The following is a 57,509-nucleotide window of genomic DNA, read 5'->3' on the forward strand; positions in this document are numbered from 1 at the left end:
TCTGTTCCGATCCGAGATGCGCCAGCGCGTTGTGGCGCTGAGTCGCAACCTGGGCTTGCCCAGCGCATTCGTGGAGGATTGGTTCGACATCGATTTCCACCTCGGACGCCTCTTGAGAGACATCGAGCGGCTGGCGCGCAAGCGCTCGGAGGCCAATGCGACGGGAGAGGACATCGCGTCTGCGGCCGCGCGCATCGGGCAACGCACCGAACGTCTGCGCACCTTGGCCCGCGAGAAATTCGACGTGCACGAGGTGGCCGATCCAGCCGAGACGATTGCCCAGCTACGGCGCGCCGCGATGGAGGCCCACGGCGTGACCTCGGCCGATGCCGTGTCGAAGCTCGATCAGGTCATGGCGATGGCCCAGGAATGGGTAGACCGGTTGGGCACGCTGCGCGGCAATTTCGAGGAATTTCTCGCTAAGACGCGCTCTCTAGTTTGCGGCACTTGCGTGGGCCTGGGGCGCTCCCAGTTCGGGGTGGCCCGCAATCGCTACGACTGGGTGATCGTCGACGAGGCGGCCCGGGCCACGCCGGGAGAACTGGCCGTCGCGATCCAGTCAGGGCGCCGCGTGTTGCTGGTCGGGGACCACCGGCAGCTGCCGCCGCTCTACACCGAGCCGCTGGTGCGCCGGATCTCCGCGGACCTGCAGTGGCTGGACCGATCCGTGCTCACCCGCAGCGACTTCGAGCGTGCCTTCGAGTCCGACTACGGCCGCCAAGTCGGTGCGACCCTGCAGACCCAGTACCGCATGGCGCCGCCGATCGGCGAACTGGTGTCTGCCTGTTTCTACCCGGTGCCGCTGCAGCCCGGACGCGGTGATCCGCCGCCATGGTTCGATCAGTTGCCCGAACGTATCGGCGCGGTTGTGACCTGGGTCGATACGTCGGACGCCGGGCGCGAATCCCACGAACGGCCCAGGACGCCGGGCTTTGACAACCTCTATGAGGCGCGAGAGATACTGGATGTGCTGCGCTCGATCTGCACCGGCGGACCCTTCGTGCAGTCCCTGATGGACCACTGCGGCGAGGACGAGAAGCCCATCGGGGTCATCTGCATGTACGCCGCGCAGGAGCGCCTGCTGCAACGCATGCTCAGCGAACAGGACTGGGCCACGGGCTACCGGCGCTTGATCAAGATCGACACCGTCGACAGCTACCAGGGCAAGGAGAACCGGATCATCATCGTATCCACCACGCGCAACAACGGCCGCTACGAGCAGGGTTTCCTGAGCAGCAACGAGCGGGTGAATGTGGCGATCTCGCGCGCCATGGATCGCCTGGTGATCGTCGGCGCAGCCCGCATGTGGCGCGATCGCCACCAGCGCTCCCCCATGGGGCGGGTCCTCGCACACATCGAGGCGCATCGCGACGACAAGGCGTTCACGATGGTCCAGGCATCCGCCTTGGAAGGGAGTCCGGCATGATCACGCTCGAGGAACAACAGCTGCGCGAACACCTCGCGGTCGATGAGATCACGTTTGCCATTCCCGCGCAGAGCTTCGCGATCTCGTGTGCCATCAGTGCCGAAGAAGCGCTGCCGGTTGTAACGGAGTTCGCCCTGCGCATCGCTTACATCTGCGGTACGCTCAGTCCCGCGCAGATCCAGGATTTCTTTGGTTTCTCGAAGAAGGAGACCGATGCAGTGCTCAAGTCCTTGCTTGATGAGCGGCTACTGCAATGGAACGACGAGCACCTGGAGCTCACTACTTACGCGCTGGCGCGCTTCCAGGACAGCTCGGACAATCTGCCGCGCTTCTTCAAAATCCAGGACTGGAGCGCCGAAGTGGTGTTCGACCTGATCAGCTTCAGCCCGGCGGGCCGGCCGAGCCGTCTGAAGCGGGTGCGTTCGCAGATCGAGCTGGCGACACGCAACCTGGACAAGCAGTCACGCACGCGGCAATACGCGGAGCAGTCTTTCCAGCAGAACTTTCGCCAGATCTGTACCAGGGAGAAGGCTGAGATCTACAAGATCAGCGCCATTGACGCCGGCGAGCGCTTCAGCATTCCCCTGCCGTGTACGTTCCACCTCGATCTGAGCGGGCAGACGAGCATCCGACGCAACATCGACGATGAGAGCTTCGGCAGCCGGCTGGAGATCGCCGAGGCGATCACCGACGCGCTGGCCAGCCAGGAGCGGGGCGACAACGAGCGCTTGCGAGACTTCATCCAGACCTTCGATGACACGCTGCTACAGCGCTACGTGACGGGGGATGCGTTCGATCTTCGCCGTTACGCCCAAGAGGTCCATCTGACGCGGTTCGTGCGCACTGACGACGACCGCGTCACCCCGGTGCTGGGCGCACTGTACCTTCCGCGCAATGCCGCGTTGCTGCTTGAGCGCATTCAGGCCGCGATGGCACAGCCGGAAGCACTGGTTGAGACTGAGCCACTTGCCACCGAAGGGGCCGAATCCGACTCCAAAGACTCTGCAGAAACGACGCATCCCGCGCAGGGGGAGGCTCTGTGGTGGGCCCCGCAGTCGCCGCTGTGGGCACGCACACGCAGTGCGCGCGACCTTGCACAGAAGATCGAAAAGCTGCTGCTCTCTCAAGGTGGCGAACGACCCTCGGCCGGACTGCAGGTTGTGGTGCCGACTGCACGTCGTCCACCACGTGAGCGCTTGGCCATTTACCAAGACCAATTCAACCGCCTGCTGGCGGCGGATGTGGTGTTGATGGGGGGGAGCGTGGAACTGTTGATCGTGCCTGATACGCTGGTGTGTGCGATGTTCCATTTCAATCTGGCCCACAACGCGACGGCTGTTCCGATCGGCTTCATTTCCTCTGCGCCCAAACATATTGCATCCGCGGGGGCTCTGGTCTCGGCACGAATGAGCGCCCGGCCAGACGGCGTCACCGCGGCTCGCGAGGAAGGTGGTGCGGCGCCAATAGAAAATCTGGTGCAATTGTTGGCACGCTTGACGCCGTCGAGCGAGGTGGACGTCGATGGTCCTGCAAAGCGGGGCCGTGCTCGACTGACGCTGGAGAGGTAGCTAGATAACACTGCGCCTGTAATGCCCATGCACCTCGAACTCACCGAACTGAGCATCACCCTAGCCAGTCAGGGTTACGCGACATGGCGCGCCATCGACACCAAGCCGGTCGCGCAGGTTATGCATGAAGTCGCGTCCCATCTGGGCGGGGAGCCGCTGAGCGGGCGCGGCGGCAAGACGTTCGAAACACTCAAGGTGTTGGATGCGTCTAAAGCGCCGGTCCGATCTCTCTGCCGTCTATCCGGAGTGGATACGCAACCTTGGTATATCGACGAGGCACACCTTACACACCGCCACGCTACATCACCCTTGGTTGCGACGCCGATGCCGCAGATGGGTGGCCGCCGACGCAGATGTAGCTTTGCGCATGGGGCTGTGCAATGCCATGGCGCCGTTCAGGGCGCGATGTAGTCGTCAGGCACGCAGGACGGACTGCCGAGAGAAGACGAGGAGCCTCGGCTATGACGTCATCGACAGGTTCTCCGATGCAGAACAGTTGCTGCGGTATCTGCTCTCGGTACTTGTCTCATGACACAGCAAAGCAAAGCGCATTACTGCAGCGCAGCCATTGCCTCGGCTTCTGACTTGAGGCCGCTGATGAATATTCGGCGCATCAGCTGCTGCGGCAGTGCCCGAAGTGCCAGATTGCGCAGGAAGAACGTCACGGGCGTGGCCGGCACGAAGGCGGGCGCGATCTTGCGACTGCGCTGCTGCAGGCGTTCCACCGTGGGGCGTAGGCGCCGGTCATGTGCGGCGAGGGCTGTAGCCAGGTGCTGCGCCGTGGGTGGGTGGCTGGCACCGGCGTGGCGTTCCAGTTCTTCGGCCAGGACGCTGGCAGATGCCAGTGCCATACCGGCGCCCTGGCCCGAGATCAGCGACAGGCTGTGTGCGGCGTCGCCCAGCAGTAGCACGCGGCCCTTGTGCCAAGCGGGCAGCTCGACCAGGGCCAGGTCGTCGATGACGACTTCCGCGCCAGGCTCCACTGCGGCCAGGCCGTTTTGCACCACGGGGTGACTGCGTGCCGTGACCTGAGCGAGCAGCGGACGCCGCTCTGGCGCAGGAACCATTCCGTGGGCGGAGCTGCGCCACACATGGAGCGCGGCGATACGGTCATTTTGCAGATGGTAATACTCGCTTTGCAGCCCCGGCTCGGCATACGATAGAAAGCTTTCGGCCAAGTCCCAGTGCGCGGGCAAGTCGTAGGCTGCATACCTATAGCCCAGGGGGCGCAGGCACTCGGCATCGGTGGCGATGGTGCGCGTGCGTAGGCTGGAGTGCACGCCGTCGGCCGCGATAAGCAGGTCGGCCGTGCAGGTGCTGCCATCGGTGAGCGTGGCTGTGAGCGGATCGTCGCCTATCGCTTCGGCGATCGACTCGACGGTGATGCCAAAGTCGATGCGGGCGCGCTCACCCACGGCCTCGCGCAGGATGCGCACCAGCTCGGTACGGCGCAGCGTGATCCAGTCCATCTCCTTGAGCAGCTTGCGGTAGTCCACGCTGAGGAGGTCGCGGCCGCGCCGGTCACGATAGGTGTGCGTGCCCATGTCGGGATAGGCGGCGGCGCGCAGCGCGTCCACCAAGCCCATGCGGCGGATGGTGCCCAGGCCAGGGCCCGAGATACCCATCATGTGTCCTCCATCGCGCAGGTGGTGCGCGCGCTCAAGCACGCGGATAGACCAGCCAATATGGGTGAGCCACCATGCGGCCGCCAGGCCGGCAATGCCGGCGCCGACGATCAGGGCGTGGGGTGCATGAGGAGAGGAATCGATAGGAGAAGAAGTCGTCGAATGCATGGGGAGTTCTGGAAAACGTTCAAGGAAATGCGGTGCGCGGAGACGACGCAGGGGGCTGCAGCATGTTGTTGCCCCACTGGCCTCGGCGGCGCAGGGCGCGCGGCAGGGTCAGCGCTAACACGCCGCAGCTCATCGCCAGACCAAAGCAGATGCCATAGCCGGCATGGCCCGCCAGCCAGCCGCCAGCCACCCCGGCCGCCATGGCGACGGCCGCTTCGGTGCACTGCAGCAGCGTGAAGTCGAGCCCGGGCTGGCGCGGACTGGTTAGCCCCATGAGCCAGGCATAGCGCGTGACGAAGCCGCACGCCATGGCGACGAGCAGCGCGGCGCTGGCGGTGATCAGCAGAGGTAATGCAGGCTGCAGTAGCGCGCAGGCCGCCAGCGAGGAGAGCGCCACGGCTTCCAGCGTCAGGGCGGCATGCAAGGCCCGCCAGGCACCCAGCCGTTGCACCAGAAGGCCACCTGCCAGCGTGCCGACCAGCCCGGCGCAGAGTCCGCCCACGCCCCAGAGCGTTGCCAGTTGGGGCATGTGCACGCCCTGGTCAATCAGCCAGGGGCCGAGCATGCCCAGGCTCAGGCGAACGCCCAGACCCATCCCCACCACCAGCAACAGGCCATAGCACATGGCCGGACGTTGCCAGGCATCGCGCCACGTGGCCCGGTGCGATGGCGGGTTGAGGGTGGACGCGGGCCGGGGCGGCTCCTGCAGGCGCCACAGAGGTGCGGTGCAGGTCAGCGTCAGAACCGCCATCGCCGCCGAGGCGACGGTCCAGCCGAAGCGCTGGTGCAGCAACAGAAAGGCGCTGCCGCCGAGCGCGATGCCGGCATAGCTACCGCCCACCTGCGCCACGTTGCCCCAGCCGCGCTGCCCTGACGCCAACTGGTCGATGGCGAATCCATCGGCGGCTATGTCCACAGTGGCGGTTGCCAACGCTGCTACACCGAGCAGCGCGATAGTCGGGGTGAGCTTCGCGCCCAGCAGCGCCAACGCTGCGAGTATGGCGATCACGACCGTCTGGCCCCCCAGAATGATGGGGCGTGAGCGCCGCTGGCGCGATGCCGTGGGCAAACGCCAGCGCTCAATCCAGGGAGCCCACAGGCCTTTGAGCGCCCACGGTAAGAGTGCGAGAAAGGCGAGTCCGGTGATCTGCAGCGAGGCCCCGGCGTTCCGCAGCACGGCTGGCAGTGCCTGGGTGGCCAGCCCAGTGACCAGGCTCTGTACTGTGTAGATGCCTGCCAACGCCACGCAAAGCCCGAACACGCCGGGCGCGCCCGGCACCTGGCGCTCAGTAGTCATACGTGAGCATCACGCCGATCGTGCGTGGCAGGGCCACCTGGGCCATGGACCCTACGGCGGCATTCGAGAAGCCATAGACCCGGTAGTCTTTGTCTGTTAGGTTGTGTACGTAGGTCGTGAGCTGCCACTGGCTGTTGATGGCCCAGTTTAGCGAGACATCCACTAGCGTGTAGCCGCTTTGGCGCAGCGTGTTGGCGGTGTCGAAATAGTGTGCGCCGGTGCGGCGCAGTGCCACCCGTGGGCGCACTGTGCCCCATGCGGTAGCGATGCGGCCGGTCACGCCGAGAGCGTAACTCTGGCTGGGCGCAAAGGGCACATCGTTGCCGGTGCATGCGGCGCAAGACGAAGGATCGTCGTAGCTGCGGAACGTGGCCTTGTTGAATTGGGCCGAGGCGTCCAAGCTCCAAGCGGTGCTCACCTCCCAGCGGGCATCGAGTTCCAGTCCACGCGAGCGGGTGTTGCCCACGTTGCGCAGGCTTTGGTAGCCCAGACTGTCACCGCGGTAGAGCTGCGCGTCCTGGATATCTACTTGGTAGAGGGCGGCGCCCAGCTCCAGCCCACTGCGCTTCCAGCGTGTGCCGAACTCGTAACTGGTGGAGCGCTCGCTCCCATACGCCCGGGCGTCTTGCGCACTCGATGGCGCCAGATTGAAGCCGGCGGGTTTGTACCCTTGGGACACCGTTACGTAGCTGCGCAATGCGGGTGTCCACTGGTAGGCTGCCCCGAGCTTACCCAAGGTCGTGCTGCCATCGGTGCGACCGCTGCCGCCGAAGCTGTCCATTCCGAAGGAGGCATTCAGGGCGGCTCCGGCAAAGTCGGTCGATGCCTTGTCGCGCGAGTGGCGCAGGCCGGCGCTCAGGTCGAGGGCGGACGTGGCGTGCCAGGTGACATCACCGTAGGCTGCGACCGAGGCACTGTCGTTGGTCGATGCGGACTGCAGCCCGACCAGGCCGTAGGTGGGCAAGGAATTGGTGTAATCGCGGGCCTGGTGTATGGTCTGGCGATATAGGCCGAAGACGCCATCCCAGGCGCGGGTGCTGCGCTCCCCGGCTCCCTGACCGCGGGTGGCCAGGCGAATCTCCTGCACGTTCTGGCGCCAGCGCTCAGGCTGCTGGCTGTCATACGGGCCGATGGGATAACGCCGGGCGATGTCAGCGTCCTGCCAGGCGGTTATGGCGGACAGTCGCCATTCGCCCAGGTCGTATTGCGCGGTGAGGGATTGGTGGGTACCGCAGCGGCGCTGCTGGAAGCTGCTGAGCTCCGTGGGCATGCCGGTCATCACATAGGCCTGGCGGCGCCCGATGTCGTCCCAGGGCACGTAGGCATCCTGGCTGGCGCGCGTGCATTCGCGGCCCATGGCCAGCACCACTTCCCAAGGCTGGCCGCTGGGCGCCAGGCGCAGACGCGCCGTGCCCAGGGTGGAACGGGTTCCACCCAGATCGTCCGTGCCAGTGGCGGGGTTGTGCAGTGCGCCGGGTGCGTTGTCGCGCGACAGGGCTGCGGAGCCATACAGAAGGTCGGGCACCAACGCGCCGCTGGCCGAGCCTTCCACCCGGTAGCCCCCACGGCTGGAGAATCCGGTGCCCAGGTGCACACGCGCTTCGTTGCCGGGCTGCTGGGTGACCACGTTCAGCACGCCGCCCTGCGCGCTCTTGCCATACAGCGTGCCTTGCGGGCCCTTGAGCAGTTCCACCCGCTCTACGTCCTGCAGTGCCCGGATGGCGAAGATGGGCAGCTGGGGCACGCCATCCACATAGACCGTGAGCGCTGGGTTGTAGAAATCCTGCGCAGACGATACCCCGCGCACGCTGATGATGGGAAACAGGAACGAAGCGCTTTCGGAGATCTGCACACCTGGCAGAACGCGCTGCAGATCCTGCGTGGTGGCGACCTGCGCATCGTCGAGCTGCTGGCGATCACGCACGACGACGGAGGCGTTGATGCTCTCCAGGCTTTGCTCGCGTTTGCCTGCTGTGTGAATGGAGTTGAGAAAACAAAACCAAAGTGGGCGCGAAAAATCGAAATTTTGCGGGCCTACACGGAATTTATGGGAACACAGCGTTGCAACTGGATTGCAACCCTTGGAATTGCTCAAAGGAGAGCTATGAGCAGTGCCATTAGTCAATCGTGACGGCTAGCCTCAAAACGAGACCATCGAGCAGTCAAGTGTGTATGGGTGGCTTATTGTCACAGGGGACATTTCGAGAAATCGCGGGCAAAGACGTATTTCTTCCGAGATGCGATCGCATAGCGGTTGATCTCTGCCACTTCATCAAGAGAGAGGATATCGTTGTCGCTCTGAGAGACAAGACATATCGTCGGAGTCAGAGGAACTATCCTGACGTTTGAAAAGTTGTCAGGGACAATGAATTCACCTTCGCCTGCTTTGAGAATACCCCAACGGGCATCAGTCAATTGATCCCTAACAATGGCGAGATTCGTCTGGATGTTTGCTCCAGCCAAGTTTCGCCCTGGAATCGTCAGATCGGGGCGTATGAAGGCGATGTGATGCTTTTCCAGTAGCTCCTGTTGGTCCTTGGTGAGATTTCGCTCGGGAGTGATGTTCCCTTTAATTGGTTGATCTGCAATGGGTTGGGACTTTCGGTGCGCACGAATATTCCAGAGCGCGAAGAAATCATTGACTATAGGCTTCTCAAAGAAGCCCACATGTTTAACCCGCCCATCAATGATGGCCTCCGCCAAAGATTGAAATGCATCTTCGATCTCTCTCATGTACCCTTGCTCTGCTCGCTCATCCCACGCACGCATAGCACAAAAGAGTTCATCTTCTGGCTTTAGGCGAAATTGCTTTTTGCTCGAGGTGTAAGAGACGCATACGCGCCCATCTCTGCCGACAAATCGAGCGATAGAGGCTCGTGGGAATGTGTGCTGCTTCACGACGAGGCGATGGGGGTTTCCCTTTTGAGTTTCTTCAAATGTCATGGTCAAACAAAAGCCCTGCACATACAAGAAAGGTACCTCAACACATAGAGGGTGACAGCATCTTTACATGCTCACAGCTTATAGAAACTCAGACTAAAAGAGGACGCAATGAACATCAGTGCAGGAACTGATACAGCCAAAAGTCCGAGATGGAGCGTTGAATTGACGAAGGAACTGGTTACCGAGGTGTTCGGTAAGGAACAGTGGGCGAAGGCATTCCCGAGCGTCAGGGCCGTGACTGATAGGCCAGCCTTCTGTGGATATCACTACCATGAAGCCTTAGACATGATGAACAAGTACGTCAACTCAAATATGAAGGACGTTGGCTTATTCAGTATTTTCGGGAACAGTGACGAATTCAATGAGCTGATGCTGCAAATCAGTGCGAATGTAGTTGCATTCGTACAGAGTCTTCATGCGTTAACGGATTGCTGCTCCCACATGCTTTATCACACCCTAGCGCTTGAAAAGCATCCCAGCCCGCTAAAAGAGCGTGATATCAATGCCGCGCAGGTACTCAAGCGTTTGAAGCCGAATAGCAATACAGAGGATCTTGAGCATGGCAAGCTCTATACGTTGTTCAAGCAGATGACTACTGGCGAGGACTATCGATACCTGTGTGCGCTAAGCAACACGTTAAAGCACCGTAGCATGATTCTCCCGCAACTGAATCAGGACACTACCGGCACGCGGCAAGAGAAGTGGATTCTCTTCCTTGAACCATTCAAATACATGGGAAGTTCATTTGACAGAACAAATGTTCGCGAGTTCATGCGAAAGGAGCACGACCGAATTCAACCTTTGACGGTAGACATCGGTGTACAAATGAACGAAACTTTAAAGAGGCTCCGGCGTTGATGCGACGCCTGATCTAACGGCAATCTTGCTATCAGCTAACGTTCAGCAGGTCCATCTGCCCCGCATCATCCGCTGCCCTGTTCTGAGCCTTGATCTTGTCCCGGATGCGCTGAATCAGCTTGCCCATCCCGCGTGGGGTCATGCCATAGGCTCGTGCCAGTTCGTCCTTGTTGCGGCCGTTGAACTGGTCGTAAATCTCAAGTTCCTTCAGCGTGAGCTTGTACTGCACGTCCTTGGGGAATGACACCACCTGCCCGGCCCAGTAGGTGCTCAGGTAGTCCACCACGGACGAGGCCGTCACTGACGCGGCATCGGGTGCCGTATCCATTTCCATCAACTGGCGCGCGATCACGTCCTGCAGCTCCTGCAGCAGCTCGTGACGCTTGAGCGTCATCCGCGAGAGTTCCTGACTCACTCGTCGCTCTCCGCAGTGCGCAGCGGCTGCACAGCCGCCGACACTGAACGGCCCAGGATGGTCGTCAGGTCAGCCCAAGCGTTCCAATGCTTGTCAAAGCCAAGCTGCTGGTTCAAACAAGAATAAGCGCGGCTCAGTTGGGACAGGCTGCGCTCCTCCAGCGGCTGCTCCTGATGCAGTGCGAGCACCTCGTCGCACATGGTTTTCAGGTGGGCGGGCAGTGATCGCATGGCCCACTTCTTCAGCGTCTCGATCAGCGCATCCAAGGCGGCAGGCCGCCCCCAGCGCAGGTCGTCTACCTTGGCGATGCGCTTCACATAGGCCGCCAGTGCGCGCTCCGATGGGTCACGCACCTCGCCCAAGACATGCAGAAAAAGCCACAAAGCCCGCACCTTGCTGACTTGCGGCCCCACGGTTTGTGAACGGTCAGCAGCCTTTGGACGGACCTTGAAGCCCTTGCCCTTGAAGTGTTCCAAAACCCGCTCCATCGCTGGAACATCCATCGTGGTGAGCGATTCGGACTTTCCAACGGCGCGCAGGACGTCCCGGTATGCCAGCTCATCAAGGCCCGCCGTTCGTCCAAGCTCGCGCTTGGCCACATGGATCAGCTTGATCAATGTGGTTCTGCGGGCGTTGCCTGGTGTCTTGGTGGTTGTCATGTTGTGATGGGTATCAGGTGGCTTTCCAGAACCCCCGGCGGGGGCTCCAGAAAACCGGCTGTCAGTCTTGCGCCGCGCTTGGCGGTTTGGGCTCATGCCTGTCGCAGATGGCCGTGGCCGTCACCCGGAAGTCATACCGGCCACACTCCCAGCGCGGTCCTTCAGTGGGGGCCGCATGACCGGAAAACACCTCCGCGCCGTGCTTGCAGTTGCGGCAGCTCGGGCGTTGATTGGCAGTCTTGTAGCCAATAGCAGCTTGGCGCGATTGAATGCTCCCCATGGTCAGGCCTCCTCAACCTCGCGGGCGGCGGCTTTCAGCAGCGCATCCACCATCTTGTCAACCTCGCTGTCCACGGGCTTGACGACGCATTTGTCGCCCGAGTCCGTTACCTTGACACCGATCTTTTTCAGATCGTTAGCGCACAGGTTGGACAGTGCATCCTTGACGGGCTCTTCCTTGGTGCGGATCAGCACATCCACTTGGTCAGGGAAGTGCTTCTTAATGCGCGCAACAACCGCGTCGGCGTCGTCAAAGCTGAGAGAACCTTTGGCCTTCGCGTAACCGACTTTGATGCCTGCCAGTACTTGCGTCTTGGGCTTCACGAAGCATTCAGGGTGCTCCTCAACCAGGGCGCGCAGCTTGGCCTCTGACTCTGCCGCTTTGGCCAGGGCGCGCTTGATGGAAGGCAGATGCTCGCGATTCAGAGCGGCTTGAGCATCTCGCAGGGCCGTCACACGCTCGCTCAACAATGAGCGGGCCTGCGAATGCACCTCTGCGGCTTTGGTAATGGTGTCCAGTGCGGTAGACATGGGTGACCTTTCAATGTTTGGTGGTGGCCGCAGGGCCGAGCTGGCCCAGGGCGATGGCTTCAACGGCCTTGAGCAGCACAGAGGGAACCTCATGCAGACGGCCTGTGTTTGCTGCGGCAGACAGGTAAGCGCTCAACATCGCATTCAGCGATATGTCGACCAGCTCCTGCTGCCCACTGACGAACTCTTGGATGCCACGTGAAAGCACTTCCGTTCGGTTCAACAGCTCCTCGGTTGTCATGGAGACGAGACCTTTGTCCATGCGGCCTCCTCAGCAGCGGTAGCCACGGCTGGCGATACGCTGATAGTCCAACGCACCAGGCCGCAGAACCGGCGCAGGTTCAGGCCGGTACACCGGGCCATGCATCACGTTGATCTGCGGTGGCAGGGCCACGTTTGGCAGTTGCGCAGGTGCCTTCTTCGGCTTGTTGGGCGAGCCGATAGGACGGCCTCCGCGTTGCTCTCTGTGTTGAAGCTTGCTCATTTGGGTTCACCTCCTTTTCTCTGGGCGATCTGTTCACGCATGGCGCGCACTGTGGGGCTCATGCCTCCACGGGCAGGTGCAGGCGCTGCAGGCCGGGGCACTGGCGTCGGGGCTTGGACTAGGTCGGCCACGCTGGCCGGGCCATTGACACCGGCCGCACGCGGGCCGGTGCGCAGCTCGTGCTCCCGCTGCGCCTCGGCATCGGCTTCCTTCTTGTTGGTCATGCCCGAAAGAATGGCGAACAGGTACGAATGCCCCGTGAGCGGTAGCGTCAGGCGCTCCATGGCGCGGGCCGTCAGCATCTGCTCGATAGCCGCCGCCCAGTTCGCCAGCGGGGCCTCCCAGTCGCGGCCCTTGTAGTGGATGGACCTGGCCTCCAAGCCAGGCAGCAGCTGGGTGATCAGCTTCAGCTTCTTGGTGTTGGTCAGCCGCTGGCTGGGCGGCGTGAACAGCGTCAGGTACTGCAGCACCAGGCTGGACAGCGGCACGCTGATGGCGACAAGCCGGTCAAACGTCTTGTCTGACTCCAGCCGTCCCAGAATCTGCTCAAAGGTCAGCTCAGCGCTGCACACCGGGCAGGCGAGTTTCTCGGCCATTACCGCAGCCCCCCACACATGCGCTGGCCCAGCTCCATACCCTGCAGGTGCGCAGAGTCCAGCTCGGCCTGCCATTGCAAGGTGCGCGGGCTGTGGCCGCGCGACCTGCAGCGCCTGGGCAAAACCGGGCCAGACCAAGCGCCCGAGGTCAACCTGGTAGAGCGCACCATCGGCCAGCGCAGCACGCTAGGCCCCCGCACTGTGAAGGTGCCCGAAGGCATAGACCCCGGCTTTGAATACGCCCCCGGCAGCACCCGCCTGCGCACCGCTATCCCGCCCGAGCGGCCTGAGCCGCCCGTGCCCGGCAGCGCTGGCGGCAACGGCCTGCCCAACCTGCGCCCGTCGCTTCCGCTACCCGCGCCCCGCGTTGTTGCGCCCGAGGCCTTGCTCCCCACCGGCCTGCCGCCCGAGGCGTATGTGCAGGCATTCCTGGAACGCTCACGCCGATTGAGGGCGATGAAGCAGACCAGGGCGTGATTCGCCCGTACTTTGGGGCCAGCGAGACCAGCATGGTCACCCTGTACCGAAAGGTGGCCTTCAGCGTGGGCTACGCGGGCGTATCACCCGCAGGCACTTTGCCCGGCTTCACGCCACTGCTGCGCGCATGCGCGGCCAGCGCCACCAACACGCCAGCACCCGCGCCTACGCCCAACACCGTGTTCGCACCGGTGACAGACGACATTGAGTCGCTGTCCATCTACGCCACCATCGACAAGCGCCTGTACAAAATGGCCGGGGCACGGGGCAACGCCAAAGTGGTGTGCGATGCCAAGGCCATCCCCAAGTGGCAATTCGAGTTCACCGGCTCCTTTGTGCCGGTGGAAGACGTAGCCGCCATGCCCGCCGTCAACTACTCGGCGTTTCAGCGGCCGCTGGGCGTCAACAAGCTCAACACCACGTTCTCGATTGACGGCTACACCGCCGCCGCGAACTCCTTCCAGTTCGACTTCGGCAACCAGGTCGTCAAGCAGGACTTGATGAACGTGGACACCACCGAAATCACTGGCCGCACCTCCACCGGCAGCGTCACTTTCCGCGACACCGATGTAGCGACCAAAGACTGGCTGGCCATGGCCCGCACCAGCGCCAAAGTGCCCCTGCTGCTCAAGCACGGCCAGGCCGCCACCAACACCGTGTCGCTGTCCGTGCCCCTGGCGCAGATCGGCAAGCCCACGTTTTCTGAGGTGGACGGCATTCACATGATCACCGTGCCTTTCCGCTGCATTCCCTCCAACGCGGGGAATGACGAGTGGTCCATCACCGTCTGACCGGCGCATTTCTCGCCGGCGGATAGCCACCCCCACAACCCTTGCAACCCGATTTCAAACAGGAGAACTTTTATGGCCGTCGTCCTCGCATCCGTCGCTTTCTGGGCACCCGTCATCTACCGCTTGGTGGGTGACGAGGGCGAGCCCACCACCGTCAGCTTCCGCGCCCGCTACAAGCGCCTCAAAACCTCCGAGCGCAAAGACATGGACCGCCGCCTGGCAGCGGGCCGCATGGACGAACGCGCGCGCGAGCGGCTGCGGGCCCAGCTGCAGCTTTCCCACCTCACTGAAGACGACCGCTACGAAATCCAGGCACAGCTCGACGCCGTGCCCGCCAACGACAAAGACTTTCTCGACGCCGTGCTGGTGGACTGGGACCTGACCGACCTCACACACAACCGCATTCCCTACACGCCCGCCAACCGCGAGGAAGTGGTGGAGGAATGGGACGGCATCGAAGCCGCGCTGGTCACCGCCTACTTTGACGCAGGGCGCAAAGCCCGCCAGGCAGCGGAGATCGCAAAAAACTCCGCAGCGCCGTCCGCCACAGCCTGACGCGGCGCGGCGCTGAAAGCCCCCAGGAGGAACAAGCCGAGCTGCGCGAGCAATGGGCGTTGCTGGGGGCTGATCCAGACCAGGCCATGGCGGCGATGGCCGATGGAGCGCTGGAGCCGGAGCCCGAGGGGGACTTTGAACTCTCCCCCGAGGAGTGGCAGGGCTGGGAGGTCTTCGACGCCATGTGGACCAACTGGATCGTCGTTGCTGGCTGGGGCGGTGCCTACCGCCAGGGCCTCAACTACACAGCGCTGCCGACCGTCATGGACTTCCTGCAGGTCCCCCGCAAAAAGCGCCGCAATGTCTTCTGGATGGTTCGCATCCTCGAAGACGAAGCCAAAAAGCACCTGAACAAGCCCTAGAGCCCACCATCAAAGGAAAGACGCCCGCCCATGTCCAATGAATTCAACGTAGCGGTCAAACTGCAAGCGGACGCCTCGCAGTACACCGCCGAATTCACCAGGGCCGGGCGCACCGCACAGGCGTTTGCCGCAGAGCTGAATGCGGGCAGCTCTGCAGCGGCCGGGGGGCTGGACAAAGCCACCGCCCAGGCCCAGCGCTTCGGCGCGGCCACCAGCGCCGCCGCAGGCCAGGCCCAGCAGGGAATTGCAGCCGCTACCAGCGCCAACCAGGCCCTGGACGCTTCCATGGCCAAGGTCAACAAGACCGCCGCCAGCAACCAGCTCGGCGCATCTCTCAGCGCCGTTACCAAGGAAAGCCAAAGCGCATCGCAGGCGCTGGGCGCTGCTGACCGCCAGGCTCAGGCGCTGGGCGTCTCCGCCAAACAGACCGCCGCCGCCATGCGCGGTGTGCCCGCACAAATCACCGATATCGTCGTCAGCCTGCAGGGCGGCCAGGCCCCCATGACGGTGTTGCTGCAGCAAGGCGGCCAGCTGCGCGACATGTTCGGCGGCATCGTTCCCGCCGTGCGCGCACTCGGCTCCACGGCGCTCGGCCTGGTCAACCCCTTCACACTTGCCGGAGGGGCGGCAGCAGTGCTTGCGCTGGCCTACAAGCAGGGCTCGGCCGAGGCCGACGAGTTCCGCCGCGCCATCGTCATGTCCGGCAACGCAGCTGGCACCAGCGTAGCCCAGCTCTCCGACATGGCGCGGGCCGTCAGCGCCAACATCGGCACGCAAAGCGAAGCCGCCGCTGTGCTGGCCCAAATGGCCTCGGGCGGCCGTATCGCGGGCGACAACCTGCAGTACTTCACCGAGGTGGCCATGGGCCTGGAGCGCTACGTGGGCGTTCCCGTCAAGGCGACCATTGCTGACCTGGAAGAACTGGGCAAAGCCCCGCTGGCCGCCAGCGTCAAGCTCAACGAGCAGTACCGCTACCTGACGGTGGCCGTGTACGAGCAGATCAAGGCGCTGGATGAACAGGGCCGCAAGGAGGAGGCCGCCGCAGTGGCGCAAAACGCCTACTCGGATTGCACTTTGACGATTGAAGGATTGGAGACCAGAGAATGAGCTTTACCCATCACACTGCCTGCAGGCAGCGTGTGGGTCAATGGCTTGGCTCCGACACTGCAAACGGGCAAGAGGCAACGGTGGAAGCGGCGGTGACGGTAGCTACTACAACACGTCGCGGCCTGGAGGCTCTGGCAGTGGCGGCGGGGGCGGAGGCGGCGCCGGTTACGCGGGGTACGGCAATGGCACCGTCTACCAGTCCGGGGGGCTGGGCGGTGGGGTCGGTCTTTTGGGTATTGGAAGCAATGGCACAGGCGGCTCTTCCAACCTTTCGCCGCCCGCCTCTGGCGGCCACGGGTCCAACTTGGGAAATCCCATCGTCGGCGCGGGTTCTCTGGGATCACCGGGCGGCAATCTGCGTTACCGCAACCGGATTCCTGTTCTGCCCGGCGAGACGCTCACCATCACCTTGAGTTCAAGCGCGGCACCCAATGCCTCTGGCCAGGGCTCTGGCGCTCGAATCATGTGGGGCGGCGGCCGAAGCTACCCCGGTAATGCTGGCAACGCTGTACCCACCGGACAAGTGGTCATCACAGGAAACACCAATTGGACTGTGCCCGCTGGCGTGACAACGATCCACGCTGCGGCCCAAGAGGGCCAAATCGTCGTCAACGGGGTTGTCGTGTTACGAGCGGCCAATGGCGCACGGATCGGCGACGGCGGCGGCGATGGCGGGCAGCCTGGCCGAGAGGGTGACACCGGCACTGGCGGCGGTGGAGCTGGCGGCTATCTCGGCCCAGGCGGTCAGGGCGGCGCATACACGGAAGGCAGTGCGGGCAACTGGAACGGCTCTGGCGGCAGTGCAGGACAAGGCGGGGGCGGCGGGGGCGGCGGGTCCGCAAGCCGGGTCAACAAGGGCGCGTTCGGAGGCGGCAACAGCAACTATGACTACACCTATGCCGGTCCCGGTGGCGGCGTGGGCATATCAGGCATTGGCGATAGCGGCGGGGGCGGTTTTGGCGACTCCACCGCCAGTTCTGGCGGCGGCCGAGGATCACCCGATGTTTATGAGGGAGAAATGGGGGGCGGCTCGCCCGGACAGCGCGGCGCAGCTTTGGCCTGGAAGAACAACATCGCGGTAACGCCAGGCCAGGTGATCAGCGTCAGCGCAATGCGCGCCCGCATCATCTGGGGGCCTAGGGTATCTAGATGCGATCACAAACCCATCTGGCGTCTCTGATTTGGAGGCAGAGGGACTATGCATGGCGGCATTGACTCGCCTCTATAAGTGCTTCGGGCACAGTCAATCAAGGAAAGCATATCTACTCGACCCTCAAAAGATTCTCGGAAATGAACCAGGAGGGATGGACGCATTCAATCACTACAAGGCAGAGCGCAACAAGCATGTAGTTCATGACGAGAATGCGTTCTCACAAGCCTTTATCGGCGCGGCCATAAATGACGGGACCCACAGCCACAAAGTCGAGAGAGTGATCTCATTGGCGTGTGACATGCAGCTATTTACTGAGGAAAACTGGCGAAACCTGAGGCTGCTAACCAGCAAGACTTTGGAGTTCGTTATTGCAGAAACGGAACGTCTTTCAGCAGAAGTAAAGGCAGATCTTGAGCAGGAAAGCTACGAGGCTTTGGCGGCTCGTGAGCCAATCACCTACAAATCCCCTGTTGGGACCAATCCACTCAAACGTAGGGATCAAAGCCATCTCAATTGAGCGTTCTCGTCATCGATGGCTGGGATGCAATTACCTTTCAACTCTTGCAACGGATGGTGATGGGATTTATCACATCCGCTCCTGCTGAGTTTTCGCGCCGTGCTTCAGCTGTGATCGTTACCGCCGGCAGCGTGAGGGAGGTTTCCGGTGCCTGCGCTGCGGCATGCCCGCACAGCAGTGCAAGGCAGGCCGCAGCCACAGGAAAGAGGGCGGACGGTGGCGAAGTCTCGCCGGCAACGCGGTAGATCATGGAAGTCTGTGGAACAGAATAAAATGAGAATTGTTCTTATTTGATCGTTGGTGCGCTAACGGTTTTCGGACACGGTTAGCGGTTTTGAGGAGAAATATCGGTGGAACGGTACAGCGGTCAAAACAGCGCGTACGAAGAAGGCGGTGCTATCCCTGTGGGCGCTCACCCGCTGCTGCCCGAAGTGACGCTGCCTGCCGATTGGGCATGTATGGCACGGGTGCATGAGGTCGCGCAAGGCATCACGCTCACCTGCTGGAGCGGCAACCCGGCCAGCGATCTGGAGGTCAGCGCTAAGGGGCCGCCGATGTTCTGCATCGGTGTGTTGCTAGAGGGCCGCGCACGCATGTCGCTGGATGGTGGGCCTGTGCTGGAATTGCGCCCCGGCATGGCGGTGGTACAGACGGCAGCCCGGCCCGCTTCAGGGCGTTTTGCCATGCGCGGTGGTCAATCAAGCCGCATGGTGGACATCCGTTTTTCGCACGATGGATTGCAGCGGGCAGGAGGACGGCCGCTGGTGGCATTGCAGGGACGCTTTCTGCACGACTGCAGCCTAACCGATGCGCAGTGGCTGATGGGTGGGTTTCCCGCCCCGGCCGCCTTGCTGCGCGTGGCCAGCGATATCCTGACCTGCGAGTTCGCAGACGAGACCGTGCGCAAGCTCTACCTGCAGGCCAAGGCGCTGGAGGCGCTAGCCATCGTGCTGCAGACGGTGGGGCCTGCGGCACCTTCGGCATCGCATGCGCGCGAGAAGGTGCGTCTTCTGCAGGCCCGCCGACTACTCGACGAGCGCTTTGGCGAGGACTGGACCATTGTCCGCCTGGCCCGTGAGGTGGGACTGGGGGAGAAGAAGCTGCAAGCAGGATTTCGTGCCATGGCTGGCCGGTCGGTGCACGAGCATCTGCGCGAGGTGCGCCTGGCGGCGGCTGCAGCCTTGCTGGCCGATGGCGTCAGCGTGACCGAGGTGGCGGCGGCCACAGGTTTTGGCAGTCTGAGCCATTTCAGCAAGGTCTTCCGCGCTGAGCGCGGCGTGCTACCCAGCCAGTGGCGCGATGCACGGCCTATATAGAGACACATCCGTAGGTTCAGCCGGAATCGACGTCCGCTGTGGTGACGGTACGTTATTGACCGAATTCTGCCCCAAGGCGAGGGCAGCTGGCGGATCCCGGGATGCCCTTGTGGTCCCGCAGCTCTCTGTGGTCCGGAGCCCAGAGCTTAGAAGTCCTAGATAAGCCTAGCGCGCCTTCTCAACTCAAATCTCGGTCTGTTCATATAGCTCAAGAGCATCGTCAACCTCAATGCCAAGGTAACGGACAGTTGACTCGATTTTGGAGTGGCCAAGTAGTAGCTGGACCGCACGTAGGTTCTTCGTTCTGCGGTAGATGAGCGTAGCTTTGGTGCGCCGCATGGAGTGCGTTCCATAATCGGCTGGATCCAAACCGAGCTGCAGCACCCAGCGCTCAAGGATTCGGGCGTACTGACGCGTCCCGAGATGTGGGGACTTGTGGAGTCGGCTCGGAAAGAGAAAGTCTTCTGATTTCAGCTTGGCGTTCTTGATCCATTGCTGAAGCGCTTCACGGGTGGTCGCTGTTATCTCGAACTGGACGAGGTGACGCGTTTTGTGCTGCATTACCGTCGCTCGAGATGCGACTTGATCGCCATGGCAAACATCGCGGACCTTCAGGGCGACCAAGTCGCATCCGCGCAGCTTGCTGTCAATTCACAAGTTAAAGAGTGCAAGCTCGCGAACCCTGTTCTCCATCTGCAGGCGCACTCGCAGCGCCCAGATGTCTTTGGGCTTGAAAGGCGCCTTCTGACCAACGATCTTTCCCTTATTCCAAGGCTCGCGATGAACGACGGCTGCAGCGGATTCCATGATGGTCTCCTATCGAGCGGGGGGAGCAAAACCATGCGTCTTCCAGATGACGTTGTCCATGAGTGACCACTCTGGCTGTGTCGATTTTTGCTATCCAGCAAAGCGCCGGTTGATGTTCCTCAACGTCTGCTCTCGCTAACACCAGTCGTTCAACGGTTGTGTGTTGAGCGACAGCAACCAGCCAAATTCTGTTGAAAAACTCCCTACCTCCGTCTTGAACGATGTTTTAAGGGGGCCTTACCCCTTACCGAATGGGATGTCGTCGATCCTAGGGCGATTTGTGAGGTTGATTTTTCTGTCAACTTAGAGTAATCGGTAACTTCCGAGATTTTCAACAGAATTAACCTGAAGCCGTCACGCCGTAGGTCTGTTCTGCAGCGGGTGCCGTCATTGGCAGTCGCGCGCCGCGTTCACGGTGTCGCGCAGGAAGCGGTCGTCTGCCAAAGTGACGGCCAGCCGGCTTCAATGACCGGATTTGAAGGTGCTGCAGTCGTCCAGCTCAACAGGTCAAAGTGAATCGCCCCGGGGGTCAGTTCATTTCTGCGGAGGCTCCACACTCTGAGAGGATTGAGCCATGAGCAAGTCGAACAAGTTCTCACCCGAGGTGCGTGAGCGCGCGGTGAGGATGGTGCAGGAGCACCGTGGGGAGTACCCGTCGCTGTGGGCGGCCATTGAATCAATTGCCCCCAAGATTGGCTGCGTGCCACAAACCCTGAACGACTGGGTCAAGAAGGCCGAGGTCGACAGCGGCCATCGTGCTGGCATGACCATTTCGGATGCCCAACGAATCAAGGAACTGGAGCGTGAGGTCAAGGAATTGCGCCGGGCCAAGGACATCCTGAAGACGGCCAGCGCGTTTTTCGCTCAGGCGGAGCTCGACCGCCGACTCAAGTCGTGAAGGCCTACATCGACCGCTACCGTGCTGACTACGGGGTCGAGCCCATCTGCCGGGTGTTGCAGGTGGCCCCGTCTTGTTACTGGCGCCATGCAGCCCGGCAACGCAACCCCCAATTGGGCAGTGCACGCGCCCAGCGTGACGAGAGCTTGAAGGCCGACATCCAGCGCGTGTGGCACGCCAATTGGCAGGTCTACGGGGCGGACAAGGTCTGGCTGCAGATGAACCGCGAGGGCATCGTAGTGGCGCGCTGCACGGTCGAGCGACTGATGCGTGCCATGGGGTTGCAAGGGGCACGCCGTGGCAAGACGGTGCGCACCACCGTGCCGGACACATCGGCACCGTGCCCGCTGGACCACGTCAAGCGGCACTTCAATGCCAGCCGTCCCAACGAGCTGTGGGTGTCGGACTTCACTTACGTCTCGACCTGGCAGGGCTGGCTATACGTGGCCTTCGTTGTGGACGTGTATGCACGCCGCATAGTGGGCTGGCGGGTCAGCCGCAGCATGCAAACAGACTTCGTGCTGGATGCGCTGGAGCAGGCGCTGTATGACCGCCAGCCTACAGCCCATGCCTTGACGCACTACTCCGACAGGGGCAGTCAGTACGTTTCCATTCGCTACACCGAACGCCTGGACCAAGCAGGTATCAGGCCTTCCGTGGGTAGCCGGGGTGACAGCTACGATAACGCCCTGGCCGAGACCATCAATGTGCTGTACAAGGCCGAACTGATTCACCGCCGGGGACCTTGGAAGACCAGGCAATCCGTGGAATTGGCCACCCTGCAGTGGGTGCACTGGTTCAACCATGTCCGACTGCTCACGCCGATTGGGGGCATCCCTCCGGCAGAAGCTGAGGCAAACTAATGGAGGCAACTCGCCGTCAGCGACACCTCGCCAGAGGCGTCAACTTAAACCAACCGGCCTCCTCAAAACCCGGGGCGCTTCATACTGCAGGCGGCCCGAGATGTGAGCCGGAACATCGCAGGGTTCGAGCAATAGGGGGATGACGTATATGTCGGTTGGCTGCTTGTATCTGAGACGCTCGATGGCATCGTTTGCCTCGCGCTGCACAAAGCCTCGTTTGTCGACGCTTCTCTTGCTCAGAAGCAAGACAACTACATTGGCTTCACTGAATGCACGCTCAATTTCTGCCTCCCAGTTTTGGCCGGGAAGTAATTTTTTGACGTCCATCCAGGGCTCCGCTCCCTCTTGGGCGAGGAGCTCGTAATACTGCAGGGCGCGACCCCTATCTTCCTTCGCGTAGCTAACGAATACCTTCAAGGCCAAGAGATGCCTCCAAGAAGCCGGTAGGGGACTGTAGGTCTAACGTCGGAGTTGACCGGCACGCAGCGGCAAGGCGCCGCGAGACGTATGCTCCCGCGCACGGCTTGCGGCGCCTTGCCGCTGCGTGTCCGCGTCGAACCAGCATTAGTGAGAGAACTAAACCAACCACCGGGCAGGGGAATGCCAGTGAGAGAACATAACCACCGGAAGCCGTTGGTGCGATTGGGTTCGTTGCCCTGACCGCTTTCGCGAACCGGGAATTCCGCGATTGGCGGGGCAATCTGGAGTTTCGGCCAAGAAGCTGGCGTCGGAGGCGGGTCGAATTCGGGATTCTTTGCCGGGTGGCGGCCGCGAAATCTCACATTTCCGCCTGGCGATTTCTGCGAGGTTGGCTGGGCGCAACAACGGGGCGCTCCGGGTACCCCGCCGCCACACGCTCCCCTTAGTTCTCGAGCGCCAGCCTCGCGAGCTTCTCCAGCACGCTCATCTTCGAATTGTCGCCACCGACCAGGACTCCGTTGGTCATGGTGTGCAGGTACAGCTGCACCAGAGGCAGGTCCAAGAGGCCGGCCATCGTGAGCGCCCCACCGGCACCGTAGTGCATCACGTCTCGCATTCCGGAGAGCGCATCGCCCGAGCCGCTGACACCGCCCTCTGGGGGCACGAACACCCGCACGTACGTCCCGCAGTCCTGCACGGGCATGCGCAAGCCCACCCGCTCGCCGTGCTTTGCGTGCTCGGGTTTGAGCATGGAGATGTAGTACGGGAGCAGGTTGAACTCGCGCCCCTTCGACAGAAATCGTGCCTTGCTTCCTTCCTCACGCCGCTCGGCGAGGTGGCCGTCCTGAGCGGCAATGGCGTGCTCGATGCCTTCGTAGGCGTCGTTCAGGATGATTTTGGGAACAAAGGCGCCAGCCCAGACGGTCAGGCGCTCCCTGGTGGCTTGGTCGACCACCCAGAACTGGCCGTCGCGGACGGCGTCCTTGCCTTGCTCCTGCAGGAAGTCGTACTCGAACACCAGATCCAGCACTGCGCCGCTGTTGCCCCAGGGCGTGCGGCGCACGCGAACAACTTCGATGGTGTCGCCGAGCACGCGCACGTCGACCGCGGCAATGGTTTGCTCAGGGTCCGCGCGGCCGGGGAGGCGCGTGCGACGGGTAGCCAGCAACGTGAGGCTCGCCGGCGTACCGGGCGGCATGGAAGGCACCATGACCGGCTTGCGACCGAGGAGCACTTCCTTCAGGGACAGCTCCACCAGGCAGCGCTTCAGGGCCTCCTGCAGCTGTCGGCCTTCTGCGTTGTCAGCCTTGCCCGGCCGAAGGGACGCCAGGTCCTTGGGACCGTAGTCAAGGCCTTGTGTCGCCACCACGAAGGTGTCACGGGCGAGCAGGTGCCGGTACTTGGCCTCCGTGTAGGGGTCAGCCTTGCCTTCGCCTTTCGCCAGCGCCGTATAGGCGGCTGACGTCTTCGCGGGCTGAAGCTCGGTGGACGGTGCCTTGGCCAACCGGACGCTCCCCAGGTCCTCGTCACCCTGGCCGTTCAGGAAGAGGTAGTTGACGTTGGGCAGGAGCTCGTCGGGAACCGCGGCGGCCACTTGCAGGTCAGGTGCAGGAAAGTGAGTCTTCTTGCCGCCGGCGATGTGGTAGCCCGGAAGGTACTCAGGGAAGCGCGCCAGCGGCGCCAGCGCGTCGGCGTCCAGCGCTTCAGCCGTGGCGTTCACCACGGTCAGAGGCTGCTGCAGGCTGGCCAGCGGCTCTAGCGGGATGTAGGCGTCATCCACGCAGTGCGTGGCGGCGAAGGTCTCGCGTGCGAACGGGACGCCAGCCTTGGTGAAGAGCCGGATGGCGAACTCGGTCAGAAGGTTCAGGTAGTAGAAGCGCGACCGGCGAATCTTGTCTGTGTCGAGGCTCAGCCCCTCCATCGGCGACTTGCGACCGTCCTGCTCGAAGAATTCGTCTGGAACGATGCGGGTCACGCCAACGAGGAAGCCCTCGCCGGCGCTGGCCAGTCGGGTAGCTGCCGCCGTCTCGGCGGACGCGGTGGCTTTGCGTGAAAACCGCTTGGCGGTGACATCACAAAGCAGGAGTCCGTGCTTCGTGTTGACCGAGTACTCCGCCTCCGCCAGCTGCAGGTATTTTTTCGAAGCCTGGCTGGCGCTTCCCAAATACACGCCGGGTCCGAACCCGCCACCGACGAACGTGTCCTGCGCATCCAGGGCAGACGATTCAATCAGCTCTTTCAGCAGCATCAGCTCGATGAACTTGCCCGGGCTGCCTGCCACGGCGTCCAGCATCGTCTGAGCGTCGAGCCTCGGCCGCGGTCCCAGGTACCACGCGTCCTTGCTGGACATGGAGAAAGACAGCTTCAGGGCTGCGTCGCCGTCAAGACCCAGCTCCTTGGCAATCTGCACTCGCACGAGCTTCGCGCGGTGTCGGAAGAAGCTCACCCCCTTGGGCGAGTCCTCCGTCGCTCTTGGCAGCGGGATAGCAATCGGGACCAGCAGGCTGCCCTGGGTGGCCTGCCACCTCGCAAGTGCACGGGCGGCCTCGGCGACAGGCACGGTGAACCGCAGCGCGCTCAGGCGGGCGTGCGCAACCTCGTTGGGGTCAAGACGGCGAATCGGCATTACTTCCCCAGAACCGCTTCGCGGAGGTTGGCGTTTGGCATCCACAGGTCGGTGCCGGTGTTCGGCACGTACAGGGACATGAACCGAATGGTTCCGGCCGGCGGCTTGGTCACCGCAAACTTGTGGGCGCCAAAGAGGTTCACGTACAGCGCATGTACTTTGTGGTCGGGAAGGAGCTCGCGCAGGCGCTGGTGCTTCTTCTCGGCTTCTTCCTGGAGCTGCTGCTTCTTGAAGCTGTCGGTGCTGCGCGCCCAGTTCTTCAGGTCCACAGCCACCAGCACGCCGGGCTGCGGCACGAGGTAGTAGTCGAACAGCTGGTAGAGCTCCGCGTAAAGCGGGTGGTCCGCAAGGGGCAGGTACTCGACCGGGCCGCCACCCAGCTGCAGGCTCTTCGGCCACACATTGAACTGGGCTCCGATGTACTGCTCGAACTCCAGCTCCGCGACGTACCCCTTCATGATTTCAGTCACGAACCAGGGCTGCGGCAGCAGGCGCTTGGTCTTGTCCGCGAGCTTGAAGCCGCGCCACTCCTTCAGCAGGCCTTGCGTGCTGGACGACAGCTGGCTGATGAGCCCTTCCGGCGCCACCATGCCAATCCAGTTGTAGGCGTCAGCACCGTCCGCAGCGTCCGTGATGACCCGCTCCACCATGCCCGCGGCACCGAAGTCGACGGTGTACGCGTCTGCCATGGCTGGCACCTCGACGAAGCAGCCGTCCCGGTACTCTGCGGGCATCCCGGCAGCTGCGAGCTTCTCCAGGTACTTCAGCGGGTCGCTGAACATCAGCGAATCGAACATGCGCTGCCAGGTCGTGCGCGCTGCCGGGTCGGAACGGAAGCGCGCCGGCGTCTGGCTGGTGAACTTCCGGAATGCGACTGCCTTCTTGAGGCTGTCCCGGTGGTCGGCCTGCCGCTTGTCGTCAGAGGGGAAGATGCCGGTCTCGATGTTGTGCACGCGAATCTGCTCCAGCACCGCGCGCTGGGCGGGCGACGCCCGCTTTCGCAGCTCCGGCGCATGCCGCAGTCCCAGGTGCACCATGCGTGCCGCTTCTGAGCTCACGTACAGGTGCTGCGTCGGCATCTGCTCGTTGGAGCGCTCGCCGCGCCCCAGCGCCTGAAAGACGGTTCGCGTGATGTCGATGAAGTGCTCCTTGCGCAGCCGGCGCCACTTGTTGCGCGAGTACTCGAACAGCAGGTCGCCCTTCGACATGGACGCCCAGTTCTCGTTCTCGTCCCGAATCACCTGGGCGAAGCTCTGGAACATCTCCATCGAGAAGCCTGCGGACCCAGGGCGCGTGTGCCGGGTGTAGTACGGGTCGTTCAGCAAGCAGAACAGCTCAAAGTCCTGCTTCTTGCCGTGGTGGCGGGTCAGGAAGTTGATGCCGCGCGACGCTGACTTGTAGGCAGTCCACAGCAGCAGCTTCTTGTTGCTGATGTCCAGGGCCTTCTCGAGGTCCTCGCTGAATAGGCCCTTGTCATCCTCTTCCTCGAGCGCGCCCGTCTTCGTCTTGTCACGCTTGCGGAAGCGCGCGGCGGAGTACAGGACGACCGTGATGTCGTCGGTGGGCCCGAAATCACGGTAGCTGGGAAGCGCGCGCGGGTGGATGGTGAAGAGCTCACCCGTCGTGTCGTTCTGGGTCACCAGCCCGGTATGCTGGTTGGCCAAGCGCATCAGGCACTTGCGCACGTGCTGCGTGGTCTGGCACAGGACCAGGCCCGAGCGCATCGACGTGGACAGCATCTTGTCGAGGCTTGCCACCAGGCCGGTGAGTTCGTCGCGCTTGTAGCTGTTCATCTGCGCATAGCCGGGCTCATCCTTCTTCGGCCTTGCGTCTTCGAACACCTGCAGCAGGCCCTTGAAGCTGCGAGAAACGGCGAAAGTTCGTGCCGGGTCGCGGTCGTCCAAGATGACGACTTTCCGCTCACGCCGTTTGAGCTGCTTCTCGGCATGAGCGGACACCACCTCCAGCTCGTCCTCTCCCATTTCGGCGAACAGGCCGCCGCGGGATTCCAGGCACCGCTTCAGGTGCTGCGTGTTGAAGGCGCCAGACGACGCGGACTGAAGGCCGCCGGTGGCGCTCATCAAGTACACGCCGTTCGTGCGGCCGAGTGCGTGAACGATGTCTTCTTCGGGGGTAGCACGCAGCGACGTGATGGTCAGCGTCAAGCTGACGTCCGCCGTCATGTTGTATTCCTCGTGCTGGTTCCGGCTCTCCTCGAGCGTGACCACGCTCTTGGTGTCCTTGAACAGGAACGTGTCCGTCAGCAGCTCCTTGTCGCTGGTCTCAGCCGCGAGGCCTTCCTCCGTCGCGCGACCATCGAACAGACGACGAACGTCGGAGCGGAAGCGGTCCAGGCTCGGGTAGCGCTCCTGGTCGGTCTTGGACATCTCGATGGCGTTCTCGCCGCTGGTGGCGGCCAGCACCGACGCCATGAAGACCACCAGGTTCAAGTAGTCGAGCAGCGTGAACGCGTCCGCAGGCACGTCGCCGTCGTGGTAGTCCAGCCGAATGGTCTGGTGGGCGGTGTCACGGGTCAGCTGCACTTGGCGCAGGAACTCCGTGTCCATGACGCTGGCGGATTCTGTGAAGAACGTCTGCCCGGGCTGGTCCAGGACCTCGCCGTAGGTCGACCGGCTCATGGTAAAGAACTTCTTATTGGCGACCAGCTCGTGCAGGTCCCGGAAGGTCTCGTAGGCGGTGCTGCCCTGGCGCGTGATGGTGAGGACGTAGTCTCGGATGCGCTTGAGGACCCGGGCCTTCTGCCGGAACCGCTTGAAGTCGGCGTGGGCGTCGTTGCGGTCATGGAGCTGCGCAAGGACCAGCAGCAGCTCGTTGTCATCGAACCGAGTGGCCGTTGCCGGTGCCTGGGCGGTCAGGTGCTTGCGCAGGATTTCCACCCGGCGCGCGTCGTTGATGTACTTCGCGCTGGTGCGGGACACCTCCATCGCGAATTCATCCTCGACGGCCTTGCTGACTAGTGCGAAGTGCTCAAGGTGGTCGTACACCTTCGTGGCCAGGGCGAGGTCCGTCGGGCCGTCGCGCCGCAGCTTTTCGAAGGCCATGGGCCAGCGCAGGTCGAAGTACTGGAAGAACTCGGAGATGACCAGGTTCAGGTCGTTGCGCCCGCCGGAGTTCACCACGGACTTGCGCTGGTCGAAGAGGTACCAGTAGGAGTCTTCTTCCTCGTCGACGAAGGTGACGACGCGGGCGGAGTCCGGCCGGCCAGAGACCAGCCGGCCGAAGTAGCTGCCGTCCCGGTTCAGTTCTTCCAGGAAGAGCGGCAGGTTGTCGTACTTGTGCGCCTTGAAGCCGCCCTTGCCGTCAGGACCGTAGACCTGGTGGCCGACCTGCGCCTTGGAGGCGGTGCTAACGATGACGCCCGGGTTGTCGAGGAAGGCCTGCAGGGGGTGCAGCCGGCGAACCAGTTCAGCGACTTCCTTCGCCCGCATGAACCGGTCGGCGTCCTGCTTCAAGTGGCGCGTCTCGACGTCCAACTTGATGAGACGCCAGACCAGGCCGTCCGCCAACGTGCGGGCCCGCTGTGCGGCCTTGATGTAGGCCGTTCGGGTGTCCTCGTACGTGTCGTCCGAGGTGGCCATGGTCAGGAAGTTTGACTTCTCGCAGTAGAGCGCCTTCTGCCGGAGCTCGTTGACCCGCGCGCGAACGCTCTTGTCCGTGTCGGCGTGCTTGACAGATGTCTCCAGCCGCGGGAACAGGTTCTGGTGCCGCTCGAGCCAGCCGACGAGCGCCAGGCAGGCTTGGAAGAAGCTGCGGTCGTTCAGGTGGTACTCGATTGAGTACAGGCGGTGCATGGGAATGGCGAAGCCCCGCTCCTTGATGGCGGCTTCGATTTCGTCGGCGTACTCGCCCACCTTCTGGTGCTTGGCCAGTTCGTCGCTGAAGCCGGCAACGAGCGACTGCAGCGGGGCGATGAACACCGGGATGACATCGCACTTGGTGAACAGCTCGATGCTGAACGCCGCGGCGGTGTAGGTCTTGCCGAACCCGGTGTACCAGTTCAGCAGTTTGACGAAGGGACGCTCAGAGGCCTTGAGATACGGCTCCTTGAAGCCTCTCTGGAAAATAGCGCTGGCGGTCCTGGGGATCTTGAAGCTCATTTGGCTTCCTCCTCGTCCCCGTTTAGCGAACCAGAGAACGCATTTTTCGTCCCCCGGGGCACTGACTCCGCATAGTCGATGTCCAGGAGCAGCGCCCGGCAGGCCCGGATGTAGCGCTCCTTGCCGTCCTTCCCGTTCCGGGTGACCCAGCGGGCAAGCGTGGTGAGCCCGCCGTACGCGACTAGACCGAGCTTCGCCAGACCATCAAGGAGGTCCTTCCCGGCCCCGGCGCTAATCAGGTAAGGGCTGTGCCGCGGCATGACGAAGTTGATGGGCGCGTCGTCGTCCCGAGCGTCCATCCGCAGGGAGACGCAGAAGCTGTTCACGAGCTCCTGCGCCTTCTCTGCGCGCTCATCGTCCAGGCCTCTCGGCATGATGGGCTCGACGTCTTCAATGCGCGATACCAGCGCTCGCTGCAAGCCATCGTCCTGGAGCAAGGCGAGTTGCTTGCGCGCCGGCAGCAGGATGAACGACTGCGGGTCGTCGGCGTTCAACTCTGTCGACAGGTTCTCGAACGCGCGCAGGCTGAGCTTCTCGCCGGTCTTTCGCATACCGAGCGCCTGGTCGACGACCTCCCGCGGAACGCGGTCAGCCAGGACATGCGCGGACACCGCGCCCCAATGCACCATGACATCAGGCCGTTCTGAGTCGAACACCTGCATCCGACGGACGGTGTCCTCCGGAACCATGTAGTTCCGGTTCCGGACGATGCGGTTGCGACGGCGCAGCAGCTTCGCGGTTTCGTCGCGGGTCAGCTCTCGCGTGGCAATCTGAGGAACTGCTCCACCCGTCGACCGCAACGTCTGCAACTGCCACCGGTACCGCTTTGTGGGCGAGCACACCCAGTCCAGGCCGTCCAGCTCAATCGGCGATGCGGGCTCCAGGTGGCTGTCCTCCATCAGGTTCACGAGCTCGCGCCAGCACTGAAGCTCGTTGCCCCGTGCCACTTCGGCCGCCGAGTACGGTCCCGGGTCGCAGTCCAAGACGACAAGCTCGCTGTTGAGCGGGTCGTCTGGGTGTCCCTCCGGATGGGGGTTCTGAAGGCAGTACTGAATTGCGGCCACGCCGTCGACGATTGCCTGGTGCTCGGATTCCTCGAACCGCCGGCGCACGCGTTCGGCAGCGGTCACCGCGGCGCGCAGCTGGCTGGAATCATCCATGTCCCACACAATTTCCAGCAGCGGCACGCGTCGGCCAACTGCGTTGTGGGCCTCGAGGAGGGGCTGTTGGATGCCCAAGGCGCCCGGCATGAACACGAACCGGTAACTCCGGAGCCCCTTCGCCTTGATGTCGCCAAGGAAGTAGTCGGAGATGACGTCTACCGCGTCGTCCCAGTCCTCGAGCTCGCGATTCAGCCAGGTGGCGGCATGGAAGCGAAGGGAGAGGGGCTTCTTCGTGGAAACTGACCCGCCCTCATGCCAGCTCTTGAAGCCGGCGAGTTGCGCGGCGAGCTGGAGGGCGTTGGTGTGCTTAAGTGCGATGCCCCGGGCCTGCAGGGCCGCTCGCAGCTGCTTTGCGAGCGCCTTGACCTCAGACCCGGGCTGCAGCCCGAGGTCGCGAACGATTGCCAGTGCGTCAGCGCTGGAGAACCGAGGGGTTTTGAGTTGGACGAAGGTCCACAGCGCCATGGCGCGGGACTCGTCATCGAGAGGATGGGCGGCGTAGGCCGCAGAGGCAATGGCTGTCACTGATGAGCTCCATACGGAAAGCCACTCGGGACGGCACGCGTTGTCCGGCTTTCCTGAAACTCACCAAGCCGGGATTCGATTCGGTACTACCAACTGGCTTTGCCGGTTGCTCGGGGCCGCACCACCGAGCTAGCGTGCACTGACAGGCGCCAACTTGCCTACGATTCGGCTACGAACCGCGCTTTGATATTACTGAAATTGCTGAGGCGGAGCAAGCCTGCCCCGCTTTCAGGTCACTCAGGCTGAATGTGCAGGTACAGGGCGTGCCCGAACGCGAACGGCGCGACGTTCGTGCCCTTGAACTTGTCACCCAGGTCGTCGAGCGGAAAGAAGTTCGGGAGTACGCCGGCGTAGACCACCAAACCGTGCTCCTTCAGCGTCAGGCGCAGCTCCTCGCCGTCGTGGGCGTGAACAAGCAGCGGCAGGTCGTGTTCATCCGCAAACATGCCGACTTGGCGCATCTTGCGGACCCGTAGGTTGTCAATGAGCTCCTCCACGGCCTCCCGCACCACGGGCTTCTTTTCTTCAGACACGTCGTGGGTCCGGTAGCGGACTGTGTCGACACGCGGCAGCAGCGTGCGAAGTACGAGGTCGTCATCGGCGCGTGCCATCTCGGAGATGTTCGGTCGGGCGAAGAACTCATTTGGCTTCTTGGGGGACAGCAACTCCGCGGCGCTCATGATGAAGCCGACCGGCAGCTCGGCCTGCATCGTCTCCTTGACTCCCATCGCTTCGCAGAGGCTTTCCCACGTATGCCCGGCGGCCTTTGCGGCCAGCAGAAGTCGGTGCAGGTCCACGCGGTACGTTTCGCGGGGACCGCCCAGGTACTCGACCCGCTTCAGCACCTCGTGGTGCCGCACGCGACCAGAAAAGATGTTTTTGACCAGCCGAAAACGGCGAAGCAGGCGCTCCGTGTCCTCTTCGTTCAATTGGCGCATCTCGAGGCCGGGGACGTACTCCTTCGGCCGGATGATGTGCAGCTCCCACGTGTATCGGGTGTCTCCAATGACCCAGCTGCGGCCGTCCACCTTCGCAGAATCGGTGCCGCCACGGTCGCTCGAAGCCAGCTCGAGCTGAGCCCAGCACGTCATTTCGTCTCCACGCGCCATCTCGAACGCGTTGTGCGGGTTCAGTTCGTCGTCGTCGCGCAGCAGGACCAGTTCTGCGTTCGGGGCGTCCCCGGTGACGCTTGCGCGGCCGAGGCCGAAGGCGTATTTCGGGTCAGAGTACCGCTGCAGCAGCTGCATGACGGCGATGCCTTCCAAGGCGGCCACGCCACGTTCTTCCAAGTGCCGACGCAGTGCTTCAAACGCACTCGGCGCGGCCTCAAGCCACTCGCTGCGGTCGTCGCGGGGTCGAAGGGTGAAGATGGGGATGTTGGTGAAGTCGCCCGGCCTATCCGGTCCGCGCGACTCCGGCGTGCCGACCATCACGTAGTCCTCGCCGACGTGCACCTTGAAGGTCTTCACGGGCGACTGCGCGTAGCGGAGGTCGCACCAGTGCGCCATGCGCGGCACGGCTTCGCGCCAGGTGGCAAAGGTCTCGACCTTGCCCAAGTATTGGTCCACTCCGTTCCCAGAGCCTGCAAGTACCGTCAGTTCCAGCGTCGGCTCCGGGCCGTTGTACTCGGACTCGTGCCAGTTCGCCGCACCGAGCATCCGGGCAGCCGCCTCTAGGCAAGCCGTGTGCTTGATTCGGATGCCTTGGCGCTCCAGCAGCGGCTTCAGCCGCTTGGCCAGGTGCTTCAGGTCTTCCCCGGGGAGCGGCTCAAGGTTGTTGACGACCGCGAGAGCGGTCTGCGATGAGAAGCGTGGCAGCTTCGCCTGGACGTAGGTCCAGAGAGCGGCAGCTTGCAGTTCGGGGGACAGCGGCGCGCGCGGCGCCTTCACTTTGGCCACAGTTGAGCTCCTTCGGGGAAGACACGTAGGGACGGCACGCGTTGTCTGGCCTTCCGGGAGTTCAAAGAGCCGGGGTCGGGGTACTGCGTCTCAACTGGGCTTCACCGTGCCAGGAGAACCTGGTGCGTGCGCTGATGGGCGCCAACTTGCCCGCGGTTCGGCTTGAACCGCAGGCAGATGGTATTCAACGACCGCTCTCGCTGTCAACGAAGCCTTGGTGAACTACTTGTGCGCCTTCGCGGCCGCAAGCATGCCGACCAACGAATGCCTTGCGAGCTGATTTCGTTCAGCCTTAGCGCCAGCGAGCTCTTTCACGACGCCCAGGGCTCCGCCTCCCAGCGCCCCGATGGCCGCGCCAACTGGCGTTGCCACGGCGGAGACGGCGGCGAGCGCGGGCAAGAAAGACATGGCGCCTCCGGCCAAGCCGCCCATCGCAGTGGCGGCGGCCACGCCGGCGACTTTCGGCCAGTACTTCGCTTTGACTTCCTCCATTGCCTTGGCATGTCGCTGCACGAGGGATGCAAGTCCGTGGTTCACTTCCTTCACGACATCGTCCAATTCGAGTGGCCTGGCTGATGCGAGTTGGGCCGTGTACTTCTTCAGCTCCTCTCGAAAATTGACCACCTCCAGGTTCCTGCGCATCTCCACAAGGCCAACTTCCGGTTTGAAGTGCACAGCGGACGTTTAGTCAGATAACAGGCCAACGTCTGGTATCGGCGGCAGCGGTCACAGGCTTGCCAAATCTCAGCGGCTGCAACCAGCCTCAAACGGTCGGTCAGATAGTCTTCAATCAGGTATTCAGTAGGCTAGGAGCGCCCAGCTGAAAATTCTAGGACTCACCGCGCTCTACCCTGCAGGCGAAGGCACGTGTGGTGCCGCAGTGCTTTCATCACAGCCATGCCCAAATACGGCGCAGAAACGCAGGGGCGGGTCGTGCGGGTCGGAATACGTAGCGGCAGAGATTGTTCATGGCTTTCTCCTCGTAGGTTTTAAATACTGTATATAAAATCAGTATTTCGTGCAAGGTCGTCCCAATATTTCTCAATCGTCCCTCAAAATTCTGCAGACTCTGCCCTAGCGTCTTTCGTTTCACCTAATGTCCCCGGCCCCCAAACCCACCGAACTCCGGGGCTTCCTACTCACACGCAACTGGCGCGATCTACCAGACGGCACCGAGATCGAGTACTGGCTGGCTACCGACCAGGGGCCGAAGAAGGTGCTTCTGAAGCAGCAGACCTCAGTTGCCTTCCTCCCAGTCCGATACAGGGCCGCGGCACAGGTCCCACTGGCGAGCCTGCAGGGCTTGGAGGTCAAGGAGCTTGGTCTAAAGACGTTCGGCCAGAAGCCTGTCCTTGGCGTCTATGCCCGCAGGTTTCGCGATCTCGGCAAGCTGGCGCGCGCACTTCAGCCTCTGGGGATACCGCTCTACGAAGCGGATGTCCGCCCACACGACCGCTACCTGATGGAGCGGTTCATCACGGCAGGAGTTCTGGTCGAGGGCGGCCAGCGCGAAGGTTCGACCATCCTCGACGGCAGATTGAAACCCGCTTCTGGTTGGCGCCCGGTGTTGACGGTGGTGTCGCTGGACATCGAGACGAGCGCGACCGAGGATCTTTACTCCATCGCACTGGATGCCGCGGGCGACCGAGTGGTCTTCATGCTGGGGGAGACGCCAGCGCGAGCTTCGGTGTCGGAACCAACTGTGCCACCGATGGACTTCAGGCTTGTGTACTGCTCAACTCGCAGGGCGATGATCGAGCAGCTCAATGCCTGGTTTGCGGACCATGACCCGGATGTCATCGTCGGCTGGAGCGTGATCCAGTTCGATCTGCGGGTGCTGCAGAAGGCGGCCGATGCGAACTCCGTGCAACTGCTGCTCGGGCGCGAGCGCCGCCCCATCGTGTGGCGTACGCACCCCGGCCGTCAGGGCTACCTGTTCGCGCCCATGCCCGGGCGTGTGGTTGTCGATGGCATCGAAGCACTGCGGGCGGGCATGTGGAGCTTCCCGTCTTTCAGCCTCGAAGCGGTCTCGCAAGCACTGCTGGGCGAGGGCAAGGAGATCGGAGACGCTTACGACAAGATGGCGGAGATCGAGCGGCGCTACCAGGAAGACAAGCCCGCGCTGGCCAGCTACAACATCCGCGACTGCGCGCTCGTCCTGCGCATCTTCGAGAAACTGGAGCTGCTGCCGTTCGTGCTGGAGCGAGCTGAGACGACAGGCTTGCAGATAGATCACTTCGGCGGCTCCATCGCCGCATTCAGCCACCACTACCTGCCGCGCATGCACCGCCTGGGCTACGTGGCACCCAACGTGGGTGACATCGCAGCCAAGGCTTTCCCTGGCGGCTATGTGATGGACTCCACCCCGGGCTTTTACGATTCCGTCGTGGTCCTGGACTACAAGAGCCTGTACCCCACCATCATCCGGACCTTCCTGGTGGACCCGGTAGGCCTGGCAGAGGGCGAGAGCGCCAACATCCAGACCGGGTTGGTGCAAGGGCCACAAGGCACGCTGTTCTCGCGCGAAAAGCACTGCCTGCCGGACATCGTGACCATGCTCTCGAATGCCCGGGACGAGGCCAAGCGGGTGCGCAACCAGCCTCTCTCGCAGGCCCTGAAGCTGCTCATGAACTCCTTCGCCGGTGTGCTGGGTGCATCCGAGTGCCGTTTCTTCAACCCGAAGCTGGTGTCTGCCGTGACCCTGCGCGGCCACGAGGTGATGAAGCTCACCCGAATGTTCGTGGAGGAGCGCGGATACCAAGTCATCTACGGAGACACCGACTCCATCTTCATCTGGCTCAAGCGCACCTACCCCAACGCGGAGGCGCACGCTATTGCGGCCGGCTTGGTGCATGAGATCAATGCCTGGTGGACCCGCAAGCTGCGTGAAGAGCAGCAACTGGAGAACTTCCTCGAAATCGAGTTCGATACCCACTACGCCAAGTTTTTCATGCCCACCATCCGAGGATCGGATGTCGGTAGCAAGAAACGCTACGCCGGCCTGAGCGTCGATGAGGAGGGACGGGAGGAGATGGTCTACCGTGGGCTGGAAATGGCCCGTAGCGACTGGACCCCACTGGCACGCCAGTTCCAAGATGGCTTGCTGTCACGCATCTTCCACGGCGAGCCCTATCAGGCGTTTGTGACCGACTACGCGCGATCCATGCTGGATGGTCAGATGGATGCGCTGCTCGTCTACCGCAAGCGTCTGCGCCACCGGCTCGATGCCTACGAGGTCAACGTACCGCCCCAGGTGCGTGCGGCCCGCATTGCTGATGCACACAACGCGAAGTTGAACCGTCCTCTGCAGTACCAGCGTGGTGGCTGGATCGAGTACGTGATGACCCAAAGTGGCCCCGAACCATTGGAGGCGCGGCATTCTCGCATTGACTATGAGCACTACCTCGTCAAGCAACTGCAGCCCATTGCCGATGCGATTCTTCAGCCGTTGGGGGATAGCTTTGTAGGATTGACCAGTACGCAGAAGGCGCTTTTTTAGGGGGAGGGGGAACCCACCCTAGGGTGATTACTGATCGTGAGACTCTGGTTGGTATGGTGTGGAATGCCAGGTTGGCCTTGTAACTGAACTCTGGGGTCCAAACCATCTTGCGCGGGACAGTGGATTGGTAGCGGTGTTGGTGATGAAAGTTAAGAGGCTCGCTGCCTTCGACCTTCAGCCATGCTTGTGCAATCAGACTGCGAATGCGCTCAGCACCGTAACCGATGCTGCTCATCTCGTGCTTTCTTCCGCTCCGATCTCACCCAGTCCAGGTCGTAGTAGCGGCTACCTGCGCGCCCCATGGAGTCCAGCATGGCCACCCGTTCGTTCAGTGCTGTGCATTGGGCCCTGGCGTCCGCAGATGATGGGGATTGGGATGCTTGAGGTGCTCCGTTGTAAACGGCAGCAGGCCTGCGTGTCAGCTCCTCAGCCTCGTTTCTCTGTCTGCGTGCTTCTGCGACTTGGTTGTCCCAGCCAATGCCATTAGAGACCGTAGCGCTGCGCTCTAGTGTCCAGCCTCGGGTGGCACATTTTTCAGGAATCCAGTACAGGCTTCCCCCCGGTGCTCTGCACAGGTAGATGACCGTGGTCTTAGGACCGCTCAGGTCACTCAGCGTGGGCGACACATCGACAGTGCGGCCCCCTTTGCAGGGCTCTTGGGTGTAGGTGTTTCCACACCGGTAGACCTCTTGAGCTTGCGCTGTGAACGCGCAAAGAAACACTACAGCAAACAACGCCAGACGGTGCATCGACTTCTCTCCCTGGCTTTGAGTGTATCGATCTGTTAACGATGGATTTGGTGGTCAAATCGCGGCCCTTTTGTTGATCGATCCTCCGTGAAATCTCTTGCCTTCCGCCCAGTGGCTGCAGCACTGGCACTCGTGTTTCTATCTCCGTTTTATGTACAGGCCCGAGGTCACTATGACCAAAGTCCGCTCACTGTTCCTCATCCCACCAGCTTCGCTCAATGTCGGCAATTTTTTGTGGATGGGCGTCCACCTGTCGTACCTCAGCGCCCTGCACTGCGGGAGCTTTGCTATGAGTCTTTTGCGGTGCTGCACAGCGGTGAGTCCAAGACCCCGGTGTATGTCGCAGAACGCTTGAATCGCAAGATCCTTGAGGACGCAAATGAGAAGCGAGCTGATCGCTTCTTCGCCGACGCACGCTTGCCAGCGGCGGAGCGCGCAGAGCTGGAGGACTACAAGCATTCCGGGTATTCGAGGGGGCACATGGCACCCGCTGGGGACATGTCGACACCCACGGCCATGGCACAGTCATTTAGCCTGGCCAATATGGTCCCGCAGAACCCTCAGCAAAACGGAGGTTCCTGGGCAAAGATCGAACAGGACACTCGCAAGTACGTCTTGCGTGCAAGCGGGGATGTGTATGTGATCACGGGGCCAGTGTTTGAGCGAGGTGCCCCCACCATTGGTGGCGGCCGGGTGCGTGTTCCCAAGTATCTGTTCAAACTGGTCTACGACGCCAGCACTGGCAAGTCATGGGCGCATTGGCAGGAGAACCGTGAGGGGGAGCGTGTATCGGCGCCTATCAGCTATGCGGAGCTGGTGCGACGTACAGGAATGGAGTTTCTTCCGGCTACCGCCCGATAGGCCTGAGGCTCAAGCTCAGTTTGTGGAGTTTCTTCCGTCTGATTGGCAGAAGCGAAGACAGGCATGCCCCATGCTTGCATGACAACCCCGTAGGCAATCCTGTGCGATGGAAGGCGCCGGATGCGGTCGTGGCACTATGGAGAGCCAACCAACGGGCATTGAGAAATTTCAAGTGGCGCAAACGACCATGAAGCTTTACGTACTCTCAGACCTCCACGCTGAATCGGCCGTCTTCAGACCCGACGCAGAGGCTTTGCGGGCAGCCGATGTGGTCGTGCTTGCAGGTGACATCCATAACGGCGAGTACACCCCCTTCTGGGCCAGGGAAGCCTTCGGAGACAAACCCATCATTCTGGTCGCCGGTAACCACGAGTTCTACGACCGGCACTGGGAGCGGTGCTTGATGGACATGCGCAAGGCCGCACGCCAGTGTGGCGTCCATTTCCTGGAAAACGAGACCCTCACTATCGACGGTGTGGATTTCCTGGGGGCCACTTTTTGGACCGACTTTGAGTTGATGGGCGCACTGAACAAAGAGGAATCCATCCAGGCTGCCAAGCGGTTGATGGCTGACTACCGCCAGATCGCTGGCTGCACGCCCGAGCGCACCATCGAGCGCCACCAAGCCAGTCGCACTTGGCTGGCCAGCGAACTGGCCAAGCCGCTTCAAAGAACGCGGGTCGTAGTGACCCACCATTACCCAAGTCCTCAGTCAACGGCAGCGGAGTACGAAGGTGAGCCTGCCAATGGAGCTTTTGGTTCAGCCCTGGGGCGCGAGTTTTTTGAAAACACCCACCTCTGGATTCACGGCCATACCCACACCTCGTTCGACTACCTAGAGCACGGCTGCAGAGTTGTCTGCAACCCTCGGGGGTACTTGCGCCGGGGTGGGCATTTCGAAAACAGCCAGTTTGACCCAGGGCTGCTACTGACGGTGAACGCAGTCAGTTGACGCCCGCGTGGAGCCCGTCAAGCGGGCTGCGGCTCTGGGTAAAAGATGCCAGCGTCGTCAATGCGGCCATGCTCCTTGGCTCCAGTGCGGGCGTCGGTGCGAATGGCCAGTGGGGGGGACAGATCAGACGAGATTGTTACATGCTAGGCGGGGATGCCTTTCAACTATTTCGGTTCTCAAGGAAAAAGACACACCCTCCGGACAACAGCCCCCTTTGGCAGCTCCGCGTTGGCTACGGCCTGGAGGGCCAGTATCTGCTCAGGAGACAGTGGGCCATCGTCTGCTTCATAGCTCTGTTGCACCCTCGTTGCAGATCCGCCTTTTAGGTCGTCACGCAAAGTAGGCTTTGGAGCATTGATGCAGCTATCTGGGCATGGTTTTGTCATGACGATTCAATCAGTCAATGGAACAGGTACGGTAATGGTGTGCTGCCGCACTGCATCTAGTCAGATGTACAGAACGTCTGATCCGCCTCGAATAGGCTCATTGTCTGGGTATAGCACCAGCAACGGCATGCGGTAAAGCGGTAATCGGGGGGCACGTTGGTTCGGTTGGCACGTTCTATCGACACATCGAATCTCTGTTGTCTCTTGCAGCGTATATTCAGCAGTCAGTACAGCGCAATCGAATTGCTTTATTCAGTGTTGGCGATTTCATCGATGTCGTCGCTAAAGGTCATCGCCCGCTGTGTGAGTAGGGCTGAAGGGTCAGTCCGCAACTGCCTCACCGAGTCTGTGTACATAGACTGGGACCCAGCATGTCAATTCACACTGACGTCCTGTCTGCGCGCTTCGCTGGGCTACTGTCCGTTGGTCATTCCCTTCTTGTAAGATCCCTTCAGAGATATCACCATGGCTATCCTGTTTCTGGACTTTGATGGGGTCCTTCACCCTGAACATTGCCATGGGTCCCGGCATTTCTGTTGCCTTCCTGTGCTGGAAGACACTCTGCGGCAAGTGCCCCAGTGGCAAGTCGTGATTTCCAGCACATGGCGGCTGCAAAAGCCGTTCGATCAACTGCGCGACCGGTTTTCTAAAGACATCGCACCCAGGGTGATTGCGAATACCCCCCGCTTCAACACTTTGGACGATGTTCCATCCACCCTTGTCAGCTATGAGCGGGAAGCTGAGTGCCATGCGTGGCTCAAGGCAAATGAACTATCCTATTTGCCCTGGCTGGCTTTGGATGACCGTTCATGGTTGTTTCGGCCGTTTTGTAAATCACTGATCTTGGTGAATGGCAAGACAGGCCTTACTCCTTCGGGGGGAGACCAGTTAAAGGAGAGGATGCGTCAGTTAATCTAAGGCTCTTTGGCATGCAGAGCAGATAGCTCCGCATTCTCCGGCGAGTGGTAATTTTCGACCTACATACGTGATACTGAGTGACCAAGGCGCGTATGTGTCCCCCAAGAAAATAGTCGGTTGACTTATGGGCCGAAGAAGACGCTAACAATTTAATTATGTCTTTCCACATGAATCTATATGTGGGGCTAATTTTCAGTTATGGCTATCTTCATCCGATGCGGACCCTTGCCGCTTGCAGCGGGTTCGACTGGATCATGGCCAGATCTCAGGGTTTCACAGTGTGCGAACTCCCCTATGACGCCCCCTGCCATAAGGCCTAGTGTTTGAACAATAGTCACCTAGCCAGTGCCGTATGACAACGCTGAAGCTTCTCCCGGAGTTCTCTCTGAACCTCCGGATCAGAAAGCCCTGTACCCCCTTCACATGTGATCAGGTTTTGCTTTGACACATCGGGCCAGTCCTGCACATCATCATCCAATGCAAGCCACTGCCGTGGCTTCCTGCGCCGTGCATCCTCTTGCACCTGTACGCCCCGTGGCATGCTGCGGAACATAGACTGATTCCAGGGGTCTGCACCATGTACCCGCTTGTGATACGTCCCGCCAATGAAGCGGGCGCGCAAGGAGGGGGGAAGCCGCTTGAGTGTTGCGCTGTAGCCGGGCCTGATACACCACGTGCTGCTGAGCACCAAAGCCACCGCAGGATAGGGCTCAAGGGCTGCCTCCAGGATCGGCACCCACTCAAACAAGGCGTGTCCCGCAGCTTCGTATGGGCTCATGAAGATCCCTTTGCTGGGATGCCAAAGCACTTTCTCGTGGTGCACCACGCCGTCCAGGTCTAGGTACAACACTACGTCGGCGCTGCGCGGTGTGGAGGCTGGCAGGTATGGAGAGGAGCCAGAGTTGCTCAAAGCCGTCATGCCCATTACGGAGTTTTCGTTGTTTACAGGTAAGACAAGACACTCCTTCTCTAGAGTGCAACGTATTCAGAGCCACTAACTTGGAGAAAGCGTCTGACCGCCGTATTAACCAAAACCTGTGGGCCATCTTCGGCAGCCGGCGTGAGCTATTACCGTCGACTTCCTACAGGCGGCTTTGAGGATCGAGCCAAAAATAAAGTGTGGCATGGTGCCTTATGTATTGCAACTATGACACGGGGAACGCGCTGGATAGTCATTGGGTGTCGAAGTAACTTTCAAACAGCGCTATAAACAGCACCTCTTTCACTATGAACCACTGATCACTTATATGAACCGCGCAGAACTCGTTGAAATCCTGGCTTCAAAGAACGACCTTTCCAAAGCTGCTGCTGCAGCAGTGCTGGAGTCTTTCATTGATGCCGTCCAAACTGCTGTCAAGAAGGGCGACGCTGTCCAACTCGTGGGCTTTGGCACTTTCAAGTCCGCCAAGCGCGCTGCTCGAACGGGCAAGAACCCCTCCACGGGGGCGGCCCTGAAGATCCCCGCAACCACAGTACCCAAGTTTGTAGCGGGTACCAAATTCAAGGCTGTGGTGGACCCCAAGGCTGCCAAGCGCAAGGCAGACAAAGCAGCCAAGTAACAGACCACAGGCTGTGAGGTTCACAGGCCTCATTCAAAACCGCCTCCGGCGGTTTTGTTTTTCCTGAGTGAAGACTGCAGTAGTCAATACTCACGCTCGCAGGATGAGCCGATCCCGTAACATCGCGGGTATGAACACGTTCTCCAATGCATTTCGTGCTGAAGTCATCCGGATGGCCCGCAAGGAGCTCAAGCCTGAGCTCCAGAGCCTGCGCAAAATCATTACCAGCCATCGTTCGGAGATTGCTGCGTTAAAGCGCGAAGTCAAGGCATTGGCCTCACAGTTGAAGTCTGCACACCGTGTGGTGTCCAAGGCTGGTGCTACTAAAGCTCCAGCTCCAGTCGAAGCGGATCAACCTAAGCAAGCTGCTGGTGGCGATTTCAGCGCCCAAGCGTTTGCAGACAAGCGCTCTGAGCTGGGTATCACTCAAAAGCAAATGGCGCAACTTGTAGGAGCCTCTTGGCTGTCTGTCTATAAGTGGGAGTCTGGCAAAGTCCATCCCCGTGCAGCACAGATGGACCGTATTTCCAAGGTTCTTAAGCTGAGCAAGCGCAAAGCTCTGGCTTTGCTGAGTCAGGACTAGGCCTGCGGTCGCTGGCCCTGGATAGCTCAATGGCGGCGAATGGCTCGCAGGTTCTGTCGTCGTAGAACTGGGCCAGTGTTCTCGTCGCTTCCACAGCATCAGGCCATTTTTCAGCAATGCCGACGCGGGTCATCGCTTCGCGGCTGTCCTGCTCGTCATGCAGGTGACCGTCCTGGGAAGCATAGGTGTGGAATTCTAGAGCGGGTTAACACCATGCTGGCTGCAGCCATAGAGAAGGTGGCGTGGCTGGCTATCGAGTATGACCAGGTCAGTTGTGGGTGCCTCCTGTTGGTTGGCTCTATGAGTGTGTCCTGAAGAGTTCGCCGCACGTTGCGGCGCGGGCGATCGTTGGCGAGAGGGCCTATTTTCAACAGCATGGCCGTGAAGCAGTACGAAGCTTGGCCGCCGCGTTCTGCCGGTGAACTAAACAAGTGGCCCAATGTTCTTATTCTCACCGACGACTTCCACAAGGAGTTGCGCGCACACGGCGTTCCACAGGATCGTCGTGCGCTTCACGCTTTGACCAGGTCCGCCCTGTGCATCGACATCTACACATGGCTGGCCAACCGGCTTCACCTCATCAAGGGGCCATCCGTGACCGTCCCGTGCGCGGCGCTGCGCCTGCAATTCGGGCAAGATTACTGCGGCGTTTGTGCCGAGGACGATTTCCGAACGAGCTTCTTGCTTGCCCTACCCAAGTGCTGGCGGAATACCCGCAAGCGAAAGTCACCCGATACCCGGGCGGGCTGGAGCTGCACGCCTTGCCTCCGCCCGTGCAACCATGAGTCTTTGCGGTGAGTCCGCCCCGCCGTGCGCGATGCGAGAGGAGCGGTGCATGAGCAAGCTCATACAAAGCCTAAAAGCCAAGATGCTTCAAAGCACCAACCTTCTACAGCAGCTTGCGCCCGACCACTCGCGCAATGCCGGTCGCTCTCCCGACACGGAGCACGACTACCTGCGACTCGGGCAATCGCTGCTCACCCGAGCCAAGGTGGCGCAGGACGGGTTGATCGGCGTGGTGTCCGACACCGACGCCCCTCCACGTTCCTGAAGCGCATGTCCGCCCTGCGGTTCACCCTGCAGCAAAGGCAGTTGGAATTGTTGGGCAGCATCATCGAGCCCGTTTCCGATGACCAGGCACAAAGATACATCGCTGCGTTCGACGAACAAATCGCGTGCGTGCAGGCCCTGCTCGAACTTCGGCGAAGAGGCCTGGGCGGTCTGCGAGCGCTACGCAACAGCAAACGGCGAGCCCTCAGTGGGCTTCCCCCTGACTGGCGCGTCCAACTCTGCAAGCGCGGCAGTGCGGGACGGTACGGCGCTGCCTTGCTGGTCGCCGCGCTGACGGGATGCCGCCCTAGCGAGCTGGAGAGAGGCGTCAAGGTTTGGCAAACGCAGGATACAGCGACGCAGGAGATCGAGATCCACTTTGAGGTCGCTGGTGCGAAGGTCAAACGGGAACAGGGGCAGCCGCATCGCCGCCTGACGTACGCGGCGGGAGACACGCATCCGTTGTTGTCGATGATCAAGGCGCTGTTGTCCGGCACGGCCGAGACCCCTGTCGTCGTTGAGGTCGCGAGCGCCATGAACTTCTCTGCAGTGAAACGGCCCCCTGAATGACAGGACACGGTCCATCGCTTATCTTTGAAGATAGGAGTAGGACTGTGAATACGAATAGGCATACGGAGTCAGTAGAGGTCATCCTCAAAGACCAGCGCCGCAGGCGCTGGTCCCCTGCGGAGAAAGCCGCCCTGGTCAAGCGCACCTATGAACCAGGGATGTCGGTCTCACTCGTGGCCCGACAAGAAGGGGTTGCCGCCAGTTTGTTGTTTCAATGGCGCAAGCTCGAGCGTGAAGGCGCGCTGGTTGCTGTGTCTGCCGGTGAGTCAGTGGTTCCAGCATCTGAACTGGCTGCGGCCCGAGCCGAGATCGCCAAGCTCCAACGCATCCTGGGCAAGAAGACCTTGGAGAACGAAATCCTCAAGGAAGCCGTGGAGTATTCGGTTGCAAAAAAGTGGATTGCGCGCTCACCCTTGTTGCCCAAGGACGACCTGTGAAGGTGGTCTGTGACAGCTTGCGGGTGGCGCGCTCGCATGTGAATCAACGCCTGCATAGGCCTGAGCATTGGGTTGATGGACGCACGCAGAGAAAGTGCGCCGCTGACGATGATTTGATCCAAGAGATTCGCCAGCATATTGCCGAGCTGAGCAGCTACGGCTATCGCCGGGCTTGTGCCCTCGTCAACAGGGATCGCCGTGCTCAAGGGCGTCCAGTGGTCAACGCCAAGCGTGCCTATCGAGTCATGGCTCAGGCTCACCTGCTGCTGCCCAAAGCGCCCCGCCTGAAGCAATCGAATCGGCCGCATAAGGGCAAGGTGACGGTACCGAAAAGCGATCAGCGTTGGTGCTCTGATGGCTTTGAGATCAGGTGTGACTCCGGTGAGATCGTGACAGCGACCTTTGCCAAGGATTGCTGTGATCGAGAGATCATGGCCTGGCGTGCCTGGTCAGGCAGGGGCCTGTTGGGAGAGCCAGTTCGAGAGATGCTCATCGAAGCCGTGGAGAAGCGCTTTGGCGCAGTGGAGGCCATTCCCGAGGGTCACCAGTTGGAGTTTTTAACGGACAACGGTGGTGCCTACATCTCCCACGATACCCGTCGAATTGCTCGCTCCCTGGGTTTGAAGCCTGTCAACACGCGGGTATGCAGCCCACAAAGCAACGGCATGGCTGAGAGATTCGTGAAGACCTTCCGGCGCGATTACGTGAGCAGAATGGACCTGCGCGATGCCACACGGGTTCTGGCCCAGTTGCCAGCGGCGTTCGAGCACTTCAATGAGGTACATCCCCATTCGGGCCTGAAAATGCGCTCACCGCGTGAATTCAGGCAACATCGTCAGCGCCTGGGCCAGTCAAACGGCCAAGCGCTCAATTGCGAATAGACCGTGTCCGGTCATACGGGGGCAATTCCAGCAGAGGTACAGCGCTTAGCTGGCTGCTTGTGGCCTTCGCACCCGGACACCGTGACGGCGTATTGCCTCAGGCACCAATGGGGGGCGGATGCCAAGCGTAACGGAGACGCAGACGCGGTCAGCCGGGGGCTGGGCCACCTATCCCGAAAGACTCAGAGGGTCTACGGCACCGCATCACAAGGCAAACCGGCGCATCTGCTGAAGCCACTGCGTATCGATGCAGAGAGACCGGTCAAAGGCACAGCGCCTGAAGTGGCGCCTACCGATCCCGACGAACCGGAGTCCGCAAGCTGATCCGACAGGGCTAATTGGGGTAAACATCGAGTTATTGGGGCAATGAAGATCAAACATACCCCAATTTGCAGTAGCATTACCCCATTCTTCCCCGTCCGGATGCTGCTGCATGCAATCACTCTCGCCAGACTACCTCGCCAAGCTGCGCTTCGACGCGCAGCAGCTGGCGACCCTGCGCGCCCTGGGTGAGTTCAGGGGCAAACAGCAGCTCTTCGTGGCGCAGTCGCCGGAGGTCTTGAGCGACCTGCGGCAAGTGGCAGTGGTCGAGTCCACCGAGTCGTCGAACCGCCTGGAAGGCGTGGTCGTCGCCGCGCACCGGCTCAAGTCACTGGTGCTCAAGAATGCCGCGCCGCAAAGCCGTTCCGAGCAAGAGGTGGCAGGCTACCGCGATGCCCTCGGTCTGATCCATGAGAGCGGCGAGCAGATGCCGTTTTCCGAAGGCACGGTCCTGCAGCTGCACAGCATGCTGTACCGCTATATGCCACAACCAGGCGGGCAGTGGAAGGCCACCAACAATGACATCGTCGAGCGCCACCCCGATGGCAGCTCGCGCATCCGCGCTCAATCGGTTGCCGCGCACCTCACGCCCATCGCGATGGCGGACCTGATCGCGCGCTACCGCTTGGCCTTGGATCAGCACTTGGCAGACCCCTTGGTGCTGGTGCCGCTGGCCATCCTCGACTTCCTGTGCATCCACCCCTTCCCGGATGGCAACGGCCGCATGGCTCGGCTGCTGACCCTGCAGCTGCTCTATCACTTCGACTATGCAGTGGGCCGCTTCATCAGCCTGGAGCGCATCTTCGAAGAATCAAAAGAGAGCTACTACGAAACGCTGGAGGCCAGCTCCCAGGGCTGGCACGAGGCCGCACACGACATCGCCCCCTGGCTCGACTACTTCTGGGGTGCGCTGCTGCGTGCCTACAAGGAATTTGAAGAGCGTGTGGGCACCATCGAGCGCGGCCGGGGCGCCAAGGGCGACCGCGTTCGCTCTGAAATTCTCAAACGCCAACTGCCCTTCTCCATCTCGGAGATCGAAGAGGCCTGCCCCGGCATCAGCCGCGACATGGTGCGCGTCGTCTTGCGCGCAATGAAGGCGGAGGGACTGATCGCACCAAATGGCAAGGGACGGGCTGCCAAGTGGATCAGGTTAGACAGTGGTTCTCAACACCTTGATCGGATCGATCAATAGGTAGCGGACCACGAGGCGAGAGGGAGCAAAAGATGACGAAGACGGAGGCCCAAACCAGATCGGAGCTGATCGACCAGCAACTTGCTTTGGCAGGCTGGGACGTGAACGATCCGACTCAGGTTGTTGAGGAATTCGACATCCTTACCGCCCTACCCGATGGGGTGGCGGAGCCACGCAAGCCCTATGAGGGCCACCAGTTCAGCGACTACGTCCTACTTGGCAAAGATCGCAAACCCTTGGCCGTAATCGAGGCCAAGAAGACCAGCCGTGATGCCGCGATTGGCCGTGAGCAGGCCAAGCAGTACTGCTACAACATCCAGAAGCAGCTGCGCGGTGAGCTGCCGTTCTGCTTCTACACCAACGGCCACGATCTGTATTTTTGGGATCTGGAGAACGCCCCACCGCGCAAAGTGGTCGGCTTCCCTACCTGCTCGACTTCTTGCGCGGGCTGACTCGCGAGCATGAGCTTGGTTTGGCTGCCGTGCTTAAAGCACGCGTTGCCGCCATCTGCGAGGCCACGGAGGGCCTCAACGAGGGCATGCAATCTGCCGACATGGATCGGGCGCGTGTCATCAAGACCCTGATAGTGCAAGGTGCAGATGTTGAGTAGCGTGCGTTGACCGACAGCCAGTCACCGCTGTACTACCTGGTGAGTCGGTTGTCTGGCAAGGTAAACCCAACGCGGATGCTGGTCACCTTGACTGCGCGAATGATGCAGGAGCCAGACTTGATGCTTCAGGACACGTTGCGCCGATTCGGTGTCGGAGTCGCTGGCGCTTTCGGTTCGAGCACAGCCGCGTTGCGCTCGCATCAAGAACTGGCAGTTGCTGTGGCCGAGGCGCTGGTTGACCAGCTCGTGTCAAGGCAATCCGTTCCCAAGTTGATGCGAATCGCCGCAGCACTTCTGGGAGCAGGAGCCAACCCGAACGCATCTCACAAATATCCAATTCCTGTCCGAACGCCGCTGATGCTGGCGGCCGAACACGACTTGCCCGAACTGTTTGATTTGATGATCCAAAGGGGGGGGAGCCACTCAGGCCAGATGCGCATGGGCAAGACAGTTGGCAGATCGCGCGAGCCTTTCAGTCAAGGCGTGTTCTGAACTACCTGAGCCGAAGTTCGTATTGACGCCAGGCCCTCGACCTTTGCGCCTGTGGACTCGGGGCTGTGACAGTCGGCCACCCAGGCGGTTACCGTACCTTTGGTAGATACGGTGGCCGCCTCTTGCCCTAAGAGCCTGTTCAAAATCTTTGCCTGAGGTGACTGCAGCTATGCTGCTGCGCCCATGAGAGCCAAGTACCCCAGCGACATCAGCCCAGAGAAGTTCGAACTCATCCGCCCTTTGCTGCAGAGTGCTCGCAAAGCAAGCTCTTCACAAATCGACTCTGTATGCGCCATGGCGATGTGCGAAGTTAAAAGCACTCACGTCGAGTAACTTTTGCGTGTGCACGGGCACCCTCAGACGCTGCACGGGGCCATTGACCCCCGAACTTGGGCGTCACGCCCCCTGCACGCGCACCTGTGGGGATAGATTGAACTAACTGCACACGGAGATGCCGCTCTTGCGTGCACCGCGGGTACGCCCGTTTACTAAATGCCTTTGTGAGGCCAAGCTGATGCGCAGTAGGGTCTCATATCTGACCGACTGGTAGCTCCAGAAGGGGAATGTTGCCTTTTTTGACTTGGTGCGCTGCGCGATGCAAGTGCGCCATAAGGTGGCGCAACACGGCGGAGGGAACAGAGTCGCTGCGCAGGATGGCACCGACTTGCAGGGGGTAGCCGCCTTCCTCCAACTCAATAATCGAAAGAAATTGCGAAACAAAGGGCAGCCTTGCAATTTGTAGTGGCATCAGTGCCACATAGTCTCCGGAGCACGCCAAAGATAGCAGTGCCAGGGTGGAGTTGACGGTAGCGCCCACGGCAGGGGCGCTGAGGCCATGGTGTTCAAACAGCAGCTTCGCGTAGCCCGATTCGCTTGTGGAGCCGGTGTACACCCACTGGGCTGATTGAAGGTCTGACAGTCGCCGAGCCTTGGTCCAGGGGCTGCCTTTCCGCACGGCAGGCACCATGGTAGTTTCCATCAGGGGCTCTATATGAAACTCGCCTGTGGCCAAGTCATCAGGGATGCCACCGATTGTGATGTCCACCTCGCCAGAGCGCAGCTTATGCAGTTGTGCCACGTACAACTCTTCACTAACCCGCAGCTTGATACCAGGAAAATCTCGCACAAAAGTGCGAAGGGTTTCGGGTATCAGGAGCATCACCGCTACTGGCACAGCTCCAAGGTGCAGCTCGCCTACCAAGCGTCCGTCCATCTGATGGATTTCGTCCACTGCGGCGCGCAGCTCGCGGTTAGCCCGCACTGCACGCTCGTATAGCACCTTGCCTTGTGCTGTGGGTTGTACTCCACGCGAGGTGCGCATGAGTAAATTGGTTTCCAGCTCAATTTCCAACTCGCGGACCATTTTGGTCAGGGCAGGTTGCGATACCCCTACGCGACGGGCAGCGCCCCTCAGGCTGCCTTCTTCGATAGCGGCCACCAGGGCATTGAGTGTGGTGATTTTCAAAAGTCTCTCCTGCGCAGCGATTGCCTAAATGTGAGGCAAGCGTTCACCCCTGACTTTATCAATTACTTCAGGTTATCGCCAATGGCGAGTGGTGATGACTCGGCGGGACGGTGCTTGCAGTGCAAAAAATACAGCTTCGCCAAATCGGTTGAAAAGATTTGGGCCTTGTGCCTTTCGTCAAGCCGCACCATCGTCTGTATTGATAACTCAGGGTTATCTCGCGCGACATCGCGGTATCTGGGCGAAACGGGCGGTGCTTTGCAGAATGCGCCCTTTTTAGCGACCGCAGGGCCGCCCTTTCATCCATTCAGCGAGAGACAACATGGCACGAATCATTGGCGCGATTGCCACGTCACACACGCCGACCATCGGGTTTGCGTTAGACCAGAAAAAAGAAAACGATCCCGTTTGGGCCCCTATTTTCGAAGCCTTCCAGCCCGTGCAGCGTTGGATTGCAGAACAAAAGCCCGATGTGCTTTTCTTTGTCTACAACGACCATGTGACCTCGTTCTTTTTCGATCACTACTCCGCCTTTGCTCTAGGAGTGGGTGAGAGCTATCCCGTGGCCGACGAGGGCGGAGGTGCGCGCGACTTGCCCCCGGTGGCTGGGCACTCTGCACTGGCGCGGCATATTGGGCAATCGCTGGTGGCCGATGAGTTCGACATGTCCTTCTTTCAGGACAAAGCTCTGGATCACGGTTGTTTTTCGCCATTGTCCATGCTGTGCCCGCACACACCCACTTGGCCGGTGCAGATCGTGCCGTTGCAGGTGGGGGTGCTGCAGTTCCCAGTGCCTTCGGCACGCCGCTGCTACAAGCTGGGGCAGGCGCTGCGCCGCGCCATTGAGAGCTATCCGGAGGACCTCAAAGTGGCTCTGGTGGCAACGGGCGGGTTGTCGCACCAAGTGCATGGAGAACGTGCAGGCTTCAACAACCCCGAGTGGGACCAGCGCTTTCTGGACCTGATTGAAAACGACCCCGAGCGCTTGGCAGATATGACCCAGGCCGAGTTTGCAACTCTGGGTGGCATGGAGGGGGCCGAAGTCATCATGTGGTTGGTGATGCGCGGCGCTATGTCGGCGCGTGTAAGGAAGGTGCATCAAAGCTACTACTTACCTTCCATGACTGGCATTGCGACGGCTATTTATGAGAACCAAGCTAGCGCGCCCGTGCAAGGTGAGGTTGAGCGCCACCGTGCGCATATGGCCACCCAGCTGCAAGGGGCGGGAGCGCTTGCCGGCACATACCCCTTTGACCTTGCCCGTAGTGTCAAGGCTTACCGCCTGAATCGCTTCTTGCACGACCTGATCGATCCCGCAGTGCGCGAGCGCTTTCTGCAAGACCCCGAAGGCGCGTTCGAGGCCGCAGCCCTCACGCCGCAAGAGCGCGAGCTGGTGCGTCAACGTGACTGGCGCGGCCTCATTCACTACGGCGTGATCTTCTTCATGCTGGAAAAGCTGGGCGCGGTGGTGGGGGTGTCCAACCTGCACATTTACGCGGCCATGCGCGGCCAGACGCTGGAGGCCTTCATGCAAACGCGCAATGCGCCAGGGGCACTTTACTCCGTGGCTGGTAAGAGCGACCAGAAGCTGGAATGGAACCGCTGAGGGTTTGATCCTGCAGCCCCCGCGCAGACCTGTGCGGGGAAGCGCTGAAAGGCGCTGGAGAGGGCCTCGTACCTTCTTGCCTACGCATGGGCCACGCGTGGCTCGGTGCTGGCGCAGCGCTTTCCCATTCATCACGCTAAGAGAGGGGCCACAGGCCCCCGGAGACAAACACCATGCAAACCTCTATCGCACCGGGCCTGCCGGATGCGTCCCAAACGCTCGACGTTCGGGCTTTCATCAATCAACGTGCACTCTCTCGCAACCAGTGGATCCTGGTCCTGCTGTGCTTTCTCATCGTGGCTGTTGATGGCATGGACGTGGCCATCATGGGCTTTGTAGCGCCGTCGATCATCCAGGACTGGCAAATTTCACGGCCCGCCTTCGGCCTGGTGATGGGGGCTGCCCCCATGGGCTTGGCCGTAGGAGCCTTGCTGGCAGGTCCGTCGTCAGACTGGTGGGGGCGACGCAAGGTGCTGATCGGCTCAGTGCTAGTCTTTGGCTTGTGCACGCTGTTCACGGCTTGGACCCGCAACACGACTGAAATGGCGGTGCTGCGCTTTCTCACCGGCCTAGGCCTGGGGGCGGCCATGCCCAACACCACCACGCTGTTGTCTGAATACGTGCCTGAGCGCCGTCGCGCCTTCCTGGTGGCGGCCATGTTCACAGGCTTTAACTTGGGCTCGGCCGTAGTGGGTTTTGTGGCTGCAGCCCTGATTCCGCGTTTTGGCTGGCAGTCTGTGCTAGTGCTGGGCGGTGCATTGCCACTGGTGCTGTTGCCTTTGCTGTTGGTGTACCTGCCAGAGTCGGCACGCTTTTTGGTGGTGCGCGGGACCGAAACGGCTAAAGTGGCTGGAGTGCTCTCGCGCATGTGTGGCGCTTCGATGCAAGGTGTGGTGAAGTTTGTCTCTGGTGAGTCCGAAGTCAAATCGCGCCAGCCGATGGCAGTGCTGTTCTTGCCTGAGTACCGCCTGCGTACGCTCACACTGTGGGTCACGTACTTCATGGGCCTGCTGGTCATTTACCTAACCACCAGCTGGCTGCCCACCATGATGCGCGACGCGGGCATGTCGATTGACCGCGCAGCCAGCGTGACGGCCATGTTCCAGCTCGGTGGCACCGTGGGTGCGTTGGTGGTGGGCTGGCTCATGGGGCGTCTTAACCCCAACCGGGTCATCGCTGGCTCGTATGTAATGGGGGCGGTGGCTTTGGTAGTGATGGGGCTTAACGGCCTGAACTCGCTCTGGGTGGTTGCGTTTGTGGTGGCGGTGGGCTTCTTCCTAAGTGGCGCACAGACTGGCCTCAATGGCTTTGCCCCCAGTTGCTACCCAACGCTGGCGCGGGCTACTGGCGTTAGCTGGATGCTCGGGGTGGGGCGCTTGGGTAGCATTTTGGGCTCTTCCATCGGTGGCGTGCTCATGACTATTGGATGGGGCTTTGAGGGCATCTTCATCGCGCTGGCAGTGCCCGCCATCCTTGCTGGGGGCGCGATTTTGCTTAACCGTAGAGGCGGTGAGTGAGGACAATCTGCGCAAGTACCTGTGCACAGGCGAGGCTCAGCTGCACTGCGACAAGCGGCTCAGTCATTGCGGGCACCGACCCATTCGCTCGGAAACTCGCCCGCTGTCTGGCTCAAGACTGAAGCCGACCTATCCCGGAAGTAGGGGCGTACCGTCAAGCAGATGTACGTGGATTTGTAAGCGCTCGGTTACGGCGGCTCCTACGCCCCCGGGGTAGTAGCATCTGCCAGAGTCTGGCACGAGCAGCGCCTAATTACACAGCAGCCATCAGAGGCAGGCGCTGACCCGCGGCGTTGCAGCACGGCGGTACATTGGTTTGCCCGAAGTTTTTACAGTCTCAGCACTGAAGGGCCCCACACGCAGTTAATGCGCAGGTATGTGCATCAACAGCGGACACTTGACTGGTGATGGCGCAAAGCAATGCGCGGGGTAAAGAGTGCTGGATTGCGCGGTGACCATAGGGCTCATTATGGTGAGCAGCAGCAGACACCTGGGGGCCTGCGGCCCTTTGATAGTGCTTTGGTGAATCGAAGTGCGCCAATAGCGAAGCTTGCCAGGGTGCCACGTGTGATCTCCCTGGGATGTGTCTGCTCGGCTGGGACATTTCACCCGTTATGACTTGGCCAAAGACAAATATGCGCTGTAGATCTAAAGTCAGATCGTGGCGCCACGCACTCAGTGCCAGCCATCGTGGCTTCGAAATCAGTTGTCACTCAGCTTTTTCTAGAGCACGTCCCTGTCTGCTGGATCTCGATAGACCAGAAACGAGCGGTAGGTCAGTGCTTTGAATCTTCCCCAAGGTCAAAAAAGAACCTTGACGGAACACGACACAAGGCACTCTAAAGGCTTTGGCTTTGTTGATAAATCCAACGGTCCAGAAGCCAACGTGGATATTTGGGTAATGCGTCGCAGGAGCATGGGTGATCCTGCCTGCTCTTACCCTCTGGAAGCTTGAGCAGTTGTTTCAGAAATGATTGAAACGCGCAGGACGCTTGTCCAGTCGGGCGCGCATGCCCTCCTGCTTGTCAGGGCTCGCAAATGCTGTCTGGAAAGCGTTGCGCTCATATTCCAGCCCTGCGGACAGTGATACCTCCATTGCCATCAGCACCGATTCCTTCACCAGGCGCAGCGCCACTGCAGGCAGTTCCACAAGCCGTTGCGCCAGCGCCAGTGCACGTGGTTCCACAGCGTCGTCGTCCAGTACTTCTGCCACTAGGCCGATGCGTTCGGCAGTTTCCGCATTGATCGGGTCGCCGAGCAGCAGCAGTTTCATAGCGCCATGCTTGCCCAACGTGCGCGTCAGCCGTTGGGTCGCCCCACCGCCGGGCATGATGCCGACCTTGACCTCCGGCTGGCCGAAGCGCGCACTACGTCCGGCGACGATCAGGTCGGAGTGCAGGGCCAGTTCACAGCCACCGCCCAGTGCGTGGCCCCGCACCGCGGCAATCACTGGTTTTTTGCAGGATGTGATCGTGCCCCAGAGCAGGTCGTGCCTGCGTTGCAGGAGATCGATGGGACTGGCGTCAACGTACTCGCCCAGGTCGGCGCCAGAGCAGAATGCCTTGGCGCTACCTGCTATCACGATCACGCGTGCCGTCGAGTCAGCGTCGAGTCGGCGGAAGGCGTCTGCAAGGGCGCGTCGTAACGCTAGGTTGAGTGCATTCAGCACTTCGGGCCGGTGAAGGCGCAGCAACACGACGCCGTCTGCTGGCCGTTCTTCGATCAGGATCTCGCTCATGTTGCGCCCCCGCAGAACACCGGTGCACGCTTTTGAAAGAAAGCGGCCAAGGCTTCGGCGTGATCGGCCGTGTGGTGGGCCAGGCCCTGCAGATGGCCCGCGGCGTCCAGCGCCTCGTCTAGCGTGCAGGTGCGTGCCTGTTGCAGAAGCTGCTTGGTCCAGCGCAGTACCTGTGGTGGGTTGGCGGCGATGCGGGTAGCCAGAGCCAGTGCCTCGGGCAGCAGCTCGTCAGGTCCGACTACACGCGAGACCAAGCCGATACGTAGGGCCTCGTCGGCTTCGATGGTGTCACCTGTCAGTGCCAGCTCGGCCGCTTTAGCATGGCCTACCACGCGCGGTAGCAGCCAGCAGCCACCATCGCCGGGAATGATGCCGATCTTGACGAAGCTTTCGGCAAAGCGCGCGGTGGTCGAGGCGATGCGCAGGTCGCACATGCATGCCAGGTCGTTGCCCGCACCAATCGCCGGGCCGTTGACTGCTGCGATCAGCGGCACCTGCAGCCGGACGAGTGCGCGGGGGATGCGCTGGATGCCCTGGCGGTAGCGTTCGGTGATGTCCTTGGGTGAGCCGGCGAACATGCCGGTCCGTTCACGCATATCGGTCACGTTGCCGCCCGAGCAGAAAGCAGTGCCTGCGCCGGTCAGTACCGCGGCGCGGACTGACAGGTCGGCGTTGAGTTCGTCGACCAGCGATTCAAACGCGGCGAACATGTCCTCGCCACTGAGCGCGTTTCGGGTGTCTGGACGGTTGAGTGTGATGATCGCAATATGGCCACTGCGAGTGATGAGCAAGGGTGGATTGTTCATGGTTGGACCTTTGTCCTTTGAGCTGTATGAAGTGGTCGACGATCCGGCGTATGGTCGCTCCTAGCCGTAGCAGCCCCCGGACCCGGCGAAGACTGCGGCACCTCCCGGTAGAAGTGCAGCGACCCTCACGGCGGTGGGGCGTGGGGACTCAAGTGCGTTCAATGGCCATGGCCACGCCCTGGCCCACGCCCACACACATCGTGACTAAGCCATAGCGTCCACCGGTGCGTTGCAATTGGCGTGCGGCGGTGAGCACTAGGCGCGCACCGCTCATGCCCAGCGGGTGGCCGAAGGCGATGGCTCCTCCATTCGGGTTGACGTGTGGCGCGTCGTCGGGAAGACCCAGCGCGCGCGTGACGGCCAGGCCCTGTGCAGCGAAGGCTTCGTTGAGCTCGATCACATCAAAATCGCTCATGCGTAGAGCTGTTTGTGCCAGCAGCTTGCGTACTGCGGGTACTGGACCGAAACCCATGACGCGCGGAGCGATGCCAGCGCTGGCGTAGCCCACGATCCGTGCCATCGGACGCAAGCCGTGCTGCGACACTGCAGCTTCGCTGGCCAGCAATAGAGCTGCCGCACCGTCGTTCACGCCTGACGAATTGCCAGCTGTGACGCTGCCGTCTGGTCGGAAGGCCGGTTTGAGCGCGGTCAGGCTCTCGGCCGTGGTATCGGCGCGCGGATGCTCGTCTTCGACGACCCGCATAACGGCTCCCTTGCGGCCCGGCACATCGACCGGCGTGATTTCCTCAGAGAGCACATCCGTGCGCATGGCAGTGGCAGCGCGCTGCTGGCTGCGCAGCGCAAACGCATCTTGATCTGCACGCGAGATACCGTGTTCGCGTGCCACGTTCTCGGCCGTTTCGCCCATGGCGTCGGTGCCGTGAAGAGCGTCCATGCGCGGGTTGACGAAGCGCCAGCCGATTGTGGAGTCGTGGATTTCCGCATGACGCGAGAACGCAGCCGTAGGCTTGGGCATAACCAGTGGAGCGCGGCTCATGCTCTCGACACCACCGGCGATGGCTAGTTGAGCATGACCTGTTTGGAGCGCCCGCGCCGCCTGTGCCACAGCTTCCAAGCCGGACCCGCAGAGCCGGTTGACTGTGACCGCAGGCACCTCCACCGGTAGGCCGGCTAGCAGCGCGCTCATGCGCGCCACATTTCGGTTGTCTTCACCGGCCTGGTTGACGCAGCCGTACACCAGTTCGTCGATGAGGGTCGGGTCCAGCCCGGGATGGCGGGTCATTAGAGCGCGGATGGGTACGGCGCCGAGGTCGTCGGTGCGCACACCGGAGAGGGCACCGCCGTAGCGACCGATCGGCGTTCGCAGGCCATCGCAAATGAATGCAGGGAGCATGTGGAGTTCCGTGAAAAGATCAGAAAGGTAAGGGTCGACCCAGGCCCTGGGTGTAGAAGCGGTCCCAGAAGGCGAGCGCCGGGCGGAAGGGAACGGCCACCGGGGTGACAGCGTCTCCCAGCTCCATCGCCTGGCTGCTGTCGTCCACAAAACGTGGCCAAACCGGTAGGCCAGTACCGTTGGGGTTGCCATGGCGCGCGAAGTTGACGAGGTAGCTGGACGCCGTGGCGGCGAGCCGACGGTCCACATCGGTGTACGGACGAGCTGGCGCACTCACATCGAGGTTGTTGTAGAGGTACACCTGCTCGAGCGAGTGGTAGGCACCGAACTTGTCGGGCGAGCTCTGACCCGCGAAGTTCTGGTCCGGGTAGTAGGGCGGGCGGCGGGTGAAGAAGTAGAGGTAGGTAGCTGACCGCTTTTGCGATGCGTGGGCGCGTGCCACTGTCCAGGGCTGCCAGGCGAACAGGTTGTCGCGCATGGGGGCATAGGCCATGGCGAGTACGTCGGCATCCGAGGCCACCGGATAGACCGACCGGAAGTCGGCGGCCAGGCTACCAAAGCGCGCATCGACTAAGGTGTTATAGCCTGCCAGCGTGGTGGCAAACGGTGGGTATGGCGTGCCCTCGTCGGCGTTCCATCCCAGCAGCAGTGGAACGTCGTGGGTCTGGCCAGCAGCATAGAGCTGGTCCAACTGACCAGGCAGCACGGTGCCGTCCACAATGGGGCCGATGATCGAGCCGGCACCGGCCATCACCGTCTGCGCCGGCAGTGCGCGCAGCGCATCTAGGTCGGCGGCGCCCAGGTTGACAGCAAAGCTCTGGCCTGCGGCCTCGGCCTGCGCCAGCGTAGTGTTGGGCGTGCCCGCAGGCAGTGCGGCCAGGCTGCCAATCACCAGCTTTTGGAACAGCCCTTTTGCCGGGGGGGAGGCCAGTAGCACGCTGGCCAGACCTGAGCCTGCCGACTCGCTGTAGAGGGTGACATTGGCGGGGTCTCCCCCAAGTTGAGCGATGTTGTCCTGCACCCATTTCAGTGCGGCAATTGCGTCTTTCAGTGCGTAGTTACCTGATGTTGCGTCGGCCGATTCGGCACTCAGCGCCGGGTGTGCAAGGAAGCCCAAGGGGCCCAGGCGGTAGTTCAGCGTGACCACCACTGCCCCCTTGCTGGCTAGGCCGCGGCCGTTGTAGTTGGGTTGTGAGCCAGCCCCCAGTTGATACGCGCCACCATGCAGCAGCACCATGACCGGGCGCCGCTCACTGCTGCGGCCTGCAGGTGCTCCGGTCCAGACGTTGAGGTACAGACAGTCCTCGCTCTGTGCTTCGGCCTGCTGAAACAAAATGGAGCCCGGCCGACCTGCCGGCCGATCGCTCATGACGCAGGCGTTGGAGAAATTGTCGCCACTGCGCACCCCGCTCCAAGGGACGACGGGTTGAGGCGCTCTCCAGCGCAAAGAGCCCACTGGCGGTGCCGCAAAGGGCAGGCCGCGGAACACCCTCAGCTCGGCGGTGGAGTCAGCGGCGG

The 57,509-nt window shown here is 61.5% G+C and carries 49 protein-coding genes, 3 pseudogenes and 1 other annotated feature (2 of these 53 cut by a window edge); of the genes and pseudogenes, 28 read left to right on the forward strand and 24 right to left on the reverse strand.

The window, feature by feature from the left end:
• The 3 genes in view from AACH87_RS21955 to AACH87_RS21965 are tightly spaced (at most 27 nt apart) and all read left to right on the forward strand, a layout consistent with a single transcriptional unit that may run on beyond the window.
• Positions 1-1,426, forward strand: partial view of an AAA domain-containing protein gene (locus AACH87_RS21955; RefSeq protein ID WP_338799250.1) — the 3' portion only. Its footprint begins 3,455 nt before the window's first position; only the last 1,426 of its 4,881 coding nucleotides appear in the window; its start codon lies off the left edge, out of view; the stop codon is at positions 1,424-1,426.
• Complete coding sequence (locus tag AACH87_RS21960; protein WP_338799251.1) at positions 1,423-2,994, forward strand: hypothetical protein; 1,572 nt, start codon at positions 1,423-1,425, stop codon at positions 2,992-2,994. The genes AACH87_RS21955 and AACH87_RS21960 overlap by 4 nt, the downstream gene beginning before the upstream one ends.
• A 27-nt stretch (positions 2,995-3,021) precedes the next feature.
• On the forward strand, positions 3,022-3,405 hold the full coding sequence (locus AACH87_RS21965; protein WP_338799252.1) for a hypothetical protein: 384 nt from the start codon (positions 3,022-3,024) through the stop codon (positions 3,403-3,405).
• 140 nt (positions 3,406-3,545) lie between these two features.
• Here AACH87_RS21965 and AACH87_RS21970 read toward each other — a convergent pair whose 3' ends face one another.
• The 4 genes from AACH87_RS21970 to AACH87_RS21985 all read right to left on the reverse strand — a co-directional run bounded on the left by AACH87_RS21970 (position 3,546) and on the right by AACH87_RS21985 (position 9,027).
• On the reverse strand, positions 3,546-4,787 hold the full coding sequence (locus AACH87_RS21970) for an FAD-dependent monooxygenase (RefSeq protein ID WP_338799253.1): 1,242 nt from the start codon (positions 4,785-4,787) through the stop codon (positions 3,546-3,548).
• Between the two features lie 19 nt (positions 4,788-4,806).
• Positions 4,807-6,084, reverse strand: coding sequence for an MFS transporter (locus AACH87_RS21975; RefSeq protein ID WP_338799254.1), 1,278 nt, complete (start codon positions 6,082-6,084; stop codon positions 4,807-4,809).
• On the reverse strand, positions 6,074-8,209 hold the full coding sequence (locus AACH87_RS21980) for a TonB-dependent receptor (protein ID WP_338799255.1): 2,136 nt from the start codon (positions 8,207-8,209) through the stop codon (positions 6,074-6,076). Before AACH87_RS21980 ends, AACH87_RS21975 begins: the two co-directional genes overlap by 11 nt.
• 62 nt (positions 8,210-8,271) lie before the next feature.
• Positions 8,272-9,027 (reverse strand): hypothetical protein, encoded by a 756-nt coding sequence (locus AACH87_RS21985; protein ID WP_338797923.1) that lies wholly within the window; start codon positions 9,025-9,027, stop codon positions 8,272-8,274.
• A gap of 108 nt (positions 9,028-9,135) precedes the next feature.
• Here AACH87_RS21985 and AACH87_RS21990 point away from each other — a divergent pair, with 108 nt between their 5' ends.
• On the forward strand, positions 9,136-9,885 hold the full coding sequence (locus tag AACH87_RS21990) for a hypothetical protein (RefSeq protein WP_338797922.1): 750 nt from the start codon (positions 9,136-9,138) through the stop codon (positions 9,883-9,885).
• A 31-nt stretch (positions 9,886-9,916) separates the two neighbouring features.
• Here the strand turns inward: AACH87_RS21990 and AACH87_RS21995 are convergent, their stop codons facing one another.
• The 6 genes from AACH87_RS21995 to AACH87_RS22020 all read right to left on the reverse strand — a co-directional run bounded on the left by AACH87_RS21995 (position 9,917) and on the right by AACH87_RS22020 (position 12,849).
• A complete protein-coding gene (locus AACH87_RS21995; protein ID WP_338797921.1) occupies positions 9,917-10,279 on the reverse strand; it encodes a Mor transcription activator family protein in 363 nt (120 codons plus the stop codon).
• A 17-nt stretch (positions 10,280-10,296) separates the two neighbouring features.
• Complete coding sequence (locus AACH87_RS22000; RefSeq protein ID WP_338797920.1) at positions 10,297-10,959, reverse strand: regulatory protein GemA; 663 nt, start codon at positions 10,957-10,959, stop codon at positions 10,297-10,299.
• A 282-nt stretch (positions 10,960-11,241) separates the two neighbouring features.
• Positions 11,242-11,769, reverse strand: coding sequence for a host-nuclease inhibitor Gam family protein (locus tag AACH87_RS22005; RefSeq protein WP_338797919.1), 528 nt, complete (start codon positions 11,767-11,769; stop codon positions 11,242-11,244).
• A 10-nt stretch (positions 11,770-11,779) separates the two neighbouring features.
• The gene (locus AACH87_RS22010) at positions 11,780-12,031 is read right to left on the reverse strand and encodes a hypothetical protein (protein WP_338797918.1); all 252 of its coding nucleotides are present in this window, start codon (positions 12,029-12,031) and stop codon (positions 11,780-11,782) included.
• A gap of 9 nt (positions 12,032-12,040) precedes the next feature.
• Positions 12,041-12,253 carry a hypothetical protein gene (locus tag AACH87_RS22015; RefSeq protein WP_338797917.1) on the reverse strand — a complete coding sequence of 71 codons (213 nt, stop codon included), beginning with the start codon at positions 12,251-12,253 and terminating at the stop codon, positions 12,041-12,043.
• The gene (locus AACH87_RS22020) at positions 12,250-12,849 is read right to left on the reverse strand and encodes a hypothetical protein (protein WP_338797916.1); all 600 of its coding nucleotides are present in this window, start codon (positions 12,847-12,849) and stop codon (positions 12,250-12,252) included. Before AACH87_RS22020 ends, AACH87_RS22015 begins: the two co-directional genes overlap by 4 nt.
• Before the next feature lie 18 nt (positions 12,850-12,867).
• Here AACH87_RS22020 and AACH87_RS22025 point away from each other — a divergent pair, with 18 nt between their 5' ends.
• The 7 genes from AACH87_RS22025 to AACH87_RS22055 all read left to right on the forward strand — a co-directional run bounded on the left by AACH87_RS22025 (position 12,868) and on the right by AACH87_RS22055 (position 17,811).
• Positions 12,868-13,326 (forward strand): hypothetical protein, encoded by a 459-nt coding sequence (locus AACH87_RS22025; RefSeq protein ID WP_338799256.1) that lies wholly within the window; start codon positions 12,868-12,870, stop codon positions 13,324-13,326.
• The gene (locus AACH87_RS22030; RefSeq protein WP_338799257.1) at positions 13,323-14,117 is read left to right on the forward strand and encodes a hypothetical protein; all 795 of its coding nucleotides are present in this window, start codon (positions 13,323-13,325) and stop codon (positions 14,115-14,117) included. The genes AACH87_RS22025 and AACH87_RS22030 overlap by 4 nt, the downstream gene beginning before the upstream one ends.
• A 72-nt stretch (positions 14,118-14,189) precedes the next feature.
• The gene (locus AACH87_RS22035) at positions 14,190-14,672 is read left to right on the forward strand and encodes a phage tail assembly chaperone (RefSeq protein ID WP_338797890.1); all 483 of its coding nucleotides are present in this window, start codon (positions 14,190-14,192) and stop codon (positions 14,670-14,672) included.
• Between the two features lie 59 nt (positions 14,673-14,731).
• Positions 14,732-15,034 carry a DUF1799 domain-containing protein gene (locus AACH87_RS22040; protein ID WP_338797889.1) on the forward strand — a complete coding sequence of 101 codons (303 nt, stop codon included), beginning with the start codon at positions 14,732-14,734 and terminating at the stop codon, positions 15,032-15,034.
• A gap of 30 nt (positions 15,035-15,064) precedes the next feature.
• A complete protein-coding gene (locus tag AACH87_RS22045; protein ID WP_338799258.1) occupies positions 15,065-16,141 on the forward strand; it encodes a phage tail length tape measure family protein in 1,077 nt (358 codons plus the stop codon).
• Between the two features lie 40 nt (positions 16,142-16,181).
• Positions 16,182-17,321: a hypothetical protein gene (locus tag AACH87_RS22050; protein WP_338799259.1), complete on the forward strand. Its 1,140-nt coding sequence runs from the start codon at positions 16,182-16,184 to the stop codon at positions 17,319-17,321.
• A gap of 22 nt (positions 17,322-17,343) precedes the next feature.
• On the forward strand, positions 17,344-17,811 hold the full coding sequence (locus AACH87_RS22055; RefSeq protein WP_338799260.1) for a hypothetical protein: 468 nt from the start codon (positions 17,344-17,346) through the stop codon (positions 17,809-17,811).
• Between the two features lie 37 nt (positions 17,812-17,848).
• Here the strand turns inward: AACH87_RS22055 and AACH87_RS22060 are convergent, their stop codons facing one another.
• Entirely contained in the window at positions 17,849-18,061 is a 213-nt protein-coding gene (locus tag AACH87_RS22060; RefSeq protein ID WP_338799261.1) for a hypothetical protein, read from the reverse strand.
• A 100-nt stretch (positions 18,062-18,161) separates the two neighbouring features.
• Here AACH87_RS22060 and AACH87_RS22065 point away from each other — a divergent pair, with 100 nt between their 5' ends.
• The gene (locus AACH87_RS22065; RefSeq protein ID WP_338799262.1) at positions 18,162-19,127 is read left to right on the forward strand and encodes a helix-turn-helix domain-containing protein; all 966 of its coding nucleotides are present in this window, start codon (positions 18,162-18,164) and stop codon (positions 19,125-19,127) included.
• A 183-nt stretch (positions 19,128-19,310) separates the two neighbouring features.
• Here AACH87_RS22065 and AACH87_RS22070 read toward each other — a convergent pair.
• Positions 19,311-19,934 (reverse strand): annotated as a pseudogene (locus tag AACH87_RS22070) (tyrosine-type recombinase/integrase).
• A 574-nt stretch (positions 19,935-20,508) separates the two neighbouring features.
• Between AACH87_RS22070 and AACH87_RS22075 the strand changes: the two are divergent.
• Positions 20,509-21,695, forward strand: a protein-coding gene (locus tag AACH87_RS22075; protein ID WP_338799263.1) for an IS3 family transposase whose coding sequence is annotated in 2 segments (ribosomal slippage) — positions 20,509-20,797 and positions 20,797-21,695 — 1,188 coding nt in all. Because the reading frame shifts where the segments join, the coding sequence is not laid out codon by codon here.
• Positions 20,787-20,903 (forward strand) — a sequence feature (AL1L pseudoknot). It overlaps the preceding gene by 117 nt.
• Positions 21,696-21,734: 39 nt before the next feature.
• On the opposite strand, the gene AACH87_RS22080 is transcribed toward AACH87_RS22075, so the two are convergent.
• From AACH87_RS22080 to AACH87_RS22105, 6 genes are all read right to left on the reverse strand, one after another.
• The gene (locus AACH87_RS22080; protein ID WP_338799264.1) at positions 21,735-22,118 is read right to left on the reverse strand and encodes a toll/interleukin-1 receptor domain-containing protein; all 384 of its coding nucleotides are present in this window, start codon (positions 22,116-22,118) and stop codon (positions 21,735-21,737) included.
• 439 nt (positions 22,119-22,557) lie between these two features.
• The gene (locus tag AACH87_RS22085) at positions 22,558-24,741 is read right to left on the reverse strand and encodes a hypothetical protein (RefSeq protein ID WP_338799265.1); all 2,184 of its coding nucleotides are present in this window, start codon (positions 24,739-24,741) and stop codon (positions 22,558-22,560) included.
• The gene (locus AACH87_RS22090) at positions 24,741-28,859 is read right to left on the reverse strand and encodes a hypothetical protein (protein ID WP_338799266.1); all 4,119 of its coding nucleotides are present in this window, start codon (positions 28,857-28,859) and stop codon (positions 24,741-24,743) included. Before AACH87_RS22090 ends, AACH87_RS22085 begins: the two co-directional genes overlap by 1 nt.
• The gene (locus AACH87_RS22095; protein ID WP_338799267.1) at positions 28,856-30,547 is read right to left on the reverse strand and encodes a glyoxalase superfamily protein; all 1,692 of its coding nucleotides are present in this window, start codon (positions 30,545-30,547) and stop codon (positions 28,856-28,858) included. The genes AACH87_RS22090 and AACH87_RS22095 overlap by 4 nt, the downstream gene beginning before the upstream one ends.
• A gap of 233 nt (positions 30,548-30,780) precedes the next feature.
• Positions 30,781-32,445 (reverse strand): hypothetical protein, encoded by a 1,665-nt coding sequence (locus AACH87_RS22100; RefSeq protein WP_338799268.1) that lies wholly within the window; start codon positions 32,443-32,445, stop codon positions 30,781-30,783.
• A gap of 222 nt (positions 32,446-32,667) precedes the next feature.
• The gene (locus tag AACH87_RS22105; protein WP_338799269.1) at positions 32,668-33,120 is read right to left on the reverse strand and encodes a hypothetical protein; all 453 of its coding nucleotides are present in this window, start codon (positions 33,118-33,120) and stop codon (positions 32,668-32,670) included.
• Positions 33,121-33,541: 421 nt separating this feature from the next.
• Here AACH87_RS22105 and AACH87_RS22110 point away from each other — a divergent pair, with 421 nt between their 5' ends.
• The 4 genes from AACH87_RS22110 (at position 33,542) to AACH87_RS22125 (ending at position 39,810) form a co-directional block, all read left to right on the forward strand.
• The gene (locus AACH87_RS22110) at positions 33,542-35,944 is read left to right on the forward strand and encodes a DNA polymerase II (RefSeq protein ID WP_338799270.1); all 2,403 of its coding nucleotides are present in this window, start codon (positions 33,542-33,544) and stop codon (positions 35,942-35,944) included.
• 836 nt (positions 35,945-36,780) lie between these two features.
• A complete protein-coding gene (locus tag AACH87_RS22115) occupies positions 36,781-37,554 on the forward strand; it encodes a DNA/RNA non-specific endonuclease (RefSeq protein WP_338799271.1) in 774 nt (257 codons plus the stop codon).
• A 187-nt stretch (positions 37,555-37,741) separates the two neighbouring features.
• Positions 37,742-38,506, forward strand: coding sequence for a metallophosphoesterase (locus AACH87_RS22120; RefSeq protein WP_338799272.1), 765 nt, complete (start codon positions 37,742-37,744; stop codon positions 38,504-38,506).
• 851 nt (positions 38,507-39,357) lie between these two features.
• Positions 39,358-39,810: an HAD domain-containing protein gene (locus AACH87_RS22125; RefSeq protein WP_338799273.1), complete on the forward strand. Its 453-nt coding sequence runs from the start codon at positions 39,358-39,360 to the stop codon at positions 39,808-39,810.
• Positions 39,811-40,144: 334 nt separating this feature from the next.
• Here the strand turns inward: AACH87_RS22125 and AACH87_RS22130 are convergent, their stop codons facing one another.
• Complete coding sequence (locus tag AACH87_RS22130) at positions 40,145-40,729, reverse strand: HAD domain-containing protein (RefSeq protein ID WP_338799274.1); 585 nt, start codon at positions 40,727-40,729, stop codon at positions 40,145-40,147.
• A 328-nt stretch (positions 40,730-41,057) separates the two neighbouring features.
• On the opposite strand from AACH87_RS22130, the gene AACH87_RS22135 reads away from it, so the two are divergent.
• From AACH87_RS22135 to AACH87_RS22175, 9 genes and pseudogenes are all read left to right on the forward strand, one after another.
• Complete coding sequence (locus AACH87_RS22135) at positions 41,058-41,369, forward strand: HU family DNA-binding protein (protein ID WP_338799275.1); 312 nt, start codon at positions 41,058-41,060, stop codon at positions 41,367-41,369.
• A gap of 130 nt (positions 41,370-41,499) precedes the next feature.
• The gene (locus AACH87_RS22140; protein ID WP_338799276.1) at positions 41,500-41,952 is read left to right on the forward strand and encodes a helix-turn-helix domain-containing protein; all 453 of its coding nucleotides are present in this window, start codon (positions 41,500-41,502) and stop codon (positions 41,950-41,952) included.
• Positions 41,953-42,787: 835 nt separating this feature from the next.
• Complete coding sequence (locus AACH87_RS22145; RefSeq protein WP_338799277.1) at positions 42,788-43,003, forward strand: hypothetical protein; 216 nt, start codon at positions 42,788-42,790, stop codon at positions 43,001-43,003.
• Between the two features lie 5 nt (positions 43,004-43,008).
• A complete protein-coding gene (locus AACH87_RS22150; RefSeq protein ID WP_338799278.1) occupies positions 43,009-43,572 on the forward strand; it encodes a hypothetical protein in 564 nt (187 codons plus the stop codon).
• A protein-coding gene (locus AACH87_RS22155; RefSeq protein ID WP_338799279.1) for an IS3 family transposase occupies positions 43,569-44,890 on the forward strand; the annotation gives its coding sequence in 2 pieces (ribosomal slippage) (positions 43,569-43,968 and positions 43,968-44,890; 1,323 coding nt in all). The genes AACH87_RS22150 and AACH87_RS22155 overlap by 4 nt, the downstream gene beginning before the upstream one ends.
• Positions 44,891-45,323: 433 nt before the next feature.
• Complete coding sequence (locus AACH87_RS22160) at positions 45,324-46,403, forward strand: Fic family protein (RefSeq protein ID WP_338799280.1); 1,080 nt, start codon at positions 45,324-45,326, stop codon at positions 46,401-46,403.
• 32 nt (positions 46,404-46,435) lie between these two features.
• Positions 46,436-46,831: pseudogene (locus AACH87_RS22165) on the forward strand (type I restriction endonuclease); the annotation flags it as partial.
• Between the two features lie 188 nt (positions 46,832-47,019).
• On the forward strand, positions 47,020-47,505 hold the full coding sequence (locus tag AACH87_RS22170; protein WP_338799282.1) for a hypothetical protein: 486 nt from the start codon (positions 47,020-47,022) through the stop codon (positions 47,503-47,505).
• Between the two features lie 183 nt (positions 47,506-47,688).
• A pseudogene (locus tag AACH87_RS22175) lies at positions 47,689-47,781 on the forward strand (IS5/IS1182 family transposase); the annotation flags it as partial.
• A 253-nt stretch (positions 47,782-48,034) separates the two neighbouring features.
• Here AACH87_RS22175 and AACH87_RS22180 read toward each other — a convergent pair.
• Positions 48,035-48,970, reverse strand: a complete 936-nt coding sequence (locus AACH87_RS22180; RefSeq protein WP_338799283.1) for a LysR substrate-binding domain-containing protein — start codon at positions 48,968-48,970, stop codon at positions 48,035-48,037.
• A 322-nt stretch (positions 48,971-49,292) separates the two neighbouring features.
• On the opposite strand from AACH87_RS22180, the gene AACH87_RS22185 reads away from it, so the two are divergent.
• Positions 49,293-50,576, forward strand: coding sequence for a gallate dioxygenase (locus tag AACH87_RS22185; protein ID WP_338799284.1), 1,284 nt, complete (start codon positions 49,293-49,295; stop codon positions 50,574-50,576).
• Between the two features lie 173 nt (positions 50,577-50,749).
• On the forward strand, positions 50,750-52,093 hold the full coding sequence (locus tag AACH87_RS22190) for an aromatic acid/H+ symport family MFS transporter (protein WP_338799286.1): 1,344 nt from the start codon (positions 50,750-50,752) through the stop codon (positions 52,091-52,093).
• Positions 52,094-53,057: 964 nt separating this feature from the next.
• Here the strand turns inward: AACH87_RS22190 and AACH87_RS22195 are convergent.
• From AACH87_RS22195 to AACH87_RS22210, 4 genes are all read right to left on the reverse strand, one after another.
• A complete protein-coding gene (locus AACH87_RS22195; protein WP_338799287.1) occupies positions 53,058-53,831 on the reverse strand; it encodes an enoyl-CoA hydratase-related protein in 774 nt (257 codons plus the stop codon).
• The gene (locus tag AACH87_RS22200; protein ID WP_338799289.1) at positions 53,828-54,637 is read right to left on the reverse strand and encodes a crotonase/enoyl-CoA hydratase family protein; all 810 of its coding nucleotides are present in this window, start codon (positions 54,635-54,637) and stop codon (positions 53,828-53,830) included. The genes AACH87_RS22195 and AACH87_RS22200 overlap by 4 nt, the downstream gene beginning before the upstream one ends.
• Positions 54,638-54,785: 148 nt before the next feature.
• Positions 54,786-55,991 (reverse strand): 3-oxoadipyl-CoA thiolase, encoded by a 1,206-nt coding sequence (gene pcaF / locus AACH87_RS22205; RefSeq protein ID WP_338799291.1) that lies wholly within the window; start codon positions 55,989-55,991, stop codon positions 54,786-54,788.
• A gap of 19 nt (positions 55,992-56,010) precedes the next feature.
• Positions 56,011-57,509, reverse strand: partial view of a carboxylesterase family protein gene (locus tag AACH87_RS22210; RefSeq protein ID WP_338799292.1) — the 3' portion only. The gene runs 127 nt beyond the window's last position; only the last 1,499 of its 1,626 coding nucleotides appear in the window; its start codon lies off the right edge, out of view; it ends in the stop codon at positions 56,011-56,013.

The organism is Acidovorax sp. DW039 (assembly GCF_037101375.1).
Lineage (GTDB): Bacteria > Pseudomonadota > Gammaproteobacteria > Burkholderiales > Burkholderiaceae_C > Acidovorax.

Bases quoted from the DNA above. Each gene is read 5' to 3' on its own strand.
- AACH87_RS21960 (WP_338799251.1), top strand. From the start codon at position 1,423: ATGATCACGCTCGAGGAACAACAGCTGCGCGAACACCTCGCGGTCGAT.
- AACH87_RS21965 (WP_338799252.1), top strand. From the start codon at position 3,022: ATGCACCTCGAACTCACCGAACTGAGCATCACCCTAGCCAGTCAGGGT.
- AACH87_RS21970 (WP_338799253.1), bottom strand. From the start codon at position 4,787: ATGCATTCGACGACTTCTTCTCCTATCGATTCCTCTCCTCATGCACCC.
- AACH87_RS21975 (WP_338799254.1), bottom strand. From the start codon at position 6,084: ATGACTACTGAGCGCCAGGTGCCGGGCGCGCCCGGCGTGTTCGGGCTT.
- AACH87_RS21985 (WP_338797923.1), bottom strand. From the start codon at position 9,027: ATGACATTTGAAGAAACTCAAAAGGGAAACCCCCATCGCCTCGTCGTG.
- AACH87_RS21990 (WP_338797922.1), top strand. From the start codon at position 9,136: ATGAACATCAGTGCAGGAACTGATACAGCCAAAAGTCCGAGATGGAGC.
- AACH87_RS21995 (WP_338797921.1), bottom strand. From the start codon at position 10,279: ATGACGCTCAAGCGTCACGAGCTGCTGCAGGAGCTGCAGGACGTGATC.
- AACH87_RS22000 (WP_338797920.1), bottom strand. From the start codon at position 10,959: ATGACAACCACCAAGACACCAGGCAACGCCCGCAGAACCACATTGATC.
- AACH87_RS22005 (WP_338797919.1), bottom strand. From the start codon at position 11,769: ATGTCTACCGCACTGGACACCATTACCAAAGCCGCAGAGGTGCATTCG.
- AACH87_RS22010 (WP_338797918.1), bottom strand. From the start codon at position 12,031: ATGGACAAAGGTCTCGTCTCCATGACAACCGAGGAGCTGTTGAACCGA.
- AACH87_RS22015 (WP_338797917.1), bottom strand. From the start codon at position 12,253: ATGAGCAAGCTTCAACACAGAGAGCAACGCGGAGGCCGTCCTATCGGC.
- AACH87_RS22020 (WP_338797916.1), bottom strand. From the start codon at position 12,849: ATGGCCGAGAAACTCGCCTGCCCGGTGTGCAGCGCTGAGCTGACCTTT.
- AACH87_RS22025 (WP_338799256.1), top strand. From the start codon at position 12,868: ATGCGCTGGCCCAGCTCCATACCCTGCAGGTGCGCAGAGTCCAGCTCG.
- AACH87_RS22035 (WP_338797890.1), top strand. From the start codon at position 14,190: ATGGCCGTCGTCCTCGCATCCGTCGCTTTCTGGGCACCCGTCATCTAC.
- AACH87_RS22045 (WP_338799258.1), top strand. From the start codon at position 15,065: ATGTCCAATGAATTCAACGTAGCGGTCAAACTGCAAGCGGACGCCTCG.
- AACH87_RS22050 (WP_338799259.1), top strand. From the start codon at position 16,182: ATGGCTTGGCTCCGACACTGCAAACGGGCAAGAGGCAACGGTGGAAGC.
- AACH87_RS22055 (WP_338799260.1), top strand. From the start codon at position 17,344: ATGGCGGCATTGACTCGCCTCTATAAGTGCTTCGGGCACAGTCAATCA.
- AACH87_RS22060 (WP_338799261.1), bottom strand. From the start codon at position 18,061: ATGATCTACCGCGTTGCCGGCGAGACTTCGCCACCGTCCGCCCTCTTT.
- AACH87_RS22085 (WP_338799265.1), bottom strand. From the start codon at position 24,741: ATGCCGATTCGCCGTCTTGACCCCAACGAGGTTGCGCACGCCCGCCTG.
- AACH87_RS22090 (WP_338799266.1), bottom strand. From the start codon at position 28,859: ATGAGCTTCAAGATCCCCAGGACCGCCAGCGCTATTTTCCAGAGAGGC.
- AACH87_RS22110 (WP_338799270.1), top strand. From the start codon at position 33,542: ATGTCCCCGGCCCCCAAACCCACCGAACTCCGGGGCTTCCTACTCACA.
- AACH87_RS22120 (WP_338799272.1), top strand. From the start codon at position 37,742: ATGAAGCTTTACGTACTCTCAGACCTCCACGCTGAATCGGCCGTCTTC.
- AACH87_RS22125 (WP_338799273.1), top strand. From the start codon at position 39,358: ATGGCTATCCTGTTTCTGGACTTTGATGGGGTCCTTCACCCTGAACAT.
- AACH87_RS22130 (WP_338799274.1), bottom strand. From the start codon at position 40,729: ATGACGGCTTTGAGCAACTCTGGCTCCTCTCCATACCTGCCAGCCTCC.
- AACH87_RS22135 (WP_338799275.1), top strand. From the start codon at position 41,058: ATGAACCGCGCAGAACTCGTTGAAATCCTGGCTTCAAAGAACGACCTT.
- AACH87_RS22140 (WP_338799276.1), top strand. From the start codon at position 41,500: ATGAACACGTTCTCCAATGCATTTCGTGCTGAAGTCATCCGGATGGCC.
- AACH87_RS22145 (WP_338799277.1), top strand. From the start codon at position 42,788: ATGAGCAAGCTCATACAAAGCCTAAAAGCCAAGATGCTTCAAAGCACC.
- AACH87_RS22150 (WP_338799278.1), top strand. From the start codon at position 43,009: ATGTCCGCCCTGCGGTTCACCCTGCAGCAAAGGCAGTTGGAATTGTTG.
- AACH87_RS22160 (WP_338799280.1), top strand. From the start codon at position 45,324: ATGCAATCACTCTCGCCAGACTACCTCGCCAAGCTGCGCTTCGACGCG.
- AACH87_RS22185 (WP_338799284.1), top strand. From the start codon at position 49,293: ATGGCACGAATCATTGGCGCGATTGCCACGTCACACACGCCGACCATC.
- AACH87_RS22190 (WP_338799286.1), top strand. From the start codon at position 50,750: ATGCAAACCTCTATCGCACCGGGCCTGCCGGATGCGTCCCAAACGCTC.
- AACH87_RS22195 (WP_338799287.1), bottom strand. From the start codon at position 53,831: ATGAGCGAGATCCTGATCGAAGAACGGCCAGCAGACGGCGTCGTGTTG.
- AACH87_RS22200 (WP_338799289.1), bottom strand. From the start codon at position 54,637: ATGAACAATCCACCCTTGCTCATCACTCGCAGTGGCCATATTGCGATC.
- pcaF (WP_338799291.1), bottom strand. From the start codon at position 55,991: ATGCTCCCTGCATTCATTTGCGATGGCCTGCGAACGCCGATCGGTCGC.